Source organism: Mesorhizobium sp. M2E.F.Ca.ET.209.01.1.1 (genome assembly GCF_004010375.2).
Classification (GTDB): Bacteria; Pseudomonadota; Alphaproteobacteria; order Rhizobiales; family Rhizobiaceae; genus Mesorhizobium.
Map to the genome: position 1 here is coordinate 54613 of NZ_SADP02000019.1, position 55465 is coordinate 110077.

At 60.9% G+C, this 55465-nt stretch carries 51 protein-coding genes and 1 pseudogene (1 of these 52 cut by a window edge); 18 read left to right on the forward strand and 34 right to left on the reverse strand.

Features of this window, described 5'->3' with window-relative positions:
• Positions 1-364, forward strand: partial view of an SOS response-associated peptidase gene (locus tag EN852_RS27500; RefSeq protein ID WP_127878707.1) — the 3' portion only. The gene continues 230 nt to the left of window position 1, outside the view; the window shows 364 of its 594 coding nt (coding positions 231-594); its start codon lies off the left edge, out of view; it ends in the stop codon at positions 362-364.
• 356 nt (positions 365-720) lie between these two features.
• Here EN852_RS27500 and EN852_RS27505 read toward each other — a convergent pair whose 3' ends face one another.
• The gene (locus tag EN852_RS27505) at positions 721-1464 is read right to left on the reverse strand and encodes a hypothetical protein (RefSeq protein WP_127878709.1); all 744 of its coding nucleotides are present in this window, start codon (positions 1462-1464) and stop codon (positions 721-723) included.
• A 57-nt stretch (positions 1465-1521) separates the two neighbouring features.
• On the opposite strand from EN852_RS27505, the gene EN852_RS27510 reads away from it, so the two are divergent.
• Positions 1522-2085, forward strand: coding sequence for a hypothetical protein (locus tag EN852_RS27510; RefSeq protein WP_246694427.1), 564 nt, complete (start codon positions 1522-1524; stop codon positions 2083-2085).
• 72 nt (positions 2086-2157) lie between these two features.
• On the opposite strand, the gene EN852_RS27515 is transcribed toward EN852_RS27510, so the two are convergent.
• Complete coding sequence (locus tag EN852_RS27515) at positions 2158-2646, reverse strand: hypothetical protein (protein WP_189546214.1); 489 nt, start codon at positions 2644-2646, stop codon at positions 2158-2160.
• Positions 2647-2890: 244 nt separating this feature from the next.
• Between EN852_RS27515 and EN852_RS27520 the strand changes: the two genes are divergently transcribed.
• Positions 2891-3355 carry a hypothetical protein gene (locus tag EN852_RS27520; protein WP_127878711.1) on the forward strand — a complete coding sequence of 155 codons (465 nt, stop codon included), beginning with the start codon at positions 2891-2893 and terminating at the stop codon, positions 3353-3355.
• A gap of 308 nt (positions 3356-3663) precedes the next feature.
• Here EN852_RS27520 and EN852_RS27525 read toward each other — a convergent pair whose 3' ends face one another.
• The 11 genes from EN852_RS27525 to trbB are packed head-to-tail and all read right to left on the reverse strand — an operon-like array spanning position 3664 to position 13291.
• A complete protein-coding gene (locus EN852_RS27525) occupies positions 3664-3885 on the reverse strand; it encodes a DUF2274 domain-containing protein (RefSeq protein ID WP_127868102.1) in 222 nt (73 codons plus the stop codon).
• Between the two features lies 1 nt (position 3886).
• Complete coding sequence (locus EN852_RS27530) at positions 3887-5023, reverse strand: TrbI/VirB10 family protein (protein WP_127878713.1); 1137 nt, start codon at positions 5021-5023, stop codon at positions 3887-3889.
• A complete protein-coding gene (gene trbG / locus EN852_RS27535) occupies positions 5020-6084 on the reverse strand; it encodes a P-type conjugative transfer protein TrbG (protein WP_127878715.1) in 1065 nt (354 codons plus the stop codon). The genes EN852_RS27530 and trbG overlap by 4 nt, the downstream gene beginning before the upstream one ends.
• A complete protein-coding gene (gene trbF, locus EN852_RS27540; protein WP_127878717.1) occupies positions 6081-6770 on the reverse strand; it encodes a conjugal transfer protein TrbF in 690 nt (229 codons plus the stop codon). The genes trbG and trbF overlap by 4 nt, the downstream gene beginning before the upstream one ends.
• 3 nt (positions 6771-6773) lie before the next feature.
• Positions 6774-8144: a P-type conjugative transfer protein TrbL gene (gene trbL / locus EN852_RS27545; RefSeq protein WP_127878719.1), complete on the reverse strand. Its 1371-nt coding sequence runs from the start codon at positions 8142-8144 to the stop codon at positions 6774-6776.
• Positions 8145-8471, reverse strand: a complete 327-nt coding sequence (gene trbK-alt / locus EN852_RS27550; protein ID WP_127878721.1) for a putative entry exclusion protein TrbK-alt — start codon at positions 8469-8471, stop codon at positions 8145-8147. It lies immediately after the preceding gene.
• An 11-nt stretch (positions 8472-8482) separates the two neighbouring features.
• Entirely contained in the window at positions 8483-9241 is a 759-nt protein-coding gene (gene trbJ / locus EN852_RS27555; RefSeq protein WP_127878723.1) for a P-type conjugative transfer protein TrbJ, read from the reverse strand.
• A complete protein-coding gene (gene trbE / locus EN852_RS27560; protein WP_127878725.1) occupies positions 9238-11688 on the reverse strand; it encodes a conjugal transfer protein TrbE in 2451 nt (816 codons plus the stop codon). The genes trbJ and trbE overlap by 4 nt, the downstream gene beginning before the upstream one ends.
• Positions 11689-11697: 9 nt before the next feature.
• Positions 11698-11979 (reverse strand): VirB3 family type IV secretion system protein, encoded by a 282-nt coding sequence (locus EN852_RS27565; protein WP_127878727.1) that lies wholly within the window; start codon positions 11977-11979, stop codon positions 11698-11700.
• Positions 11979-12311 carry a TrbC/VirB2 family protein gene (locus EN852_RS27570; RefSeq protein ID WP_127878729.1) on the reverse strand — a complete coding sequence of 111 codons (333 nt, stop codon included), beginning with the start codon at positions 12309-12311 and terminating at the stop codon, positions 11979-11981. The genes EN852_RS27565 and EN852_RS27570 overlap by 1 nt, the downstream gene beginning before the upstream one ends.
• On the reverse strand, positions 12308-13291 hold the full coding sequence (trbB, locus tag EN852_RS27575) for a P-type conjugative transfer ATPase TrbB (RefSeq protein ID WP_127878731.1): 984 nt from the start codon (positions 13289-13291) through the stop codon (positions 12308-12310). Before trbB ends, EN852_RS27570 begins: the two co-directional genes overlap by 4 nt.
• Before the next feature lie 429 nt (positions 13292-13720).
• On the opposite strand from trbB, the gene EN852_RS27580 reads away from it, so the two are divergent.
• The 3 genes from EN852_RS27580 to EN852_RS27590 are packed head-to-tail and all read left to right on the forward strand — an operon-like array spanning position 13721 to position 15793.
• Positions 13721-14374 (forward strand): amino acid ABC transporter permease, encoded by a 654-nt coding sequence (locus tag EN852_RS27580; protein ID WP_127878733.1) that lies wholly within the window; start codon positions 13721-13723, stop codon positions 14372-14374.
• Complete coding sequence (locus tag EN852_RS27585; protein ID WP_127878735.1) at positions 14364-15023, forward strand: amino acid ABC transporter permease; 660 nt, start codon at positions 14364-14366, stop codon at positions 15021-15023. The genes EN852_RS27580 and EN852_RS27585 overlap by 11 nt, the downstream gene beginning before the upstream one ends.
• Positions 15023-15793, forward strand: coding sequence for an amino acid ABC transporter ATP-binding protein (locus EN852_RS27590; protein WP_127878737.1), 771 nt, complete (start codon positions 15023-15025; stop codon positions 15791-15793). The genes EN852_RS27585 and EN852_RS27590 overlap by 1 nt, the downstream gene beginning before the upstream one ends.
• A 77-nt stretch (positions 15794-15870) precedes the next feature.
• On the opposite strand, the gene EN852_RS27595 is transcribed toward EN852_RS27590, so the two are convergent.
• The 6 genes from EN852_RS27595 to EN852_RS27630 form a co-directional block, all read right to left on the reverse strand.
• Positions 15871-16569, reverse strand: a complete 699-nt coding sequence (locus tag EN852_RS27595; RefSeq protein ID WP_127878739.1) for a response regulator transcription factor — start codon at positions 16567-16569, stop codon at positions 15871-15873.
• A gap of 1130 nt (positions 16570-17699) precedes the next feature.
• Positions 17700-18917, reverse strand: coding sequence for an O-antigen ligase family protein (locus EN852_RS27610; RefSeq protein WP_189546218.1), 1218 nt, complete (start codon positions 18915-18917; stop codon positions 17700-17702).
• A gap of 149 nt (positions 18918-19066) precedes the next feature.
• On the reverse strand, positions 19067-21037 hold the full coding sequence (gene asnB, locus EN852_RS27615; RefSeq protein WP_127878747.1) for an asparagine synthase (glutamine-hydrolyzing): 1971 nt from the start codon (positions 21035-21037) through the stop codon (positions 19067-19069).
• Between the two features lie 17 nt (positions 21038-21054).
• Positions 21055-21900, reverse strand: coding sequence for a class I SAM-dependent methyltransferase (locus EN852_RS27620; RefSeq protein WP_127878749.1), 846 nt, complete (start codon positions 21898-21900; stop codon positions 21055-21057).
• A gap of 37 nt (positions 21901-21937) precedes the next feature.
• Positions 21938-22960 carry an NAD-dependent epimerase gene (locus tag EN852_RS27625; RefSeq protein WP_127878751.1) on the reverse strand — a complete coding sequence of 341 codons (1023 nt, stop codon included), beginning with the start codon at positions 22958-22960 and terminating at the stop codon, positions 21938-21940.
• Positions 22961-22994: 34 nt separating this feature from the next.
• Positions 22995-24275: a nucleotide sugar dehydrogenase gene (locus EN852_RS27630; protein ID WP_127878753.1), complete on the reverse strand. Its 1281-nt coding sequence runs from the start codon at positions 24273-24275 to the stop codon at positions 22995-22997.
• A 131-nt stretch (positions 24276-24406) separates the two neighbouring features.
• On the opposite strand from EN852_RS27630, the gene EN852_RS27635 reads away from it, so the two are divergent.
• Both EN852_RS27635 and EN852_RS27640 read left to right on the forward strand, forming a co-directional pair.
• Positions 24407-25624: a glycosyltransferase family 4 protein gene (locus tag EN852_RS27635; RefSeq protein WP_210238262.1), complete on the forward strand. Its 1218-nt coding sequence runs from the start codon at positions 24407-24409 to the stop codon at positions 25622-25624.
• Positions 25625-25683: 59 nt separating this feature from the next.
• Complete coding sequence (locus tag EN852_RS27640) at positions 25684-26454, forward strand: class I SAM-dependent methyltransferase (RefSeq protein ID WP_189546220.1); 771 nt, start codon at positions 25684-25686, stop codon at positions 26452-26454.
• Here the strand turns inward: EN852_RS27640 and EN852_RS27645 are convergent.
• Complete coding sequence (locus EN852_RS27645) at positions 26451-28274, reverse strand: ABC transporter ATP-binding protein (protein ID WP_246694428.1); 1824 nt, start codon at positions 28272-28274, stop codon at positions 26451-26453. The two genes, EN852_RS27640 and EN852_RS27645, sit on opposite strands and share 4 nt — an antisense overlap.
• 139 nt (positions 28275-28413) lie before the next feature.
• On the opposite strand from EN852_RS27645, the gene EN852_RS27650 reads away from it, so the two are divergent.
• From EN852_RS27650 to EN852_RS27660, 3 genes are all read left to right on the forward strand, one after another.
• Entirely contained in the window at positions 28414-29316 is a 903-nt protein-coding gene (locus EN852_RS27650; RefSeq protein ID WP_127878757.1) for a hypothetical protein, read from the forward strand.
• A gap of 149 nt (positions 29317-29465) precedes the next feature.
• Positions 29466-30710, forward strand: coding sequence for a glycosyltransferase (locus EN852_RS27655; RefSeq protein ID WP_189546223.1), 1245 nt, complete (start codon positions 29466-29468; stop codon positions 30708-30710).
• The gene (locus tag EN852_RS27660) at positions 30711-32714 is read left to right on the forward strand and encodes an O-antigen ligase family protein (protein WP_127878761.1); all 2004 of its coding nucleotides are present in this window, start codon (positions 30711-30713) and stop codon (positions 32712-32714) included.
• On the opposite strand, the gene EN852_RS27665 is transcribed toward EN852_RS27660, so the two are convergent.
• Positions 32656-34704, reverse strand: coding sequence for an acyltransferase family protein (locus EN852_RS27665; RefSeq protein ID WP_127878763.1), 2049 nt, complete (start codon positions 34702-34704; stop codon positions 32656-32658). The two genes, EN852_RS27660 and EN852_RS27665, sit on opposite strands and share 59 nt — an antisense overlap.
• A gap of 44 nt (positions 34705-34748) precedes the next feature.
• Positions 34749-36761, reverse strand: a complete 2013-nt coding sequence (locus tag EN852_RS27670) for an acyltransferase family protein (protein WP_127878765.1) — start codon at positions 36759-36761, stop codon at positions 34749-34751.
• Positions 36762-37162: 401 nt separating this feature from the next.
• Here EN852_RS27670 and EN852_RS27675 point away from each other — a divergent pair, with 401 nt between their 5' ends.
• Both EN852_RS27675 and EN852_RS27680 read left to right on the forward strand, forming a co-directional pair.
• Positions 37163-38176 (forward strand): NAD-dependent epimerase/dehydratase family protein, encoded by a 1014-nt coding sequence (locus tag EN852_RS27675; protein ID WP_127878767.1) that lies wholly within the window; start codon positions 37163-37165, stop codon positions 38174-38176.
• Positions 38177-38334: 158 nt separating this feature from the next.
• On the forward strand, positions 38335-38961 hold the full coding sequence (locus tag EN852_RS27680; RefSeq protein ID WP_246694429.1) for an MraY family glycosyltransferase: 627 nt from the start codon (positions 38335-38337) through the stop codon (positions 38959-38961).
• A 167-nt stretch (positions 38962-39128) separates the two neighbouring features.
• Here EN852_RS27680 and EN852_RS27685 read toward each other — a convergent pair whose 3' ends face one another.
• The 3 genes from EN852_RS27685 to EN852_RS27695 form a co-directional block, all read right to left on the reverse strand.
• Complete coding sequence (locus tag EN852_RS27685) at positions 39129-39728, reverse strand: acyl-homoserine-lactone synthase (RefSeq protein WP_246694430.1); 600 nt, start codon at positions 39726-39728, stop codon at positions 39129-39131.
• An 81-nt stretch (positions 39729-39809) separates the two neighbouring features.
• Complete coding sequence (locus tag EN852_RS27690; RefSeq protein WP_127878774.1) at positions 39810-40541, reverse strand: LuxR family transcriptional regulator; 732 nt, start codon at positions 40539-40541, stop codon at positions 39810-39812.
• Between the two features lie 168 nt (positions 40542-40709).
• Positions 40710-40976: a helix-turn-helix transcriptional regulator gene (locus tag EN852_RS27695; protein WP_127878776.1), complete on the reverse strand. Its 267-nt coding sequence runs from the start codon at positions 40974-40976 to the stop codon at positions 40710-40712.
• Between the two features lie 164 nt (positions 40977-41140).
• On the opposite strand from EN852_RS27695, the gene EN852_RS27700 reads away from it, so the two are divergent.
• The gene (locus EN852_RS27700) at positions 41141-42442 is read left to right on the forward strand and encodes a threonine synthase (RefSeq protein WP_246694433.1); all 1302 of its coding nucleotides are present in this window, start codon (positions 41141-41143) and stop codon (positions 42440-42442) included.
• On the opposite strand, the gene EN852_RS27705 is transcribed toward EN852_RS27700, so the two are convergent.
• The 3 genes from EN852_RS27705 to EN852_RS27715 form a co-directional block, all read right to left on the reverse strand.
• Positions 42437-43510, reverse strand: coding sequence for a PLP-dependent cysteine synthase family protein (locus EN852_RS27705; RefSeq protein ID WP_127878780.1), 1074 nt, complete (start codon positions 43508-43510; stop codon positions 42437-42439). The two genes, EN852_RS27700 and EN852_RS27705, sit on opposite strands and share 6 nt — an antisense overlap.
• Positions 43504-44442 (reverse strand): kinase, encoded by a 939-nt coding sequence (locus tag EN852_RS27710; protein WP_189546225.1) that lies wholly within the window; start codon positions 44440-44442, stop codon positions 43504-43506. Before EN852_RS27710 ends, EN852_RS27705 begins: the two co-directional genes overlap by 7 nt.
• A gap of 117 nt (positions 44443-44559) precedes the next feature.
• Complete coding sequence (locus EN852_RS27715) at positions 44560-46941, reverse strand: transketolase (protein ID WP_127878782.1); 2382 nt, start codon at positions 46939-46941, stop codon at positions 44560-44562.
• Between the two features lie 126 nt (positions 46942-47067).
• Between EN852_RS27715 and EN852_RS27720 the strand changes: the two genes are divergently transcribed.
• Positions 47068-47538, forward strand: a complete 471-nt coding sequence (locus EN852_RS27720) for an Lrp/AsnC family transcriptional regulator (RefSeq protein ID WP_127878784.1) — start codon at positions 47068-47070, stop codon at positions 47536-47538.
• 250 nt (positions 47539-47788) lie between these two features.
• Positions 47789-48661, forward strand: a complete 873-nt coding sequence (gene ehuB, locus EN852_RS27725; protein ID WP_127878786.1) for an ectoine/hydroxyectoine ABC transporter substrate-binding protein EhuB — start codon at positions 47789-47791, stop codon at positions 48659-48661.
• Between the two features lie 91 nt (positions 48662-48752).
• Here ehuB and EN852_RS27730 read toward each other — a convergent pair whose 3' ends face one another.
• Complete coding sequence (locus EN852_RS27730; RefSeq protein WP_126060889.1) at positions 48753-49193, reverse strand: CopG family transcriptional regulator; 441 nt, start codon at positions 49191-49193, stop codon at positions 48753-48755.
• A gap of 5 nt (positions 49194-49198) precedes the next feature.
• Positions 49199-51184: a conjugal transfer protein TraG gene (locus EN852_RS27735; protein ID WP_127878788.1), complete on the reverse strand. Its 1986-nt coding sequence runs from the start codon at positions 51182-51184 to the stop codon at positions 49199-49201.
• 37 nt (positions 51185-51221) lie between these two features.
• Here EN852_RS27735 and EN852_RS27740 point away from each other — a divergent pair, with 37 nt between their 5' ends.
• Positions 51222-51512 carry a hypothetical protein gene (locus EN852_RS27740; protein ID WP_127878790.1) on the forward strand — a complete coding sequence of 97 codons (291 nt, stop codon included), beginning with the start codon at positions 51222-51224 and terminating at the stop codon, positions 51510-51512.
• Positions 51513-52959: 1447 nt separating this feature from the next.
• Here the strand turns inward: EN852_RS27740 and EN852_RS27745 are convergent.
• On the reverse strand, positions 52960-53223 hold the full coding sequence (locus EN852_RS27745; protein WP_246694431.1) for a hypothetical protein: 264 nt from the start codon (positions 53221-53223) through the stop codon (positions 52960-52962).
• 39 nt (positions 53224-53262) lie between these two features.
• Here EN852_RS27745 and EN852_RS27750 point away from each other — a divergent pair, with 39 nt between their 5' ends.
• On the forward strand, positions 53263-54117 hold the full coding sequence (locus EN852_RS27750; protein WP_127878792.1) for an ATP-dependent DNA ligase: 855 nt from the start codon (positions 53263-53265) through the stop codon (positions 54115-54117).
• Positions 54118-54187: 70 nt separating this feature from the next.
• On the opposite strand, the gene EN852_RS27755 is transcribed toward EN852_RS27750, so the two are convergent.
• The 3 genes and pseudogenes from EN852_RS27755 to EN852_RS27765 all read right to left on the reverse strand — a co-directional run.
• A complete protein-coding gene (locus EN852_RS27755; protein WP_127878794.1) occupies positions 54188-54418 on the reverse strand; it encodes a hypothetical protein in 231 nt (76 codons plus the stop codon).
• A 117-nt stretch (positions 54419-54535) separates the two neighbouring features.
• A complete protein-coding gene (locus EN852_RS27760) occupies positions 54536-54946 on the reverse strand; it encodes a hypothetical protein (RefSeq protein ID WP_127878796.1) in 411 nt (136 codons plus the stop codon).
• A gap of 438 nt (positions 54947-55384) precedes the next feature.
• Positions 55385-55465 (reverse strand): annotated as a pseudogene (locus EN852_RS27765) (IS3 family transposase); the annotation flags it as partial.

The window sequence follows — 55465 nt, forward strand, 5'->3', positions numbered from 1 at the left end:
CTTCCGCTCGGAAGGCCGGCAATTCGGCAACAGCAACCGCTGCCTGGTGCCGGCGTCGGCCTTCTTCGAGTTCACAGGAACGAAGTATCCGAAGGCCAAGCACCGTTTTACGCTCAACGGCTCGCCATTCATGGCGATTGCCGGCCTTTGGCGTGAAGCCGCCGGCAACAAGCCGCCGACGTTCACCATGCTCACCACCGAGCCCGGACCCGACGTCGCGCCGATCCACAACCGTCAGATTGTGGTCCTTCAGCCGGAGAACTGGGCGGCCTGGCTCAACCTGAGCAAGCCCGAATCGGAGTTGCTGCAACCGCTCCCGGCCGGCTCGCTCTCGGTTGAGATGGTGCGTCCTGAGAAGTCATAGGTCATCGCCGCAGGAATTCCAGAACGCAAGCTCTAGGATACGCTCATAGGTACCCTGGCGGCTCCAAACGCCCTGTGCGCGTCCCCTCTCCGCTGCCACCGAAGTGACTTAGGACGGCAACCGCGGCTTCGCGCTCCGCGAAGCAATGTGGCCGCCATTGCTCTTGCTTGCCGTTCTCCCAAAGCGCGATCACCGTTCCCGTCTGGCATCTGAGGCCACGCTCTCTGAGGAAACATCCGATCAGCGTGAAGTTACGATCCGTGCAGATATCGTCCAGCAGCGCCACCTGATGGGCCAATCGCGGTCGATTATCGACGGCGCCGGGATGCCCCGCCCGCGCTTAACCAGTGTCCACGTTATTCGAAATGAGCAGCCTGGCCACGCATGATCGCCAGCGTCAGAGCGATGGCGGTGTTGGCCGGTGGTTTTGCCATGTGCAGCGATCCGTCGAAGTCGCGCCATGCTGCCATACTCAGGTCATCGTCAAGGATGTCGTCTCCGCGGCGAGGATTGATCACGCGGGCGTCGCAGGGTTCTTGGTCGATCTCGATGGTCCAGTCCGCCAGGGATTTGTGGGCGATGTCGGTGACCTGCGCCAGGTTGCTGGTCAGATAGGGCAGATCCAATTCCGCGGCCTGTTCCGGCGTGCCGCGCTCACTTATCCATCCAAGCGCAAACGCAATGTCGACATCGATCTGCCGGTCCGGCCCCGTGGCGGTTTCCAGACGCTCGATGAGGTCGCCGTAGAGTTGTCTTCGCTCCGGCCAATTGGCCGGATTTGCCGCTTCAACCTTCGAACGGGGTTCGCCGACCAATTCCAAGACCAGGTGCCGACAGACCTTGTCATCTGGCCACCCCGAGCAACACGCATCGCAGGCGGCACGATTGGCTTCCAGCCAGGTATCCGCCGCCGTCTGCTCCTGCTCGCTTGGCTCCTCGCCTTCGGGGAATCCTTTGATGTCCCACCCCTCCAGCGCAAACATGCCGTAAGCGGCGTCCTCAGCCGTGATTCCGGCCTCATCAAAAACGGCCTGCGCGGCCTTTACCCCGCGAGCAATTTCCTCGGGTGTGGCGCCCTCAATGTCCAAGCGAAGCTCCATGCTCGCCTCCTATGATCCATTAGCGTGATATGAACAAAACAAGAACACGAAGTCAAGGTGAGCCTTGACGAGACAGGAATATGTTCCTTATTCCTGTTTCGATCTGGAGACGGAAAGGACCGAGGGCGACGCGCTTCAACCGCGCTGGCCGGCGAAGCTATGCCCAAAACGGACGAAGACAACTTTCGCATTGAGGTCTGGGATCGCGAGGAGACGGCGCTGGTCGAGACGATCAGCCGCTCGCCTGATTTCTCGGTCAGCCAAGCCGCCTGGCAGACGGCAATCCGCCGGCGCCCCGGCATGCTGCTGATCCACTACAACAGCCGTCACATCATGGAGAAAATCCTCACGCCGGGAGAACCCAAACTCCCGCCTGAAACGATCGTCGAGGGCAGCGTTCATGCCGGCCTCGACGTGTCGCTTGGCGATCTGCGCGAATGGCACACGCTGCGCGCATGGTGCAAAAACTGCTCGCACCATGCGCCCGTCAAACCGGCTAGTCTGATCCGCCGCTATGGTAAGGATGCCCTGTTCAGCTCGGTCGAGAGAGCACTGTTTTGCACCAGTTGCGATCGAGGCGGCCCGGTACGGCTCGAGATCCACAAGCTGCCGCGAAACTGACTGACTGCCTTCGACACACCAGCGGCGGGCTATCGATCCAGTGGGAGCTCTCCTGCGTAGAAACAGGCCGGCTCAGGAACGGGCTTTCGTGAGCCGCCGAAGAAGCGCGTAGTCGTCAAGGTCCTTGTATGGTGTGAGGTCCAGATCGGCAGGCACTTTCTTCAATGTTTCTTCGTCGATTGCCTTTTCATGACGTTTCATGAAGCGCTGATAGTCCACCCACCTTATGCCGCTCGTTCGAACGGCATCCCGTTCGATGCGTGAGGCAATCTGGTGCGCGTGAAGGTAATGCAGTCGTAACTCATCCAGAAGCGCCTTCTCGACGATCTCGTGACACACTAAGAAAGGCTCGATCCGAACCGCTTTGTTCTTCGCCTTCAGTGTGAGGGGTAGATGTCTGTCGATGTAGACGGTCTTGGCATCGAGGCTGTAGCCGGCGATGTAGGGGATGTCGAACTCGTGAGAGATGGTGACTCTGCGGTTGAGGGCAGCCACAACATCGGACAACACGCGGGCATCAACATCTTCCGATTTGTGATGAACCTCACTCTCAGCGAGCAATCGTTTCTCCATTGCTGAGTGGCTGTCGAGATGCCGAAGCGGCTGCCACAAAAATCAGGCGAGCGATAAAATGTTCCATAAGGCTCCAGGCGACCGGGACCCAGGCTCCGGGTGGCGGAGGAGCCACTTCAAATCTTCTCCACGCTGGAACTTCCCGACCAGAACGAGGTTTGGCTGCGAAGGGACGCGGAGGCGACTCTGGACTGCGCTGCTACAGGCGGGAGGCCTCGCACAGGAGACGGCCATGAAATACCAGACACTTGAAGAACTGAATGCGGTCGCGGAAGTCGAACCATCGTTTCCGGCCATGACGCGAACTCAGCGCTTAGAGCATTGGGCCATGCTGCTCGAGCGAAACCCCGAGCGTTGCATCGTCGCCTTCCCGGGGACGGAGTACATGACCCTGGATGTGCGCCACAAAGGACAGTGCGTGGGCTCCGCCCTCAGCATCGCCTTCGCGGATCCGGTGTTGCGCGCGCAAGGTTTGAAGGACGACACGTACGGCGAGGCCAAGCGCTTCTTCGAGCTGGCGGAATGGCAGCTGCACGCCATCGTCTGCCACTGCCATGTGGGCGCCACAATGAAAGCCGGATGGGCTGCCGTTCAGGTTCGCTCTGCCATCGACAAAGACAGCAAGCTTTTCAGCAAGCTTCGCGAAGCTATTGCCCGTCGGCCGGTATTCCGCATCTTGACGCATTTGCGCGAGTGAAGCCCGGCGGCAGCCGAATCCCACTCGGACGTTTTCAACGACTGATTTGGAAATGCTGGTCTGACATCTCCAAGACGGGCGACGCCCAGGAAGCTCACCCTCAGGGTCGCCCGCATCCCTTGAGCCCATCTCCGGCATTGGGCCAAATCAACCGTAGCTCCGCCGGTCGCCGGCAAGCGGCGAGGCTAATTTAGCCGTCTATTGCCTCGATCGGGCAAGCCACTGCCGATCGAGTGGATTACCCCGATCGCCGGCCGAAGCGGTCGTGCGCCAGCGCATCAAGTGGGCTGGTAGAAGATAAGTCTGATCTAAGCCTGCTCCTTCTTTGCTTTGGAAAAGCCGCGATCCGCCGCGATGAACCGCTCAAGCATCGGCGCGATCAAGCGCGACGGGCTGGCGGGTGGCTGCCCTGTCTCGCGGCCAAGGATCTCTCCATATTTCACCAAATCGCGATGCAGAGGCGCCGGCAGTTCCACCGTGATCTTCACCGGCTTGTCGTCGGCGATCACTGCGAGTTTCAACTTGGCCATGTCAACCTCCATATGGTTCAAGCGCAAGGTCGCGGGTGACGAGGACGCGAACGGGAAATCCCGGCCGGATCATAAGAGTCGGCGCTATAGCGAGCTGGCGCTGAACGACTTGCTGGCCTACCTGGCTAACGCTATCGGAGGCGCCGCTGCGCAGAGCACGCACGAGATCGCTCTCTTGGTCGGAGGAACCAGCCTGCGCGCCAACACTCAGAACGGTCGACAACGCCGCAGCCTTGAATAGCTCGCCCCAGTGATAATCGACGCCGTCCTCGAGGCCAGCGTAGCCTTCCGCGTCCGCGCCTGGCTGCCGTTCCAGAACGATGGAGCGCCCGTCGGGAAAGATCAGCCTGTTCCAGACAAGCAACACGCGACGCTGTCCCGGACCAATTGCGCTGTCGTATTGCCCGATAACACGAGTGCCTTGCGGAATGAGCAGGGAGCGGCCGGTGGGACTGTCATAGACATTTTCAGTTACCTGGGCGCTGATCTGGCCGGGCAGGTCGGACCGGATACCCGTGATGAGCGCGGCCGGGATCACGGCGCCGGCTTGAAGCACATACTGGGAAGCCGGAGGCGTGACGTGATCTGGCGCCACGGTGCGGCGGTCAGCGGCGGCCGACAGGAAAGCTAGCTGGCGATCCTGCCCATTTGGCTGTCCGTTCTGACTGGCAAGGTCGATGCCAGCAGGCGCCGATGCTTCCTCGGTCCTGGCATCTTGTTGCGCCGTCTGAAAAAACACGCGCGAGGTTCTGGCGGCGTCCTCCTCGGCCCGCCGGCGTTGCTCGGCTTCGTCGATCGCAGGGCTTGCGACCGAGGATGGTACGCCCCCCTGCCCCTTGTTTTGGGCATCGAGGATCGGTCCGCCGAGGTCTCCAGGCAGCGGCGGCCCAAGGACAGGCCCGGTATAGTCGCGCGGAAGCCCTGCCAGTCCATCGGCGGGCGGCCGATTGGAGGTTGGGTAGAGTTCCTCGCCCTGCTTGAATCTGTTGGAGTCCTGCAGAGCGTAAATCAGCGCGCCGCCGACACCGAGCGAGGCTACGAAGCCGATGGCTGCGAGCATCTTGCGCGACAGACGCGTGACACGCGGCGCCTCGGCGCGAAGCCGCATGGGTTCGACAAGCCTATCCTTCTCGTTCATGGCTGCGGCGCTCCCTTCGACGCCGGGTTCGGCGCCTTCGATCCGGCGTTGTCGCCTGGCCTGTGCCACAATCCATCGGTTCTCCCTCCGTCGAGGCGGGCTATCCTTACCGTTTGCTGCCGCTTACCGGCGCCAAGACGCAGTTCGGCAGCGCCGAAAAGGCGGTCGACTATCAGGACGTTTTGGTAGACGCGGCTGTTGGTGATTTCGGCCTCGCCATCCGGACCGATGACGAAGATCGGCGGCAGCTCGCCTTGCACGATGCCGCGCGGAAACTCCACATAAACTCTGCGGCCATCGTCAAAGGCGCTCACCGGCTTCCAAGGCGGGCTGTCGCCGGTGAGGCCATAGCGATAGTTGCGCGCTGTAACGTCCGGTATGACCGGCGTTGCGGCCACGGTCGGCAGGAGGCCCACTTTCAGCGCTGGGTAGGACCACGAAACGGCGGGCATGTAGGGCTTCGCACCGGATCGTAGCTCAAGCATATAGCTGCGCCGATCAGTGGCGATGATGAGGTTCGTTGCGATGTCGGCCCGCGAGGGTTTCACCAGGACGTGGACGCGTCGGGCAATGCCCGAACCGCTTTCGGTGTTGCCGATGATCCAGCGCGCGGTATCACCGGCGGCGATCGGACCCTCTCCCGTCAGGCTCTCGCCCGGCTCAAGCGCAATGTCCGTTATCTGGCCAGGCGCGGCGTAGACCTGATAGAGCGCTCCTTCGCTCCACGGGTAGATCTGGATGGCGTTGTAGTAGCCCTCCCGGCGCGGCTCCACGCGCGCCGCGGCGTTCGCGTTCTCGACGCGCGCGGCCGGCGTCTCGCCGATGGCGCCGCCGCGCGCGGCAGCCCAGCCGGGTGGCACGCGCAGAGGTTTCGGCCTTTGCTCTGTCGCGGCCGCCGGAGCCGGCGGCAACGGCGGAACATAGCTGTCGTAACTGATCTCCGGGGGCTTCTTCGGAGACATGGCGCAGCTTGCGAGCAGCGACGTCCCCGAGACCAGCATGGCTGATAGCAGATATTTTGAAAACATCGAGCCGGCTTCAAAACGCAAGGTCTGGCTCATTGGCTCATCTCCCGCGACCAGTTGACGGCGTTGACATAAATGCCGAGCGGATTGGCGCGAAGTCGCTCGGCGTCATTTGGCATCTGCGTTACGATCGTCAGGATCGCGGTCCAGCGCTCGGTGCCGGAAAGCTGGCCGTTTTCATACCGGCGCTCGATCCAGGCGACACGAAACGAGTTCGGCGAGGCGCGGATGACCGAGGAAATCTCCACCGCGACCTGTTGCTTGCTTATCCTGGAGAAAGGATCGTTGGCCCGAGCATAGTCGTTGAGCGCCGCAGCACCCTGATCGGTGGTCCATTCATAGGCGCGCAGCCAGTCCTGGCGCAGGATGACCGGATCAGTGGGAATGGAGCGCACCTGTTCGATGAAGCGGGCGAGATGCCAGGCGATCTGCGGATCGGTCGGCTTATAGTCGGCGATCGCGGGTGCGGTCGCCTGGACCTCGCCCAACCTGTCGACCTGCACGACCCAGGGCACGACGGTACCGCGGGCCAATTGCCAGACCAGGGAAGCGGCAAGGCCTGCCGACAGGATCAGCGATCCGAATGCCATCAGGCGCCAGTTCCGCGCCTGGACACGGGCGGAGCCGATGCGCTCGTCCCAGACCTGCGCCGCCTTCTGATAGGGTGTCTCCGGTCGAGGGGTCTTGCCGTAGTGGACGGCGGGGCGCCTAAAGATGTTCATGGATCATTCGCCTTCAGAAAGAGAAATCGAAGCGCCGCTGCCATGGCTATCGCCGGCGCGTACCGCGTGGGCGGCGGTTTGGGCGCCATGGGAGAGGCGCTGTGAGCGCTGCAAACGTCTGGCCCATTCGGGCTGTCCTTGATTGCCGAATGGCTTGCCCGTTGCGGGCTGAGGAGCCGTGGCCGACGCCCCGCCGCCTCCGATCGTTCCCAAGGTCGACGACCCGCCCGTGATTTCAGCGGCCGAACTGGCGCCGGAGGCAAAGCTGGACTGAAGCGATTGCCCCGCATTCGTTGCGGCGCGCCTCAGCGGCGAGGCAGCCGCCGCAGCACCAGCGCGCGCAAGGCCGCTGAGGCCGGAGGCGATGCCTGCAGCACCTGGCTGGCCGACCGCGGCAAGTGTGTAAGCAGCCGAGCCGCCGCCAGCGAGCGACGCCGCGCCCCGTGTTGCCGACACAGTTCCCGAGACTGCCGCTGTCCCGCCTCGCGCCGCCAGGCCGGCCGCGCCGTAGCCTGCGACCGCCATGCCGCCCGCGGCAAGGCCAGTGCCAACGGCAGCACCGGCGCCAAGCTGCGGTCCACCCGCGACGAGGCCATTGGCGATGCCGGGCCCGAAGATGCCGAGGCCAAGCAGCGACAGCGCCGCCAACACGATCGCCATGGCTTGGTCGATGGTGGGGTTCTCGCCGCCGAAGCCTTGGGTGAATTCGCCGAAGAGCGTCGATCCGATGCCGATCACCACGGCAAGCACCAGAACCTTGATGCCGGACGAAATCACGTTGCCCAGCACCCGTTCGGCCATGAATGCCGTCTTGCCGAACAGGCCGAAGGGGATAAGCACGAAGCCGGCCAGCGTCGCCAGCTTGAATTCGATCAGCGTCACGAAGAGTTGCACAGCCAGGACGAAGAAGGCGAGCAGGACGAGCGCCCAGGCAAAGAGCAGACAAGCGATCTGGATGAAGTTCTCAAAGAAGGAGACGTAGCCCATCAATCCGGAGATCGCCTCAAGCAAGGGTCGCCCCGCGTCGAGGCCGGTTTGCGCCACCTTGCCGGGGTGCAGCAGGTCCTGTGCCGAAAAGCCGGTTCCACTCGCCTTGAGACCAAGGCCGGAGAAACTCTCGAAGACAATTCGCGCCAGGCTGTTCCAGTTCGAGATCAGGTAGGCGAAGACGCCGACGAAGAGCGTCTTCTTGACGAGCCGCGCGAGGATGTCTTCATCGGCGCCCCAGCTCCAGAAAAGCGCGGCGAGCGTCACGTCGATGACGATGAGCGTAGAGGCGACAAAGGCGACCTCGCCGCCGAGCAAGCCAAAGCCCGAGTCAATGTAGCGGGTGAAGGTGGCCAGGAACTGATCGATGACACCGGTATTGCCCATCTATCGCACCTCGCGCACGGCAGCATCCGGCGACTGCGAAGCGGCCGGCTCGCTTGCCGAACTTCTCGAGGGCTTATCGAGACCAAGGAAGCGATCGCGCTGGTCCGCCCACAGTCGCGCGCATCCATCGTCACGCAGAGCAGCCTCGCCGAGAGCCTGGCAGCGGCGCAGGCCATCGCGAAGCGGATTGGGCATTGAGGCGGCCGGTGCGTGCGGGCCCTCCCCTGACAGCTTATGCCCCCTCTGGCTCATCTCGAGCGCGCTTGCAGTCACGGCGAGCGCGACGAAGACGACGGTCACGATGCGAGCGAGGGCTTTGCCGTCCATGGCGATCGCCCTCAGCGGTTGAACATCTGAACGTCGCCAGCCTGGTAGCCGGAGCCAGGGGCGAGGAACCGGCGGCGTTGCTCGCGGCCCTGGTCGACCGCGGTGGCACGTTCGGCTTCGGTGAGCGCCTGGGCGCGACCGTTGGCGGCTATCACGGCAGTCAGGTCCGCAAGCTGCTGGCCCTGGAGCGCAAGCAACTGGTTGCCTGCTTGCGCGGCCTGCAGCGCACCGGTCGCCGACTGGCTGGCGCCGACCAGGGCCGAGATCTGCGCGCGACCGGTTTCGATATTTCCAACGACGCCCGCCTGGACGCGCATGGCGTCCTGAAGGCCGCCGACTGTGTTTTGCCAGCGCGAGCGCGCGTCCGTGACGAGCTGCCTGTCGGGAGCGGAGAGCGAGACGTCGCCATATTGCTGCTGAAAGGCCTTGTCGACCTGCTGGACGTCAAAGGCGATGTTCTGTGCTTGCCCGAGAAGCTGCTGCGTTCTTTGCACGGACTGCTGCAATTGCTGCAGCGAGGACAACGGCAGGCTGGCCAGGTTGCGCGCCTGGTTGATCAGCATCTGGGCCTGATTCTGAAGCGAGGTGATCTGGTTCGTGATCTGCTGCAGCGAACGCGCGGCCGTCAGCACATTCTGCGAATAGTTCGATGGATCGAACACGATGAGGGCGTGGGCCGGTGCGATCATCATCGGCGAGATCGCGACCGGCCCGGCGAGCATCGCCGTGACCAGGAGAAGGGCGCGCGGAGGGCTTTGACGGACAGTCATGGCTGTGGATCCTTTCCAGGTTCGGGAACAGTGGGATTGGGGATGAGGTCGGCGGCCCAGCCGATGCCGCGGGCGCGCAGCCAGGCCGCCAGGAAGCCGTCGCGGCCGTGCTCGGCGAGGATGGTGCCTATCAGGGCCTGATCGCTCTTCGAGGACGCGGCGCAAAGTGCCAGCCCGACCTCAGACAGGCCGAGCTCGAAGAGCCGGTTGCCGCGGCGGGACTGGCAGTAATAATCGCGCTTGGGTGTCGCCCGCGCCAGGATCTCGATCTGGCGGTCGTTCAGGCCGAAGCGGCGATAGATGGCGGTAATCTGCGGCTCGATCGCGCGCTCATTTGGCAACAGAAGCCGGGTTGGGCAGCTTTCGATAATCGCCGGAGCGATCGTCGAATTGTCGATGTCGGAGAGTGACTGGGTGGCAAAGACGACGCTGGCGTTCTTCTTGCGCAGCGTCTTCAGCCACTCACGCAACTGGCCTGTGAATGCGTCATCGTCCAGCGCAAGCCAGCCTTCGTCGATGATGAGCAGCGTTGGGCGGCCATCGAGCCGGTCGCCGATGCGATGAAACAGATAGGACAGAACGGCCGGCGCGGCCGGTGTGCCCACCAGACCCTCGATTTCGAACGACAGCACGGATGCATGGCCGAGATGCTCGGCCTCGGCGTCGAGCAATCGGCCGTGAGCGCCGCCGACGCAGTAGGGACGAAGCGCCTGCTTCAGGTCATTGGCCTGCAAAAGCACGCTGAGCCCGGTGATGGTGCGCTCCTCGACGGGAGCCGAGGCGAGCGATGTCAGCGCCGCCCATATATGCTCCTTGGCGTCGGGCGTGATCCGGATCCCCTCGCGCGTCAGGATTGCAACGATCCAGTCAGCCGCCCAGGCGCGCTCGTAGGTATTATCGATGCGCGCGAGCGGCTGCAGCGAAATGCAGGCCTGCATGCCTTCGGTGATGTGACCGCCGAGATCATGCCAGTCGCCGCCCATGGCGAGCGTCGCGGCGCGGATCGACCCGCCGAAGTCGAAGGCGAAGATCTGAGCATCGCGGTAGCGGCAAAACTGCAGCGCCATCAGCGCCAGCAGCACGGATTTGCCAGCGCCGGTCGGGCCGACGACCAGCGTGTGGCCGACATCGCCGACATGCAGAACCAGCCGGAACGGGGTCGAGCCTTCGGTCTTGCCGTAAAGCAAGGGAGGACTGACCAGATGCTCGTCCCGTTCCGGCCCCGCCCACACGGCAGACAGCGGTATCATGTGGGCGAGATTGAGCGTTGAGATCGGAGGCTGGCGGACATTGGCATAGGCGTGCCCGGGCAAGGAGCCGAGCCAGGCGTCGACGGCGTTGACGGTTTCGGCAATCGCGGTGAAATCGCGACCCTGGATGACCTTTTCGACGAGCCGCAATTTCTCGTCTGCCACGCGCGGGTCGGGGTCCCAGACCGCGACGGTGGCGGTGACATAAGCCATGCCCGCCATGTCGGAACCGAGCTCCTGCAGCGCCGTGTCGGCGTCGGCCGCCTTGTTGGCGGCGTCGGTGTCGAGAAGCGCTGACGCCTCATTGGTCATCACCTCCTTCAGGATCGACACGATGCTCTTGCGCTTGGCGAACCATTGCCGCCGTATCCTGGTCAGCAGGCGGACAGCGTCGACCTTGTCGAGCAGGATCGCTCGGGTCGACCAACGGTAGGGGAAGGCCAGCCGATTGAGGTCATCAAGAAGGCCGGGGGTTGTGGCGGTCGGGAAGCCGACAATCGTCAGCACACGAAGATGCTTGTCGCCAAGCCGCGGCTCGAGGCCGCCGGCCAGCGGCTCGTCGGCCAGCAGCGCGTCGAGATAGATCGGCGTCTCGGGGATATGCATGCGATGGCGTTTGGTCGAGATCGTCGAATGCAGGTAGGTCAGCGTTTCGCCGTCATCGAGCCATTGGCATTCCGGCATGAATCCGTCCAGCAGCGCCAGCACGCGATCTGTTCGGTCGACAAAGGCGCGCACGAACTCGCCCGGGTCGGCGCTCGACTGATCGCGGCCCTCATAGAGCCAACCCTCGGCGCGCGTGGCATCATCGGGCGGCGGCAGGAAGACGAATGTGAGAAAGTAGCTCGATACGAAGTGAACCCCTTCCTCATCGAAGTCGGCCTTGCGCTCGGCATCCAGCAGGCCGGAGGCCGCATCGGGAAACTGGCTCTCGGGATAGGAAGCCGCTTCGTGCCGCTGCGCTTCGACGAAGATGCTCCAGCCGGAGCCTAGACGGCGAAAGGCATTGTTGATGCGCGAGGCGACCGCGACAAGCTCCGCCGCGACTGCGGAGTCGAGATCTGGCCCGCGAAACCGCGCGGTGCGCTGGAAACTGCCGTCCTTGTTGAGCACGACACCCGGCGCGACCAGTGCCGCCCAAGGCAGATAATCGGCAAGGCGAGCGGCGGTCCTACGGTATTCGGCAAGGCTCATCATGGCTGCGCCTCAAACCGACAGCTGCGCCGGCAGCCGCAGGTGCCGGCGTCCAACCTCGAAGAAGAGTGGATCGCGCCTCGCAGCCCACACCGCCGTGAGATGCCCGATTGCCCAGATGAGGAGCCCGACGACCCACAGCCGCAGCCCAAGGCCAACAGCGCCAGCCAGCGTGCCGTTCAGGATTGCGATTGCCCGCGGCGCGCCTCCGAGCAGGATCTGCTCGGTCAGGGCCCGGTGGACAGGCACCGTCCAGCCCGGCACCGCGTCGAGCTGTTCGAAAGCGGTTGCCATCAGATCAACGCTCCACCGCCGAAGGAGAAGAACGACAGGAAGAAACTCGAAGCTGCAAAGGCGATCGAAAGGCCAAAGACGATCTGGATCAGCCGGCGGAAACCGCCCGAACTGTCGCCGAAGGCCAGCGTCAGGCCGGTAACGATGGTGATGATGACGGCGATGATCTTGGAGACCGGCCCCTCGACCGACTGCAGGATCTTTTCGAGTGGCTGCTCCCATGGCATTGAGGAACCCGACGCATGGGCGGCCGAGGCGACGATGACGTTGGAGGCAATGGCGACGCCGGCCATGGCCAGGCTGCCGTGGCAGCGCGAAAGCAGGCGGATCATGAGGTTTCTCCAGAGTTGATCAGTGTGGCTTCAGCAATGCGGTAATCGCCGTCGGGACCAAGACCCTCGACCCGGACGAGCTCGGTAAGCCGTCGCGCGGCACCACGTCCCGCGAGCACCGCGACGAGGCTGATGGTGTCGGCGATCAGCGCACGCGGGACCGTGACGACGGCCTCCTGGATCAGCTGCTCAAGCCGGCGCAGGGCGCCAATACCGGTGCCGGCATGAAGCGTGCCGATGCCACCGGGATGTCCGGTTCCCCATGCTTTCAACAGGTCCAGGGCTTCGGCGCCGCGTACCTCGCCGATCGGAATGCGATCGGGCCGCAAGCGCAGGGACGAACGAACCAGGTCGGATAGCGTGGCGACGCCATCCTTGGTGCGCATCGCGACCAGGTTGGGCGCCGCGCACTGCAGTTCGCGGGTGTCCTCGATGATGACGACCCGATCCATCCCTTTCGCCACTTCGGCAAGCAGCGCGTTGGTGAGCGTCGTCTTGCCTGTCGAGGTGCCGCCGGCGACCAGGATGTTCGCGCGCCCGGCAACCGCGGCGCGCAAGATCGCGGCGTGGCCAGCCGACATTATGCCTGCGGCGACATAGTCATCGAGCGTGAACACGGCGACCGCGGGCTTGCGGATCGCGAAGGCCGCCGCGGCCACGACGGGCGGCAACAGGCCTTCGAAACGCTCCCCGGTTTGCGGGAGCTCGGCCGAAACGCGCGGGGAACGGGAATGGACCTCGGCGCCGACATGATGAGCGACCAGCCGCACGATGCGCTCGCCCGCCGCAGGCGCCAGCATTTCTCCCGTATCGGCCAAGCCTTCCGACAGCCGATCGACCCAGATCCGGCCATCCGGGTTCAGCATAACCTCAACGATCGCGGGATCGTCGAGGAAGCGGGCAATGGCCGGTCCAAGCGCGGTGCGCAGCATTCGCGAGCTGCGCGCGCGTCCCTCGGTATTGTCGTTCGATATGACCATGCTGGCCCCGTTTTGCCCCGGGAACATTTCGAACAGTTCCCGGTCGGGACGATCAAAAGAGCCTCGGCGCAGTCCGATTCAACGGGTTTCAGCTGCCGTCGTAGTGTAGCGAGCAAAGACCGGCCAACGGCGGTGCCGAAGGCGGTGACACTCTTCGGCGAGCCATTGCGGCTTTCTCAGCAGAATACGTCGTGTGAACTATCGCAATATAATGTACATGTTTATTGACATGCGATTCACGCCGGGTTTATGTGATTTCCATCGGTGGCCTGCCGGCACAGGGATCGTCCTTTTCACGGCGTGGAGGATCGACATGAGGAACGGTATGCAGGGCGCGATTTCTCGGCGCATAGCCAGTTTCCCGAGGCGCGTCGCAACGCAACGGCCACCGCCGCTATCCGCCTCGGCAAAGACGGGTGGCACGTGAGCATGTTCGACATCTGGCTCGGCATTCTGCAAGGGCTGGGTATCACCGCGCAGGTGACGGCTTACGCCCTGGTCTTTGCAGTTCCCTTCGCGCTCGTCTTCGGCGTCGCGCAGTTTCTTGCCACCGGTCTGACGCGCCTTCTGGTTACCGCCGTGATCGAATTCTGGCGCAGCTCCGCGGTGGTCGTCCTGCTGTTCGTCTTTTATTACGTGTTGCCGGTGCTAGGGATCACTCTCTCGGCGCTCACCGTCAGTGCATTGGTGCTCGGTCTCAACATCGGCGGCTATGCCAGCCAGGCTGTACGCGCCGGGCTGCAGTCTCTTCCCGCCGGCCAACGCGAGGCCGGCATGGCGCTCGGCCTCTCGCGCCCGGCGATCCTGCTTCTGATCGAGCTGCCGCAGGCGCTAGTCGCCATGAGCCCCACCTTCGTCAACAACCTTATCCAGCTCGTCAAAGCGACTTCGCTTGTCTCGCTGGTCACACTGACGGACATGACCTTCCGCGCCAAGGAGATCGCGCAGACCGAGTACGACCCAGTCGCGATCTATTCGGCGCTGCTGCTGGCCTTCTTCGTCGTCTGTTATCCGATCGCGCTCGCCGGCCGATGGCTGGAGGCGCGGGTCCACCCTGAAAAAGGAACGGCTCGTGGGATTTGACCTTCATTTCGCACTGTCGACTTTTCCCACCATCATCGGCGCGATTGGAGCTACCTTGCTCGCGACAGTCTTGAGCTGCCTAGGCGCCTCAACGCTTGGCTTCACTTTAGAAATGATCCGCCGCGGGGGCGGAGCGCCTGGTCTGGCCGTCCGCTTCCTGATCGATTTCATCCGCTCGACGCCGGTACTGGCCTGGCTCTACTTCCTCTATTTCGTCATGCCCTTCTACGGGATCAGGCTTGGAGCCATGACGGTGGGCATACTGGGGCTGAGCCTCTACTACAGCGGTTATCTTGCGGAGGTGTTCAAAGCGGGCATCGACGCGATCCCGAAGGGCCAGCAGGAAGCAGCCCGGGCATTGTCGCTAACCCGGCGAGATACGATTGTTTTCGTCATCGCGCCCCAGATGTTGCGCAACATCGCCGCACCGCTCGGCAACTATCTGGTATCGATCCTCAAGGCGACGCCCTATCTCGCCGTCCTGGCTGTCCCCGAAATGCTTGGACGCGCCTTCGATATCGCTTCCGAGACCTATCGGTACGCGGAGCCGCTCACCGTCGCCGGCATCCTGTTCCTCGCGCTTGCACTGATCGTTGCTTACGGCGTGAAGCGCATCGAGCAGCGCCTGCTTGCAGCTGGACGGCGCTGATGCTGGCGCAAGCTCCACACCCAGCCCGTGAAACCCTCCCCCTTGTGCGGATCGTCGGCCTCAACAAATGGTTCGGCGCCTTGCAGGTTTTGAAAGACATCGATCTTACGGTACGAGCTGGCTCGCGCGTCGTCGTCTGCGGGCCGTCCGGCTCGGGCAAATCGACCTTGATCCGCTGCATCAACGGTCTTGAGCGCTTCCAAAAGGGAACGATCCAGCTTGAAGGGACAGCGCTGGGAAGAAATGCTCGCGATACGGCGACGGCGCGACGGCAAACAGGCATGGTGTTCCAGAGCTTCAACCTCTTTCCGCACCTGACGGTGCTCGCCAACTGCACGCTGGCGCTGCGCCGGGTTCTGCTGAAGCCGGCGAGCGAGGCCGAAGAGATCGCCATGCGTCACCTGACGACGGTGCGCATCCCCGAAAAGGCGCACGCCTACCCGGCCCAGCTCTCGGGCGGCCAACAACAAAGGGTAGCGATCGCGCGCGCGCTTTGCCTCAATCCTCGCATCATGCTGTTCGACGAGCCGACCTCGGCGCTGGACCCGGAAATGATCAAGGAAGTGCTCGATGTCATGGTCGCGCTCGCGGGAAGCGGCGTGACCATGATTTGCGTGACGCATGAAATGGGCTTTGCACGCGAAGTCGCGGACGAGATCGTTTTCATGGATGAAGGCCGCATTGTGCAGCATGCCTCTTCCAAGGACTTTTTCTCAAGGGCAGCTCACCCACGCGCCCAGCTTTTCCTGGATAACATCCTGAACCATTGATGCCCGATGCCCTTGAGCCAGTGTGCCGGCACGGGCGCCCACGCGCGCCAACATGGCGACAGGCGCATGCGAGCAGATTACCACTCCGGCGCGAACGCGTAGCCAGCTGAGCGGACGGTGCGTATGACTTCGCTTCCCACGGATGCCCGGAGCCGTTTGCGCAGCCTGGCTATATGGACGTCGACGCCCCGCACATCAGTGGCGGCGGCATGTTCAGGCCATGCTGCCACGACCAATTCCTCGCGGCTGAAGACCTTGCCTGGCCTTGCCAAAAGGCTGCGCAAAAGCTTGAACTCGATCGGAGGCATGACAATCTCCTTTTGCTTGAAGAATGTCCTGTAGGTCTTTGGTTCCAGGCGGAAATCGCCTTGCACCAGATCCCCCGCTTCCGTTTCGCGCGATGAGTTCGCAAGGCCCGCTTTGCCATGCAGCCAGTTCAGAAGCTGTTCAGGCGCAAAGGGTCGCGAAAATATCTCGTCGACACCAGCCTTGATCAAATCCAGATGCAGCTTGCCAGAACGCGGCGCAACCAAGCCTGCGAGAGGCGTTGCTCTTGTCGATTCGGACGACTTCAGCTCCACGCACTGCTTGGCGATTGCGCGGTCGCCTGGATGACAATCCAGGATGACGGCAAGCGGCACCGCGGCCTTGATGGCGCGCGCGATCTGCCTGTCTGCGGTGATCAGGCGGGTTTCGAAGCCTGCAACTGTAAGGATGTGCCCGAAAACGAGGAAAAAGTCCGGGTCCTTCGAAGAGATCAGGACCAGCGGCTTCATTGAGTCCACCAACCGAGTTTGACGCATCATAGGGCTGACTACCGCGCTATTGGGCCCAATGACAATATCCCTGCAGTTCTTGTGACTCGCTCACATTCTTAGGTCGCGGCTAAGTCCTCATTCGGAAGGCATTCAGCGTGAGAGGCAGCTTTGCGCCCCAAATCAGCCGTAGAGGTCGGCTCCGCAGCTTGCTAAAACCGGACCTTTACGGCGAATACGCTGAGATCGCGGTTTCGCCAAAATGGCGATCAGCCGTCCCGCTGAAGAAACCATCGCCTACGCCTACGGATCGCCAGCTTGGCGTGACCGAGAATCGGCGTTCCAAAGGCGGGAAAAGCTTAGTCAACGCACTTTAACATAAGCTTCCTCGCCTCCCTCTCAAGCCGGGCGTGATTGTTGCCGTGCTGCCGCATGAGCATTCTCGCTTCAGGCATTGTGAGATGGAATTTTCTGGCGAAGTGGGCGACTTCGCATGCGTCTTCCATCAGCTCTGGTTCACCGCGCTCTGAACAGTGTTCGCCCTGATGCATGGCTTTTTCCTCCTGATCAAAAGGAACAGCGGCGCCGATCGAATGTTCCGGGTCGCTTATTCAGCAACCGCTAACGGTGCGTCCACGCTCTGGCCGTCGTTTGGAGCAGGCCGCCAAGGCTCCCGTGAGCCGCCTTTCAACCTCGCTCACCTCCAACGGCCCCCGCGTGAAGCCCCGAAAACAAAGGCACTGCGCTTGCCCTTCGCCAGACTTCACCGTTTCCTCTGAGAGCGACGGGGGATCTCTATTATTTCCCGACGGGCTGGGCCCTGGACAAGCCCAGCATTGGTTTTGGCCGTCAAACCGGAAAAAGCTTCCATCTTGCACGGCACGCATCTGGTTTCAGGTCGTTACGGGCATTGCGTGGCGCTTAATGCATGTCGCCCAGAAGTGTGCGCGGTTCTGGGACAACGACATGCAGCAAAACAAAGACTTAAAGCGCGTCGCCTGAACCCGGTTCAGCGCGACGCGCTTTAAGCGATTTGAACTTCACGCCATCTTCCAGGCAGATGATGAAATTGGGGTTCCATAGACCCTCTTGCCGGCAGAAAACCGCTACTAAACATCGGCACAGCCCGTCTGAATTCCTACGTCAACGACTCAGCAAACTGGTAGGATCTTTCGTCCGCAAGCTAAGTACGTGCCGGAAATCAGAAAAATCATTAGCGTCGAATCGAGAATATCGTGGCCGACGAGCATGCCCGCCAAGCCCCCGACAAGATATATTATGACTGTAAGCACAATCATGGTTGCCCCGAACCGCTCTGTGGGCTCGACGCTGAGGCCGAGAACCCTGACAGCGTTCACTAACGCAACTGCAAAAATTGCGGCCAATGCAAGCGCGCCTGCAAGTCCTGCCTGTACCGACGCCGTGAGAAAACCGTTATGAAAGTGGCTGAGACCGTTAATACCAAAGCGGTCTTTGAAACCCTGCTCTGAAATCGCCCGGCTGGCGGACATCCCATGGCCGAAGAATGGCGCTTGGCGAAACGCATCGTATCCAACTTCCCACAGGCCGACCCGCAAGCCTAGTGGAGTGGAATAATCGCCTTTGGTTGTCAGGGAATGCCAGTTATCGAGCAGGACCTGCGTGCGGTCAGCGAGGATCGGAAATGTGGTCGCTACGGTGAGCAGCACGCAAGCGCCGGTTACTGCCAACAGACGACTCATATCCGATCGCGTTAGCCTTTTGCGATTGATGACAAGCACGGCAGCAACGGCGATCGGCAATGCGACCCAGACCATGCGCGAGCCTGAATAGACCGTCGCTATCGCGCCCGCGAGCGCGGCCGCGATTAGGGGCTTCCAAGCCTGTTCTATCCCAGACAGTGCCCCTGCGAGACATATCATAACTGCAAGGGACGTGACCGTCGCAAAAACGATCGGATTTCCGGCCCCGCCTTCGGCTCGAAGCATCCCGACCCAGTGATATTGGATCAACGCCAACGCCAGGGCTCCAAAGCATGCTGCGGCGCTTGAAAGTACGGCGAGCTGTGCCAGATCCGCCTTGTCGGTAATACTCCAGGTGGAATAGGAAACCGGGAACAACAGCAAGGTGATCAGCGGCAGGAAATGCGTGATGTCAGCTCGCAGTGTGCCGTTGACCACCGAGGCCCCGATCTGCGCAGCGCAATAGGCATAGATAGCGATTGACATCGCAAGCATCGGCCGGTCGATGTTGAGGCGGCGCCGCCCCATGGCGAGCAGCACCAGGGACCAGAGCGCGCCACCATGAAACACGAAGCTCACCACCGACCCGAGTACCGGAGGCGAAAAGAAGCAGGCGACCGAGAAGTACCGGTTCACTTGTTCAGCCATCAGATGGCGTCGAGAAGGCGTCGATAGGCCCGTTGCCTTTGCTGCCGGCCCAGGCGCAGATCTTTCCATCGATCCATCCCTTTGTCCTTTGTCCGCAACGGCATAGCTGGCCGCTCTCCTTCCTGACTGGTCGGGATCCCAGCGCCTGTTCAAGCCGCAACCGCCGCTGAGGCGCCCCCTGTCGCTTCCCGCCAAGACTGGAACATCAGGACGTCCCAAAGCAGATACTGATTGTTGCGTTGGCCGGAGAGGTGTTCGGACCAAGCTCGCCGTATCGTCATTGAGTGGAAGAAACCATCTTCCCGCAGCCGGCGCTCATCCAGCAGTGCCTCCGCCCAATCGCGCAGCGCGCCACGCAGCCAGGCATCGATAGGCACACCGAAGCCCATCTTGGGGCGTTCGACGAGCGCTTGTGGAACATGCCGATGAAGTAATTGTCTGAGCGGCCACTTTGTCTTGCCCTCGGCCCGCAGAATGGATAGCGGCAGCGAAAGCGCGAAGGCTACGAGGCGGTGATCGAGCAGCGGTACGCGAGTCTCGAGACCGACCGCCATTGCCGCACGATCGACCTTAACCAGGATGTCGTCTGGCAGATAGCTCATCAGGTCGATATACATCATGCGCTGGACGTTGCCCGGGAGGGCCGGAAGCGGTTCAAGTCCTGTCAGCATGGTGGGGGGCTCAACCGCATCCCTTACGACCTCATCCGGCTCCCAATGCGAGCATAGACGTCGATAGACATCGCCGGCGTTTCGCAGGCTAAGAACGGATGCAGCTTTATGAATTTTGTCGCCGATGCGTTCGCGGCGAAGATGCCGGGGCAAATACGGCATGATAGCAGCCGCAAAATTGTCGTAGAAGCCGGGCGAAGGGACTGTTGCCAGGCTTGCCGAGGCACGGCGGAGGCCCTTCGGAATGAGCGAGAGCTTGTTCCAGAACGCGTCAGCGAAGGTGTATCGCGAGTAGCCCGAGAAAAGCTCGTCTCCACCATCGCCCGACAGCGCAACGGTGACACTGCCGCGCGCGAGTTTCGAAACCAGGAAGGTGGGGATTTGTGAGGAATCGGAGAACGGCTCGCAATAAATGCGGGGCAATTGCGGAACAACATTGAGCGCATCCTGGTCGCTCAGATAAAGTTCAGTGTGGTCAGTTCCCAGATGGCAGGCCACCTGTTTAGCGTGATGCGCCTCATTGAAGCCTGCTTCGCTGAAGCCGATCGTGAACGTCTTCACAGGGCGGGAACTTAGCGATTGCATGACTGCCACAATCGCCGAGGAGTCGATGCCGCCCGACAGGAAGGCGCCGAGCGGCACGTCAGCGATCATCTGTCCCTCGAGCGCGCACCGCAGATGGCGCTCGACTTCATCGACGGCCTCTTCCCTGCTTCCTTGGAAAGGCTCGCGCCTGCCTTGCTCGGCGATTTCTCTGGCGCTCCAGTAGCTCTGGGCGCTTGGCTGGCTAGCTGCATGGGAAAGGACAATAAATTGACCTGGCCTTAGTTTGCGGATGCCCTGATAAATGCTGTAGGGCGCCGGGATGTAATTGTGGCGCATCAACAACGCCAACGCCTCGCGGTCGATCTCGCCACGCCAGGCCGGAAGCGACTGAAAGGCCTTGGGCTCGGAGGCAAACGCGAAGGCTTTCCCGATGCGACCGTAATACAAGGGCTTTTCCCCTAAGCGGTCGCGCCCGAGAGCGAGTGTCCTCTCTCGCCGGTCCCACAGGCCGAACGCAAACATGCCGACCGCCGATTGGAGCGCCCGCAGTAGCCCCATCGCCTCGACAGCGGCCAGGAAAACTTCCGTGTCGGAGTGTCCATGCCAGGAGAACGCGCCAATGTCTCGGTCAAGAGCCGTCCGCATCTCACGGTGATTGTAAATTTCGCCATTGAACACGATTACGTAGCGGCCGCTGTGCGAAATCATCGGCTGGGCGCCGGCCGACGACAGGTCAATTATCGCCAATCGGCGCTGGCTAAGTGCGATACCGGCTTCGGCATCAGTCCAGACGCCTTCCCCGTCCGGTCCACGGTGACGGATCGTGTCGGCCATGCGGCGCACGCTCGCAGCCCCGCTGCTTGTGGCGGCTATTCCGCCCATGATGCCGACAATTCCGCACATCCCGCGTGAACTCTCCCTTACGGTTGGCTCGTCCTTGCTTCGCCTGTCGCAGAATCAGAGTTAGAAAGGCCGACATCGTTTCGTTCGAAACACCATTCACCGCAGCCGGTGCCGAAAAGGCCAAGTCCCGGATTGAGGTTGAAACGCTTTCCAGTCCGAAACCCGAGCTTCTCGACGAATGCCTCCAACTCTCTAGTCGAGGTTGACTGATACGGGTAGCCGCCCAGCCAATCATCAACATCGGCCAGGAACTCCATGCCCCGGCGCGCTCGATAGTTCTTCATGAATGAAATGGCGTCCCTGTGACGAAGTGCTCTTGCCGACAAGTAAGCTGACACAAAGAGCGCCTTCACCGGCGGCCGTAGCCAGCGATAAGAGGAATAGAGCCTTTTCTCGACAGTCCACAATCCGCACAGAGGCGTCTTGAGGTAGATGGCAATGGCATATCTTCCGCCTTTCCCGACGAGACCGCCCGCATTTCGGATCGCCGTCCACATGTCTCCCGTGTGGTGTAGGACGCCCCATGAGTAGACGATGTCGAATGTCCCGGATGGCAGCGATGCCCTGTCAAGCACATCGCCGTGGCCTACACTCCACTTGGCATTCGAGGCGAATCTGGAAAGCACCGCTCTGGTGGTTGCGATACAGCTAAGGTCATAATCGAACGCCGTGACGCTGGCCGCCCCGAGCCGGAGAGCGGCCGCAGAATGCAGGCCAGATCCACAGCCTATATCCAGAAACGTTTTGCCGGTAACGTTACCGACGAGCCGATGGAGATCCGCGCACGCTTGGCTCAGATGCTCTTCCTCGAAACCCTCTGCAAGTCCGGACCAGTTGCGACCGAAATCATAGCGCGCATTCATGGACTGTCGTTCATTTGCTGTCCGCCGAAGCTGTCGATCATACCCGATAGTATTCGCGATACCATTTTACGAAGCTTGGAATTCCGATCTCAATCGGGATGCGCGGCCTGAAGCTGGTCACCTCTTCGAGCGTACTGACGTCGGCAAAACTCGCGGGAACGTCGCCCGGCTGGAGCGGCATCAGGTTGCGTTCGGCCTTGCGCCCGAGGGCGTCTTCCAGGACTTCAATCAACCGGGTCAACTGAACGGGTGAACCGCCGCCGATGTTATGTATCCTGTACGGCGCATTGCTGGTCGCGGGATCGGGGGAGTCACTCGACCAGCCAGGATCGGCTGTGGCGGGTCGTCCTATGACGCGGACAATACCTTCAACGATGTCATCAATATAAGTGAAAGCCCGCTGCATGTTGCCATGGTTGAAGACGTCGATCGGCTGGCCGGCGAGGATGGCCTTGGTGAAGATGAACAAGGCCATGTCGGGCCGGCCCCACGGACCGTAGACGGTGAAGAAGCGCAACCCCGTGGTCGGCAGCCCGAACAGATGGCTGTAGGTGTGGGCCATCAGCTCGTTCGCCTTCTTGCTGGCGGCATAGAGGCTCAAGGGATGGTCGGCGGAATCATGCACCGAGAACGGCATGCGCGTGCTGCCGCCATAGATCGAGCTCGACGATGCATAGACGAGATGACCGACAGAGGCCTGACGGCAGCCCTCCAGGATGTTAAGGAAACCGTTGAGATTGCTTTCCGCATAGGAGTGCGGATTGATCAGCGAATAGCGGACGCCCGCCTGCGCGGCGAGATTGACGACGATCTCCGGCGCGGCGGAAGCAAAAACCGCCGAGACGCCATCGCGGTCGGCGAGGTCGACATGCTCGAAGCGAAAGTTCGCGAACCCTTTCAGCCGGTCGAGCCGCGCCTGCTTAAGGGCAACGTCGTAATACTCGTTCATGGAATCGAGGCCGACAACCTGCCGGCCTTCGGCAAGCAGCCTGTGGCAGAGGTGAAAACCTATGAAGCCGGCTGAGCCGGTGATCAGGATCGGTCTGGTCGATGCTGTCACAACGTATTCCTGGCGTTCATCTCGGGGCCGAGTCTCAAAGGCTCCAATATCTTATGCGGTCGGGAATTTCATTGGGCTTGATAGCAGACTTGACGTCGAACAGCGTTCCTCCTGGCCGGATCATCTGAAAAATGTGGGACTTCTCTCCTTGCAGATAATGCCTGTGCGGCACAGCCAGAACAAGCGCCTGCAAATCGTTCATCTTTTCAAGAGGCATGATTGTTTCGCCATGATCACGTCTTGCGATTTCGGCATCGGCAAGCGGGTCATGGACCTTTGGAACAATTCCGAACTGTCTCAGCTCCTTAATCAGATCAAAAACGCGGCTGTTGCGCAGATCGGGCACGTCCTCCTTGAATGTCAACCCGAGAATGCCGACGGAAGCTCCTTTTACGGGCACGTCCGAACGGATCAGCTGCTTGACGATCTGCTGAGCCACGAATGCTCCCATGCCGTCATTGATGCGTCGGCCGGCAAGTATGATCTGCGGATGATAGCCTTCAGCTTCTGCCTTGGCCGTCAGATAGTATGGATCGACGCTGATGCAATGGCCGCCCACAAAGCCCGGTCTGAAGGGAAGAAAGTTCCATTTCGTCGATGCGGCATCAAGAACATCCTGCGTCCGGATATCAAGCCGCTCGAAGATCATCGCCAACTCATTCATTAGCGCGATGTTAAGGTCGCGCTGCGTGTTTTCGATAACCTTCGCCGCTTCGGCAACCTTGATCGACGGCGCCCGATAGATGCCTGCATCGATGATACGGCCATAGACGTTTGCCACACGCTCGAGCGTCTCGCTGTTCTCGCCTGATACGACCTTGACGATGCATTGCAGCGAATGCTCACGGTCACCGGGATTGGCCCGCTCGGGCGAATAGCCAAGGGCAAAGTCGGCAGGATGCCGCAGGCCAGAAATCTGTTCGATGATTGGACCGCAGAAGTCTTCAGTCACCCCTGGATAGACCGTCGATTCGAAAACGACAACGGCGCCTTTGCCTATCACTTCTCCCACAAGTTCAGACGCCAGCTTCAGGGGAGCGAGATCCGGCGCACGGTTGACGTCGATGGGGGTCGGCACTGCGACGATGAAGAAAGTCACGCCTTTCAGGGCCGCCCGATCGGTCGTAAGCTCGATAGAGGATTGCATGAGAGCCGAGGGCTCGACCTCTCCCGTGCGATCAATGCCGTCGCGCAGCTCGTTGATGCGCCGCTCGCTGATGTCAAATGCGATCGTTCCGGGGAAAACCTTTCCGAACGCGACGGCCACTGGCAAGCCGACATATCCCAGGCCGATGACAGCAATCCGTTCCGACATCCGCGTTTTTCCCAGGTCACTTACGAGTCGAGGGGTTCTATGGCAGGCAACGGGTCAATTCAACGATGTCCTGTTCTGGACGCCAAAGTCTCCACTCAAAACTAGTTTCGCCTGCTCAGGCCATCGATCTTGTGGAAAACCTGGGTCAGGCTTTCGGGTTGAGGCCTCTAAAAGTTAAAAGAGACCGCCTGAAGCAGCCGGCTCAAGATAAAATCGGGCGAATGAAACGCATTGTCGTCATCGTGAGTGAGCCAAAATCCCTGGCAACGACCAGAGGGCATCTTTTGCTCGCGCTACGATCTGCAGGATATGAAGTTCACGCCGCAGCGCCAGTTGATGCAAGCACGGTTCGGTGGCTGACCGAAAACGGCATCCGTTTCCAGCCAATGCCAATGGAGCGTGCCGCAATAGCGCCGTTTGGCGACGTGAGGTTGGCGTTTCGCCTTTACAGGATGATGCAGGAACTGAAGCCGCAGGTGGTCTTGGCCTGTGCCATCAAGCCGATTGTCTATGGCATACCTGCGGCGCTGATGGCGGGGGTATCGCGCCGACACGCGCTTGTAACCGGTCTTGGCTATGCTTTCACCGATCGGCACAAGTCGATGCGCTGGAGGATCGTGAATCTGGTGGCGCGATGCCTCTATGCTCTCAGCCTGCGTTGTGCGACCACGGCGACCTTTCAGAACCAGGACGATCGCGAAGACTTTCGTCGCCTTGGATTGCTCGGGCGCACGCCTGCCAATGTCGTCGACGGTTCGGGCGTGGATCTCGATCGGTTCAAGGTGGCTCGATTGCCGGCCGAACCGCGATTTCTCATGGTCGCCCGTCTGCTGCGCGACAAAGGCCTGGCGGAATATCTGGGCGCGGCGAAACTGGTGAGAGCGGCTCGCCCGGAAGCTCAATTTGACCTCGTCGGCGACAAGGACCCTAATCCTGCGGGATTTCCGCTATCGGAAGTCGAGGCCGCGGTCGGGGACGGCACAGTCCACTACCGCGGGCCCGTCGCTGATGTTCGTGAGGCGATCGCTCAATCACGCATCTTCGTACTCCCATCCTATCGCGAGGGCACGTCACGCTCGGTTTTGGAAGCGATGGCAATGGGACGCCCAGTCATCACGACCGATGCGCCCGGCTGCCGGGCCCCCATCGTCCCTGGAGTGAATGGACTGCTGGTGCCGGTCGGTGCAACGGCGTCTTTGGCGGACGCCATGATCCGGCTAATCGACAACGTCGAAGAGACCAACGCCATGGCCGCCAACAGTCGCGCAATCGCCGAACAGCGCTATGATGTTCACAAGGTTACCGATGATATGATGGAAATTATCGAAACCGAACTCCGCTCAAAATGATAGCTGCAGAAAACTCAACATCGGGCCGATACGAATTCGGAGCGAATTGGGCTTCGTTCGTGGAAAAACACTATTCGAGCGAGCGCCGTTCAGTGGCTGCTAGCAAACTGCTTTCCTTCCTCGGCAGGGAAAGCCTTGAGGGTATGGATTTCCTCGACATCGGCAGCGGCAGCGGATTGCACTCGCTTGCCGCCTTTGATGCGAAGGCGGAGCGGGTCCATTCCTTTGATTTCGACCCGCTGTCGGTCAAGACAACGGGAAAATTGCGACAGCTGGCGGGTGCGCCTTTGAACTGGACCGTCGAGCGCGGTGACGTGCTCGATTTTGATTATCTGGAGAAGCTAGGCACGTGGAGCCTCGTCTATTCCTGGGGTGTGCTTCATCATACCGGCGCCATGTGGCAGGCGATCGAGAATGCGGCTGGCAGGGTGGCGCCCGGCGGTCTCCTCTTCATCGCCCTCTACTCGTCGAACGTCGTCAAGCCTTCCGCGCAATTCTGGCTCGATGTCAAACGTCGCTACAATGCCGCCGATGCCCGTCACCGGCGGCTGATGGAGTGCTGGTATATCTGGCGCTTCGGGCTTGGTCGCAACCCGCTGCGATGGCCGCTGCTCCTGAAGCAGATTTACGACAAGAAAAAAGGCCGCGGCATGAGTTATATGACAGACGTGCGCGACTGGCTCGGCGGTTGGCCAATGGAATTTGCCGATGACCAGGCGGTCGTCAGTTACCTCAAGGACAGGTTCGAACTGGTCAGGATGTCCACTGGCGAGGCGTGCACAGAGTTCCTTTTCCGCGAACGGGGTAGCCCGCCGGCCGCGAGGAACTAGAGCAGTTCGCTTTGAGCCCTCCGTCCACCGGATCTGGTCCAGACATGCGGTCGGCCATCTTCAAGGGTTACGATTTCGTCGCAATTCTCGACGGTAGTGAGGCGATGGGCGATAATCAACACGGTAAGGCCGTCAGGCAGTTCCCTGATCGCTTCCATGACCACCGCTTCTGTTTCAATGTCCAATGCACTCGTGGCTTCGTCGAAGACGAGCACCGACGCCTGCTTGTACAACGCACGCGCGATGCCGATGCGCTGCCGCTGACCACCTGACAGTCGCACCCCGCGCTCGCCCACTCGTGTCTCAAAGCCGTGCGGCAGACTTTCGATAAATCCCGCCAGAGCGGCCTGATGAGCAGCAATACGGACGCGGTCCTGGTCGACTTTGGCAGGGTCGATACCAAAGGCGATGTTCTCGGCGATCGACGCGTCGGCCAGAAAGATGCTTTGCGGCACATGAGCGATCTGTCTTTGCCAGCCACGCCGCGTGGCGCCATCCAACCTTTGTCCATCTATCTCTATCGTTCCGGTCGTGGGCTCGAGCAGACCCATTATGAGGTCGACTGTCGTGCTTTTGCCGCTACCGGTCTTTCCGACAAACCCGACCTTGCTTCCTTTGGCAATGGTGAGATTGAACCGTTCGAGTATGGGAGGTTGGTCGGCAGTATAGCGAAACGACACATTGTTCAGTGCAATTGTCCGGTCGAATTGCAGCCGATCGGAAGGAGCTTGGTTCCATTCCGGGCCAAGTGGCGTCTCGAGCGCGTTGAGCACGACTTCGGCACCGGCAAGATTGCTCAATATGAGCGCCCAATTGCCGTAAATGAGCTGCATGGACGGAAGCAGACGCTGAGCTCCTAGAACGAATGTCCCCAGCATAGGGAGCACCTGACCGGCATCGTTGGTGCGGGTGATCAGGAAATAGGCAAGCGCCGCTATAATCACCATGCCTGCCGCTTCGATCGCGAAACGGGGCGCGCCCGCAGCGAGTGAGTTTGTGGCATTGGCCCGCTGCATGTGCCTGTCCAGCTCGGCGTATCGCGACAGAAAGTAAGGTTGAGTGCCATTGATGATGACGTCGCGGATGCCGCCCAGCCCTTCCTGGACGCACCGGATGCCTTCGGCCTGCACACTGGCGATAATCCGGGCGTTCCTTTTCAGTTGCCTGCGGATCGCCAGCGACATGAAGAGATACACGGCCCCGAAGCCCGCAAAGATGACGAAGGTGATGAAGGAGCTCAGGACGAAAAGAGCAGCGATTATAAAGACGCCAATGATTATGCCGCTGACAGATTGCAGCAGCGGGAGCATTACACCGGCGGTGATCGCCTGAACCTGACGCAGCGCAGCCAGTACGGAACTCGAGTTGCGTGAAACATGATAGCTGTAGGGCTGGTGAAGTACGCGGTCATAGACTTCCACGCCCAATTCATGCCCCAGGGAAAAGACGTAAGAATTTGTGGCCCATGTTAGGAAGATCCGCACGATGCCGGCGGTGATCGCCACAGCCGAAAACAGAACTGTCAAACCGAGAAGACTGTCTGACGAGCCGGGCAGCCTGAAGCCGGCGAGCTGTCGGGCGAGGAACGACTGTTCGCCGACCGCTGCGGGATTGGCGATGCGGGCAAGAAACGGAAGCAAGGCACCGAGCGTAGCGGCTTCGGCAAGCGCGCCGAAAGCCATAAGCACCAGAAGCCCAAACAACTGCTTCTGCCGGCGCTTCGGTACCTGTCTCCACAGGCGCCGGAGCGTGTTGAGAGTGCTGCCCGTATTGCGATTTTCACTCAATGTCAGGTCAAGGTCCGTGTTCAGCGCGTCCAATGCACATTTTCATCGCCTCACGACAAGCCACAACTGGGGCGGATTGACAATTTTGTACCGCAGGCCCGACGGTAAAGTGTCCACAATTTCCCAGGGATGAGCACGAGGCAGCGGCTGCGGCAAGTGCTATGTTAAAACAATGACGGACACCATCAACATTCGCGCCCGGACTCCGTTCTCCAGCCTTTTGGCCGGCCCGGCGCGCTCGTTGGGTATTGTTTTGGCTGCGGTCGGAGTGGTCTTTCTGATTTTTGTCTCGGCTTATCCACTTGGATTGGTCAGCGCTTACCCGGCGCCACCCGCTGCCGCCATCGAGGGACCACTTGGGCTTGAGCAGCAAGTCGGGGATGTCGAGGACCTTTACCGCAGGCCGGATGAACCGATGCAGTCCTATCTCGCCCGATTGACCAAGACGGTTGCAGGCGGGATGGTGCACTATTGGACGGAGAAGGACAGCTGGGCCGCCACCGATACGCGTTACACCGGCATAAGCGCTTTCGATAATTACTTGCTCTGGATGCTGAGCTTTCGGCCGGAATACCGGCAGAACCTGCAGAACTACGAATTTGTGACCCCTCGCAAAGCACTTGATCGAGGTTATGGCTTCTGCTCCCAGGTTTCGAAGGTCGTCTATTCGGTACTCGCCGACCAGGGTATTGATGCAACAATCTACGCCACTCGCTCCCACACGGTTGTTCAATCGAATGGGTATATCCTCGATCCCGACTTCGGCGTGTTCGTTCCTCATTCCCTTGCCGAGATACAACAGGATCCGTCGATCATCCTCCCCTATTACGCACGCTTCGGATCGATGCTCGATCTTGTGAAGGACGCTTATGCTCAATCCTGGCAACCGCTTGGGACTGCCGAGGGTTTCAGTGACGTGCGTGCGTACGAAGAAAAATTCGAACGTCTGAAATGGGCCCCCCCATTTATGCTTCTCGCATTGGGTATGCTGCTGGTTGCCGGCAGCAGACTGCTTGGTCGCCGCGCCAAGAACCCGCGGCCGCTTTCACCCCCGATCTCCGGCGCGCCTTCCTGATGTCATTTTCGAGTACAAGATCCTTGCTCAATATTTGTGAAGTTTCGTTGCCGACCGAAACCTAGGCTTGCGACTTGCCTCCACCCTGTGGCAAGTCGATCCGTCAGCATAGGGACGATTTGGAAATGGTGCTTCGAGACGAAGCTTCGATGGCTGATGCCAGGGCGCAAATGTCCTCGTCTTCCAAGCTCCAGAGGGTGCGTCGCAGAGGGGTGCTGTTCGTTATCGGCCAACTCGAGCACGGTGGCACGGAGAGCCAGCTTGTTCTGCTTGCCACGGAATTGAAGAAAAGAGGCTGGAAGGTCGAGGTCTTTTCGCTTTCGTTTGGCGGCATCCTGGCCGAGCCCCTTACCCGCGCCGGAGTTCCGATATCATATGGGCTTCATCGGCCGACCGCATCTGCGACACCAGGCAAGCTCAATGCCAAATCGGCTGTCGCCCCAAAGACCCGCCCAAGTGTGAAGGCGATGCTGGTTCTCGGCGCTGCGGTCGCTTCGCTTGTCGCTCGGATCGCGTGGTCTCGGCCGCGCGCGGTCCACGCGTTCCTGCCTTTGACAAACTTCCTGGGTGCCCTGGCGGGGCGATTTGCGCTGGCGCCGCTCGTGATTACCTCGCGACGCGGCCTTGGCAACCATCAGGAACGATGGCCGCGGCTGAAGCGTATGGATCGGATAGCCAATCGCCTCTCGCACGTGGTTGTTGCGAATTCGAACGCGGTCGCAGCCGATATGGCGGGCCGCGACGGCTATGACGTCGATCGCGTCCTGGTAATCCCGAACGGTCTCGATCTCAGCCGCTTCGATAATGTGGGGCGCCGGCGGGAGGACACGCGCGGCCGGCTGGGTCTCAAGCCCGAGGACATCGGTATAGCCATTGTCGCCAATCTTATCCCCTACAAAGGGCACAGCGACCTTATCGACGCACTCGCCTACGTAAGCCAAAGCCGGTCGAACCTGGTTCTCTTTATCGCAGGACAGGATCGCGGAATCGGAGAGGCTCTCATAGAGCAAGCACGGCGCCTCGGCATAGAAGCGAATGTGCGGCTTTTGGGGATGCAGAATGATGTTCCAGGCCTGCTTGCCGGCATGGATGTTGGTGTGATCGCCTCCCACGAAGAAGGCTTTTGCAATGCTTTGATGGAAAAGCTCGCCGCAGGGCTTCCCGTCGTCGCCACGGACGTTGGGGGCAATCCAGAAGCCGTCGCCGGCATGCCCGGCTGTGAATTGGTGAGGCCTCGCGACCCTGCCGACCTGGCCCGCGGGCTTCTTGCCGTTCTCGAACGGCTGCCGGAACCCTCAGTTGAACGGGAGTTTCGTCAGCGGACGATGCGGGAGCGCTACTCGACAGCAGCAATGGTCGATGCGTACGAACGTCTCTATCTGGGGGATGTTTGAATGACCGGGACTGGAGGTTCGCGCTCGGCGAACTCGGCACATCCACTGCAAGCGACGGTGACAAACATCTCCGCCTGGCTTTGTGCATTCGTCATCGTCATCTATCAATCCTGGTTCATGCCATACCTCCTTCCGTTCTTTACGGGACGGGAGGAGTTAGCGCGGCTTGTTTTTCATGCGCTTTATGGCGGGGTGCTAATCGTTGCGATCCTGGATCTCGCAACGCGCCGCGACGTGCGCGTTGCGATCCTGCCGCTTGCGGCTGCCGCCATTTTTGCGATCGCCCCGGTCGGGCTGCATCAGGTAGAGATCGTCGCAGAGTGCTATCTGATCACCCTTTTCCTCGGTGGCGCGGCAATAGTTTTCATGCTTACGTCAACCCCTGCAACGCTGTTGCGGCTATCGGCGTCGGTCACTGCACTTGGCGCGGTGGCGTGCTTACTCGACCTTATGTTCGCCAACGGCTTCACCAATACCCCTGGCCGTGCCGCTGGCCTGGCGATCAACCCCAATGTCGCGGCGGCTGGGCTTCTGCTCGGGGCAGCAGCCAGCTACCGTGCCGTCTCGCCAAACTGGCGCCCGAGCTTTCTCGTCCTTGTCGGCACCGGGCTTCTTGTCACGCTTTCCCGTTCGACCCTTCTAGCCGCGTTCGGTGCTGTCGCGATCCCGGTTGCCGTGCACCTTTGGCGGCAATTTCGCGGCGATCGACATTTCCGGATTGATCTCCAAGGCTGGGGCCGTGCGGCGGCGCTAGCATTTGTGCTGCTGGCGGCTGTGGGCGTCGCGCTTGCCACAAATACCTATTTCCGTGTTGCCATAGACGAATCGCTTGCCGGCGTCTTGTCGATCAACAAGGCGCTCGACGAGGCATCGGAGGCTGTCGATGCGTCTTATGATCAATCCCTTTCCGTAGTCCCCACTGCGCCGTCGCCTGAAGGGATGTCGGTTTCGCCAGGATCGTCCGCAGAAATCGACCAGCCGCCACCAAACCCTGCGGCCAGTTCAGCTCTTCCTCCGCCGGCCGGCGAGGTTGCAGACACCGCTGCCCAATCGTCTTCGCCGTCAGGCGCTTCGCGGTCGCCCGCAGCCTTCGAACCAACCAGCGCCGCAAAAATCCACGCCCTTGACCAGCGTCTGACCGATGAGGGCAAGCGAAATTCGATCTCGGCGCGGGCACTCTTTCTCGAGCGCGGCCTGCTCGCCTATCGCGAAGGCGGCTTCTTCGGTCGAGGACTAGAGGAGGCCCAGGCTCTCGCGCCGCACAACACCTTCCTCCTCTTCGCGATCGCCTTTGGCCACCTCGGCTGGTTGCTTCCGATCGGCCTCGCTGGCTTCACCTTCTGTTTCGTGCGGGATGCGAAGGACCTGCCCCTCGGCATCGCTGTCGTGGGCGTGATGCTGACGTCGCATGACCTTTTGCTCACACCCAGCCTTTTTCTTCCGGTGGCCCTGGGGATTGGTGCTATGCTTGCCGAGCGAAGCGTGTCGAACTCGTCGTCGGTTGGCAGAGGTGGGCGTTGGAGCTTCGCCTGCGGGACCGTAGCAGGCGTCGCGGCATTTGGCGCCGGTTGTGTCGCGATCGTGCTTGTCACGCCGTCGCTGGCAAGCCGCCAGCTGTCGAACGCAAGCATGGTCTCTGCGCGTGGCGGATACGAGACGCTATTGCCGCCGCCACAATTCCCCGGTCTTTTCCGGTTTGACAGTCTTCCCGCCACATCCTCGTCGCAAGCATCCTATCTGCGCGAGGACAGCAAACAGCTCCAGCGGATCGGCTGGTCTCCCCATGCATGGCCTGCGGTGCGGCCGGGCGAGTATACATTCCGCCGGCGAGACGCAGTGCTGTTCGCGGCCACAGATTCGAGCGATCCTCGCAACAATGGACGAACTTACGAGGTCGCCGTCTCTCTCTCGGTCAGCGCACTCTGCTTTATGCTTATGGGCACAATCATCGCATGGTCGATTGCGACAGTGGCTGCCGTGACGCCACGGACAAATCGGTCTTAAGTCTTTCAATGATTCTCGGAACGACAAGCCGTGCACCGAAGATCGACAGATGGTGATCGTCGACATAGAGGCTATGTCCGCGGTCCGTGGCATGGCACTCGGTCGCCGAGCATATCGCGACGATGGGATCGACCAGGTCGAAGCCAGGATGTGTATTTGCGAAGGCACGAAACGAAGCCTCGAACGTGACATGCTCGATGCGCGACGGGATCGGACATGGCAAGGAAAAGTAAGCTGGCCTCACATCACAAACCAGATTGATGTTGGGGGCGTGCCCAATCAGAATGACCGGGCCTTGAAAACCGGCGTAAAGCTTCGCGATATCGCCGAGCATTGTCGGAAACAGCTGCGCGACGTCAGGCATGTCGACCGGCGCGCCATCCACTTTCCGTTCGAGAAGATTGCGATATCCAGGCCAACGCTGCCCTTGGACGATGGCCACGATTCCACCAGCTTTTAGCCAACGCGCGGCCTGGTCTGTTGCGTTCCGGCAATGCTGTGTGACCGCGCCGGTGGTCCGGGTCTGAAGCTCGGCTCCAAAATAGCAATTGCCGGCCTCCGCCAACAGGAAATGGAAGTTCTGTCCACCGAGTTCGTTTAGCGCGCGTGCGTAATGTTGAACATGTGAGTCTCCGACAACCAGCACCTTGTTTGGGCTTTGGAGATTTCCGTACTCACAGAAATCCTGACAGTCCAACGAGCCGGTGATCGCTTTCAAGGCCTCGCTGTTAGCCAGCTCGGCTCCCGCGACCACCGACTGAAGACGCCATGGCATTCCGCCGGACATCGCGTAGCCGACCAAGGAAAATAAGACGAGGCCGGCCAAGGAAAGCCTGGCGGTTGCGGCCAAGCCGCGGCCGGCTCGATAGGGCTGCTCGACGCAATGAAACATCAAAACGGCCAGGACAAGAGACAGCAGCCCGACGGAAATGGCTTCGGCAGGCTGTAGCGTTCGAAGCAGGCCATATTCGCAGAACACGATCAGCGGCCAATGGATAAGGTAGAGCGAATAGCTGATCCGCCCGAGATATACCGCCGGACCGTTGCGCAGGACGAGCGCTGCCCATCGTGAACGGTCCGCCTGCAGCACCATAACGGCACCGAGTAGTGTTGGCAGAACGATATTGAAGGCGGGGGTGCCCGAACTGCTATCAAGAAGGAAGATCGCGCCGCCGATTAGCGCCAAACCGAGCGCGACGAGCAACTCGTGAACAATGGCGTGACGGGGCTTAGGAAGCCACGCCAGCGCCGCGCCGCAAGCAAACTCGAACACTCGAAAAGGCGTGTTGTAAAAAACCGTCGCCCAGCCGTCGGCGATCCACTCGGCTGCACGCGTCCGTGAGAGCAGCCAAAACGATCCGTCCTGGAACGCCAGAATGAGGCACAAGCTTGATGCAGCGATCGCCAGCATCGGCCAGACCATTCGCCGTGGATATCGGCCAAGGAAAGCCCTAAGCAGCACCGGCCAGACGAGATAGAACTGCCACTCCACGCTCAGCGACCAGCTATGCAGGAGCGGTTTCATGCGTGCGGCGATATCAAAGTAACCCGTCTCGCGCCAGAATAGGATGTTTGAAACGCCGAAGTTGGCGGCCACCAGCGATTCGGCGAACATCTCCAGATGCTGGGGCGCGAACAACAGAAACGCAGCGATACATGACAAGGTCAATGTCGCGAAGAATGCGGGCAGGAGCCGGCGAGCCCGGCGCGCCCAGAACCGCGCAAGACCGAAACGCCCTGCCTCGATATCGGCTACGATTACGCGCGTGATCAGAAACCCGCTGATCACGAAAAAAACATCGACGCCGACGAACCCGCCGGAGAAAGCTAAAACTCTCAAATGGAAAAAGAGGACTGCCAAAACAGCGATCGCTCTAAGCCCGTCGATCTCGGCGCGATAGCTTTCTGGCCCAGCGATCATCGCGGCCGAAGGTGTGCCGGCTTGCCCTTCGACAACCGGTGTGGCAACTCGGGTGTACCCCCAGGTCAAGCGGGTCGCTGTCGAGCAACTGGCCTGGCTATCTGGCCGTCCGCTCAATTGCTTCTGGTCGCCAATTGGGATTGGTCTGCGTCCGCCGTCGACACCTGGGCTCGCCCTTGGCCTGTATCAAGAGCCGCATAAAAACCCATCATTTTCGCAATCGCATCGTCGGTTTCTGGCTTGAGGTTCCTGCGCATATGCGATCCGTCACGGTAGATGAACTCACCGTTGACGTAGGTGATGCAACGCTTGTCCGGACACATTCCTTTGAGTGGATCAACAACGAAAACGGCGTTTTCCTCAGAGAGCGATCCAAGCGCGGTAACCATTGGCAACCAAACTCGCAGGACACGCTCGCTATCTATCTCCGTCGAGCAACGTCTCAGCATGCCGCTTTCTCGCATCACTGCGCACGAAGTCAGATCCAACCCTGGGCCGGGCACCTGCCCAATGATCCCGATGCGCCGTTTCGGGAAGGCGATTTCGTCTGCAAGGCTGTGTAAGCCATCGCGCAACAACAGGACTTTGTCAGTCTGCCGCCCATCATCGGCCACCACATCGGTATAGGATAGGCTTGTCCAGGCCGAGGCCAACACCACAAGGTCGATGTCTGTGCGCTGTCTGAGCATACCGACCATCGCCCTCCGCGACGAACTGCAGATTTCCCGGTAACCGGGCTGTTCCGGAAAGTCCCGGTGGATACCCTCCCCGAAGGCGGCCGGGCAGGCTCGATAAAGAAAGAAGGCGGTATTTTTTCCTTTTCCCACGGTATCGAATAGTGGGGCGAGATGTTCTGCATGGCTGTCGCCCCACAGCACGGCGTGGTGCCTCGCCTTGTTCCAAGGCGCGCCGAAGGCACAGAACGTGGTGCCGAACTCAGGAATATTCACCATTTGCGGACATGGCCAATCCCACATCGCGTCGAGGCTGCGCATAGCATCGACCTCTTTCGAAATCCTGTTGGTGAAACCACCGGCTTCGAAGATCGCGTTGCCGCTCAGACAAACCATCGCTGCAGCGATCGAGCCGGCGAGCAGTGCCCTTCCCGGAGGTGCACGCAGGCGGCGAATGGGCTCCTCGAGAAAGCGCCAGGAGAAATACGCCGCCAACCAGGCTGTTCCGATCAGCGCCAACGATTCTACCGCCGTCGGCTCGGTGCCCGCATAGTGACGAAAGAAAACGAGGATCGGCCAATGCCAAAGATAAAGGCTGTAGGAAATCTTTCCCGTCGAGCGTAAGGGTGCACTCACAAGCAAAGCTGAAACCGATGATGGCGAACGCGGCCAGACGAGCAGGACAGCGCCGGCCACCGGTAGGAGCGCGGAGAGCCCCGGAAAAGGCCAGCTCGGCGACAGCCAGATGGTGCCGGCTGCGATCAGGCAAAGGCCGATCAGCCCGAGCGCTTCCGACGTGCCGCGGCGGCCTATCGGCGGCGCAAAAACAAGCATTCCGCCAACGGCCAGTTCCCAGGCCCGGCTGAAAGGAACGTAGAATGCCTGCTTCGGATCTAGTGCCACTAGATGGAGGGCGATCGAGAAACTGATCAGCGCGAGGATGCCGATAAGCGCGGCGATTGGCAGTCGGCGTCCCCGAGCGAGCCCCTTCGCAGCAAGAATCAAAACCGGCCATGCGAGGTAGAATTGCTCTTCGACACCGAGCGACCACAGATGGAGCAACGGAAGCAGCGCCGCCTCGCGATCGAAATAGCCGGTATTCCAGAGGAAATAGTAGTTTCCCAAACCGAAGGTGGAATAAGCGGCGCTGCGTCCCAGGGCGGCATAGTCTCCGGGAAGCAGCAGGAACCAACCTGCAATCAGCGAGAAGGAGATCATCACCAACATTGCCGGCAGTATCCGGCGGATACGTCTGCCGTAGAATTCGGCCATCGATGGCCCGCGACCTTCGGCAACCAGGAGACGCGTGATCAAATACCCGGAAATGACGAAGAAGATATCGACGCCGACGAATCCACCCGAAAAGCCAGGCAGCTCGAAGTGGAAGAAGATGACGATCGCAACGGCGATTGCGCGCAGGCCGTCAATGTCTGGACGATGGTCGGATTTCAAAACGCTCCCCGCCGGTCTGACAGGGCGTAATTAGCGCAATCACCTTAGGTGAGTCGACATCACATGGCCGGATACGCACTCCTTCCGGCCGGCTGCCCACATGAAATTAGCAGGCACTCGATATACCCCCTCGTAGAAATATGGGGATACCCTCAGAATTTGTTTCGCGCTAGAACAACCGGAATATAGATAGTCGCGGATATGAGCCAGATCAGTTCTGGCCTTTACAGGCCGAGAGGTCTCCCCCCGGCAACCGGTCGGATGAGGTGCTTGCCGTTGCATATTGAGGACGACGAAATTCGCGACACCGGTAGAAAAAAGCGGTTGTTCGTTGCGTCCTTGACTGTATAAAAACTCTCCCGTGCGTTGCGAGGCTACGGGTCGATCAGGAGGGTGGCACGTTGGACAACCATAGCGCGGAGATGGTTGAATTCGGCCGGCATACACATGTTCTGGTTACAGGCGGCGCGGGCTTCGTAGGGTCGGCGTTGGTTGATCTGCTGCTTGCGCGCAACTGCGCTGTCACCGTTATCGATGACCTCTCGAACGGCTTGTTGAGCAATCTTCCAATTGGCAACCCTCGCTTGACGATCCATACCTTCAGAGTCGGCGATCCGGGTTTCAGTGCGACTGTCCACGATGAGGTCCGTCGGGCTGACGCGGTGTTTCATCTCGCGAGTCCGATTGGGGTTCAACTTGCCCATAAGGAGCGCTTTGCCGTCACCAGCGGGATTCTGGAGTCGGGATGCGCGATCGTCGAGGCATGCCGGTTTCACCGGCGCCCGCTGCTTTATACATCAAGCTCAGAAGTTTACGGTTCGGGTCGGGATCGGCCGATTACTGAAGCCGATCCGGTGATTACGGATCTGCGGCCACGATGGGGTTATGCATCGGCGAAGGCAGCAGTCGAGCATCTTGTCGCCGGACTATTTTTCGATCTCGGCATACCGACCTGGATCGTGCGACCATTCAACATGGCCGGGCCGCGGCAACGATCGGCGACGGGCCTGGTCTTGCCAGTCTTCGTTAACGCCGCCTTGCGTGGTGAGCCGCTTGTCGTTCATGATGACGGCGAGCAGAGGCGGGCATTCCTGCATGTCGCCGACGCAGCCGAAGGGCTGCTTCTGGTCATGCAATCCCGATCCCTACGCGGCCGGCCGGTCAATCTCGGCGGCAGCGAGGCCGTTCAGATCGGCAACCTTGCCAAGATGGTGGTTGAAGCCGCTAAGACGAACGCCCCTATCGTCATGAAGCCATCCAACGCGGTTTATGGCGAGCGTTTCGCCGTAACCTGTGATCGGGTGCCGGATACCAGCCTTTTGACCACCATGACGGGCTGGCGTCCGCTGCGCAGCACTAGGCAGACGATCGCTGACTGCATCGAGCACATGTGCGCCAAACGAGTGATGGCTTGACGCTTGGCTCATTCGTCCCGTTCGTCGGGGCTCTGTTCATAGCTATCCCTTGCGTTTGGGTGTCGGCTCGCCTTGCGACCTTCATCGGCGCAGTCTCGAAGGTCAAGAGCGACCGATGGCACACGTCGGGCGAGGTTCCTCGGCTGGCGGGACCGGCTATGCTGGCGGCGATGGCCCCTTGGCTTCCGGCTGAGCGTGGTCTTCTGCTCGCGGCCTTCTGCTTGATCGGCGCCCTCGATGACATCCGTTCGCTTTCCTCCGGCGCTAAGGCAGTTGCACTGGCCGCGGCGTCGATCCTGGCTGGTATGGTAACCGGCCTGTGGTGGGTTCCAATCGTCATTTGGATAGCCTGTAACGCGGTCAATATGCTCGACCATGCAGATGGTCTTGCGGCGAGCGTCGTTGCCGTGGCGTTTATGGGTCTGGGCGGCGACGTCGGGTTGGCCGGAGCGGGCGCCTGTCTTGCCTTTCTCTGCTTCAACTATCCGCCGGCGCGCATTTTCATGGGCGACAGCGGCAGCCTTATGCTTGGTGCGGCAATCGTGCTCTACGCCTCCGGGGGCGGCTTAGGTGCATCACTGGCATGGATAGCCGTTCCCCTGATCGACGCCGTGTTCGTTGTCTTCCGCCGATTGCGGCAAGGACGCCGGCCGTGGATCGGCGGCACGGATCATCTTGGACATACTTTGCTGCGAAAAGGCGTGAGCGCCAAAACATTGCCCATCCTTTACGCGGCAACTGCTTCGGTAATCGGCCTGATATTCTCTGCTTTGCACAACTCATAAACCGTCAAATTTGCAGCCGTCCCAATCGCTGGACTAACCAGAAAGCTGGCGTAGTTTGATGTCGGCTTTCCGACTTAGTGCTCCTTCCAAGGTGACGGTCCAATTGCGGCCCAAAGTGGTCGTCGGAGAGGTCTTCGGTTGGGGATCGATTATCGGTGGCAATCAGCCTAGATTTTATCCGCAAGTATGACGCCGCTGATGCCGTAAGCGCGGCGGGTCTGCTCAATCGCCTCAGGCGTGACATCGATCAGCAGCGCGATGATGTCGCCATCGGGATGCTGGAGAGCGTTGCCGAGTTCGAACAGCGTCCAGCCAAGCGCACGCAGGCGCTTTGGCCAGAATGTTTCGCATACCACGCTGATCTGTCGAATTCCCAGACTTTGCGCCGTCTCGAGAAGCCCGCAGAGGACGAACCCAGCAACCGGCGACGAGGCTCCCTTCGTGCGAAGAGATGGGATGACAAAGAAGCGCGTCCATTCGAAAATTTCGGCTGCCCTCGGCGGTGTTCCGCCGGCGAGTATCGGAAAGACCTCGCTCATGAGATGCGGCTCCAGCGTGGGAACAAGACGGGAGCCGCCCACGATCTTGCCGTTGGCATCGAGCGCCAAAACATAAAGTGCGTGCTCGTTGTCAAAGGCGTCGATCTCGATGTTGATGGGCCGGGCGACGGCGCGCCATCGCCTCTGCTTGACGTAAATGTCGTATCTTATGCGAAAGTAGCGCTCCAGAACCTTCCTGTAGAGCTTCCTGTTTTCCCAGGTGACCAAATGTATACGGACCATGACACCTCCAGGCGGAGGGTCGTAGGAAAACGGACTTGCGGTACGTATGACGGTATTCAGGTATTGCTAAATGTGGATTTCCTGCCGTCGCAGCGCTTTGACGATGGCATGTGACACATTGATCGCATCGAGCTTTCCCCGGATGTTGCGCTGATGGCTTTCGACCGTGTTCCTGGTAACGCCGAGGATGCAGGCGATATCGTCGGTGGTTTTGCCTTGTGCGCTCCACTCCAGGAGCTCGCGCTCACGCGCCGTCAAAGGCGTGGGCTCATCGCCGCCGCCGTCGCCGGGTGTTCCCAGCCCTGCGAGGCTGCGAAAGGTATGAACGCAAAGCGTCTCGATAAAGGGCAAGGTGCTTGGCGGAACTTCTATCCGGTCGCTCGCCACTGTGACGACACTTGGCCCCGCTAGTGGCACGTGAATGGGAACACAAATACCGTCTTTCATCCCGAACTCAGCCGCCTCGTCCATCACCAGTCTTGAGCGCTTAGACAGTCTCGCGGCCGGAAGCTCTCGCCACAGGAAGGGCTGCGGCGAGTGCCGGCACTGGGCAACGCAGGGATCGTGCTGAAAGTGATCCTCGGAGATATAGCGATTATACCAATCGACGGGCCAGCCATCACCCAGGATCTCGCGTTGCCAGTCCGCATCGTGCGGCACCGGCAGGCCGGTGATCAGAAAATTGCGAAATCCGTAGCGCGCCAGGGCCGAGCGGAACTCCTGAAGGATTGCTTCAGCCGACCGTGCAGTGTCGATCTTCGAGATCGCCGCAACGAGGTCAATGATTTCGTTCTCCATTGGCAGACCTAGACCGCAAAAAAGGCCCTACCCGCGGAACAACCTATGCGTGTCCAGATGCCATCTTCAATGGGACCAACACCGAATGTACACTGAAGGAGTCAATTAGACGGCTTAAAGTCGAGAAAAGGTGAATCGCGCTCAACGTATCGACGAAAACATCAGGCTTCATTCCGTCGACTTCGCCGCACCTTGTTTCGTCGCCCGAATAGCTCGCCTATTCACCGGGATCGCCGAGACCAACTCTTGCGGCTCGACATTCAAGGCCTTGGCCAAAATCTCGACCGTATCCAGAGTAGCGTTGCGCCGTCCGGCTTCGACGCTACTGATATAGGCTCGCGTGCGGCCCGAAACGAAAGACAACTGCTCCTGAGAGAGTTTTCTTTCTCTCCGAAGCCGCTGCACGTTCAGACCAAAAACGCCGCGAAGTTTCATCCAACAACGGATGCTACGGCGCGCACTATGGTGCGACACACTATAGTGCACATTCCGCATTGACAGCGGTGCCGTGGGCTGTTTGAAACGGCGAGCGAATTCAATCATTTCCCGGACAAGGAATAGCCATGTCTAGCCGGCGGTTTCGCGATCTCGCGCACGACATGTCCGCGCATTCCTCGGGTGAGACCAGCCGTCCAGAAAGTGACAAATGCCGGGTCCTGGAATTCGCCTGCATCCGATGCGGTGCGTCCTACCCTGCCGATGTCAGTATCGACTCCAAAGGGTGCGCGCGGTGTCGGGAAACCGCGCCGGCAAATCTTCGGCCGGTCTACTCGGACCCAAACCCTCACCCTTTGGAGAGCGCCACCACCTCGCGCTCCCTGTGGCGTTTCGCGCCTATGCTCCCCTGCACGGAAGCGGAGGCAGTGAGCCTGGGCGAGGGTCTGACGCCTTTGCTTGCAGCGCCGCGCATCGGCGCGTTTCTCGGCGTACCGAACCTCGCGGTCAAGGACGAAGGCCGAAACCCGACCTGGTCGCATAAGGACCGCTTCTCAACCATCGCGGTCAGCGTGGCGCGGGCGCGTGGCGCAAAGACCGTGGCGACCGCCTCCTCGGGGAACGCCGGCGCTTCGCTGGCGGCATACGCCGCCCGAGCCGGGCTGAAATGCGTCGTCACCACTTTCGCGGGCTCAGCCGGCGCGATGCTGGCGCAAATCCGCAAGTATGGCGCGACGGTGCTGCCCCTGGTCAACAAGATGGATCGATGGTCGCTGCTTGAACAGGCCGCCGCCCGCTACGACTGGTTCATCGCCTCGCCCTATCACGGTCCGGTCGTCGGCAGCCATCCCCTCGGCATCGAAGGCTATAAGACGATCGCCTACGAGATCGTCGAGCAGCAGGATGGGATGGCGCCAGACTGGTGCGTCCTGCCGGTGTGCTATGGCGATGCGTTGTCCGGCGTGTGGGCGGGGTTCTGCGAGTTGTACGCACAAGGGGCGATTTCGCGCCTGCCTCGCCTCGTCGCCGCGGAGGTGCACGGGTCGCTGACGGACGCCCTCGCCAGCGGCGCCGACGCCCTGAGCGAACGCAAGATGCTCTTCGACAGTCTTGCCGTATCGATCGGCACGCCACGCAGCACGTATCAAGCGCTGAAGGCTCTGCGCGAATCCGGCGGGCACGCCGTCCCCGTCAACAATCATGGCCTGATCCCGATGCAGGAACGCCTTGCGCGGGATGAAGGTATTTTTGCCGAACTGGCGTCGGTCACGCCGCTGATCGCAATATCGACGTTGACGGATCGAGGTGTCATCGCAGCCACGGACCGTGTCGTGGCGGTAGTGACGGCCAGCGGTCTCAAGGACCTCGATCGGTCCGCCGCATCGAACCAACATGACCGGATCTTCCAGACGACGGACGAAGCCTGGCACTGGCTTGACGAAAACGGGCCGGAGCTCAGTTCATAGATTTTCCGCCGCGCCAACGGCCGGCGGCACCTCGCTCGCCGACTGCGTTTTCAGCACATCGTCGAGACTTCGACCAAGCCAAAGAAAGCGCGTCCATTGTGTCTCTGCTGCCGGCACGATTGTCGTCAGCGTCCTCGGCTCGGAGAGTTCCTTGCAAGGCCAGCCAGGCAGCGTGCCGAGCCAGTCGTCATTATAGACAGTCTCGGCGTGACGATGGCCTTCGTCGGGCATGATGACCGCGACCTGTGCGTCCGGAAGCGTCGATGCAACCCATTGCGCCACCAACGCGGCGGCACCGCTGGTCGGCCCCATGAAGATCCCGTACTCGCGCAGCAAACGGTGCGCGGTCATATAGGCCGGATAGGCGCCAACCCAATGTATCTCGTCGACAAGCTCGTGCCTGACGTTTTTCGGCAGAACGCTGTTGCCCAAGCCCCGCAGCATGCGTTTGCCGACGGGCTGTCCGAACAGAATGCTCCGATGCGTATCGACGGCGAACACCGTCAGGTGGGGAAAGACCGTTCGCAGAAAGGACGCTGTGCCGCATAGCGAACCGCCCGTACCGACGCAGCCGACCAGGCAATCAACCTTGCCCATTGCGCGGATAAAGAGTTCGGCCAGCCGCGCATAAGCGAGCCAGTTCCCTGGACTGTCGTATTGGCGGGTCCAGAAGCCGTCCCGCTCCTTGGCCAGGATTTCCTGGAGGCGCTCGAGCCGGCCGGCCTGGTTGCCGTCGCCGCGCGGATCGTCAAGCGCGATGACCGTGGCGCCAATGCGCTCCAGGCGGGCTTTGTACTTGGCATCGATCAGCGTTGAGGCGGTGACGAGCGTCAAGCGATAGTCACGTGCCGCCGCGAGCAGCGCCACCGCCATGCCGAAGGTGCCGGACGTCGTCTCGACAATGTGGGAGCCGGCTTTCAGTTCGCCATTCGATGCTGCCCGATCCAGAATGTAGCGGGCCGGCATCAGCTTCATCAGCGGAAAGGCGGCGGCCACGAGGTTTGGCGCCAGGAGCGCAAGACGCGGGGTCTCAAGGTCTCTGATATAGTCCACTGCGGGGGTCACCATGTCCGACCCTCCGCATTGACCATATGGACCTCGACGTCATTGAAGCCGGCGCGTCTTATCTGCTGCGCGACGAGCGCTGCCCGCCGCTTCAGGTTCGCCGCGAAAAGATCGAAAATCAGACCGAATAGCGAGCCGCTATGGGCGACCTGCACCCCGCATGCGCCGGCTCGCCTGGCGATTTCGGCGATCTCGTCGAAGCCCTGTTTGGGCAAGTGGCGTTGGCTGATCGCGGCACTGGCCGAGGCGGCGCGTCCGAGAAGATATGGGTCCTGGAGACGGACCGCCCGCGCCACCAGCGCCCGAAGCACGCCGAATTCCTGGATTTCAGCACTGTCGTAGCGCGCGGGCGGCAGCTGCAAAGTGTCGACCGGGACGCCATCATTTGCCTTGAAGCCGATGAGAAGCAGCGGCGGCAGGGAGCCGCCGAAATTCTCGATGACCACGCCTTCGCGTTGCGCGAACAGCACCGCGTGATCGTCAAAGGCGATCGCGTCGCTGGCGCGCTCGGCGGCAACGGCGAGACGCCCGATGCTGGAGGGCCGCAACTGGACCTTGAGGGCCGCGGCGACAGCGCGAATGGAAGCGACGACGTCCGCCGTCGATGAGCCGTAGCCGTGCCCCACGGGAATTGAGCTTTGAAGCGTCAGCACGCCGCCGCCGGTAACGTTCAGGAAATCGAGCGTGAGCCGCGCGGCTGCCGACGCCTTGATCTTGTGATCGGGGTGGACAACGATCGCGTCGTCGTCGCTCCTGGCGAAGGTCGCCTCCGATCTCAAGCCGGCAATCGGCAGCGTTACGAGCCCGCGGTGAAGGCGCCCGCCATCATCCTTGAAGACGCCCTGGATGAGTTCGCCGTGATGCGCGATCGCCGTTCCTGTCCCAACCGACGACCGCGAGATTTCACGACTCATAAGATCGCAGGCGCCAGCCATTTCCACCTCCCCCACGCTTACTCGCCGCGAGGAGGATGGCGCCGACGATTGCAAGCTGCCCTCAAGGAATTCCGGTATTGACGTGCTTTCTATCGAATAGCCCCCCGAGTGGCGTCGTCAGGCGGCGAAGCCAAGATGCCTCAGCGGCCGGCCGGCCGACACAGATTGCGCCGCAGCCATGATGCCTTGCGCATCGATCCCGTAATGCCGGTAGAGATCCGCGATCGTACCGGTCTGCCCGAAATGCTCGACGCCCAGCGCCCGCGTGCGGTGGCCGTGCACCGAGCCGAGCCACGCGAGTGTCGCCGGATGACCGTCCAACACCGTCACGATCGCGCAGGAGGCCGGAAGAGCAGCCAACAGGCGCTCGACATGACTGGTGGCGCGCGGATGACCATACTGGCGTGCCCGCGCCGCAGCCGACCATCCAGCGTTCAGCCGATCGGCCGATGTCACGGCCAACAGCCCGACGTCGCGCCGGTCTCCGGCCATCAGTCCCACTGCCTGTACCGCCTCCGGCGCGACAGCCCCTGAATAGGCGATGACGATTTCAGCGTTCGGTCCGGGTTTGCGCAGCCAATAGGCCCCATCGACGATGTCGCGCCCCGGCGGACCCTTCGCCTGACGTGTCGGCTGCTCGATCGATCGCGTCGAGAGCCTGAGGTAGACCGAACCCCCTGTCTGATCCCGAAGCCAGGTGCGGTCGTCGGGCTCGGCCTCACCGGAACGCTGGATGTAGTCGAATGCCCAACGCAGGATGACTGCCAGCTCATCAACATAGGCCGGCTCGAACGTCGCCAGCCCGTCCTGCGCCATGCCGATCAGCGGCGTGGCGATGGATTGATGCGCTCCCCCCTCTGGCGCCAGGGTGACGCCGGACGGCGTCGCGGCCAGAATAAAGCGGGCATCCTGATAGCAGGCATAATTGAGCGCATCGAGGCCGCGCTCGATGAATGGATCATAGAGGGTTCCAACCGGGAGCAGCCGCTCGCCGTGAAGCGAGTGGGACAAACCAAGCGCCGAAAGCATCGTGAAAAGGTTCATCTCGGAAATGCCCAATTCGAAATGCTGTCCCGACGGCGAAAAAGTCCAATTGAAGGTGGAGGGAATGCGTTCTTCCCGGAATAAGTCCGACTGATCGGAACGCGCGAACAGACCTCGCCGGTTCACCCAAGCGCCCAGATTGGTCGAGACCGTGACGTCGGGAGACGTCGTGACGACACGCTTCGCAAAATCGCTGTCTGATTTTGCAATGTCGTGCATCAAAAGTCCGAACCCCTGTTGTGTCGACATCGCCGCCTGGAGGGCAACATCGATCCGCGCCGGCGCCGGAATTGCGGGGGCTGTGTGGCGGCGCGTAGCTGCCTTGGCGATAGGAGCCGATGCCAGATAGGACCGGATCTCGGCCTCATCGTATGTGAGGCCCTCGAACCTGTCCCATTCGCGCCCTTCGCGAACGCCCATGACTTGCCGCAGCGCTTCGACCTGCGCCGGCGTCATCAATCCGGCGTGGTTGTCCTTGTGGCCGGCCAGCGGCAGCCCGAAGCCCTTTATCGTATAGGCGATGAAACAGGTCGGACGATCATGACCGCGGGCTTCCTCGAAGGCATCGACGATCGTCGCCAGATCGTGGCCGCCGAGGTTTGCCATCAAGGCGGCAAGGTCCTCGTCGCTGCGCTTCTCGATCAGGCGGGTGACCGGTCCCTGGTCGCCGAGATCGTCCAGAAGGCGCCTGCGCCATGCAGCGCCACCCTGGAAGGTCAGCGCGGAATAGAGCTGATTGGGGCATGCATCAATCCAGGTCCGCAGCTTCTCGCCGCCCTCTTCCTCGAAGGCCGCCTTTTGCAATGTCCCATGTTTCAGGATCACCACTTCCCAGCCGAAGTTGCGGAACAGCGATTCGAAGCGCTGCCACAGGCCCTCGCGCACCACCGCGTCGAGGCTTTGCCGGTTGTAGTCGACCACCCACCAGGTGTTGCGAAGGCCGTGCTTCCAGCCTTCTAGAAGGGCCTCGAAGATATTGCCTTCATCCATTTCGGCGTCACCGAGAAGAGCAACCATCCGACCTTCCGGCCGGTCGGCATTCCAGCCCTTTGCCCTGACATAGTCCTGGACCAGTGACGAGAACAGGGTCTGCGCCACGCCCAGTCCAACCGATCCGGTCGAGAAATCGACGTCGTCGATGTCCTTGGTTCGGGATGGATAGGACTGCGCGCCGCGATAGCCGCGAAAATTCTGCAATTGCTCGAGCGTCTGCTTGCCGAACAGGTACTGGATGGCATGGAAGACGGGGCTGGCATGCGGCTTGACGGCAACGCGGTCCTCAGGCCTCAGGACTTGGAAATAGAGCGCCGTCAACAAGGTCGAGGCGGACGCCGACGAGGCCTGATGACCGCCGATTTTGAGGCCGTCCTCCGACCCCCGAACATGATTGGCGTGATGGATCATCCAAACAGCCAGCCACAGAACCTTGCGTTCAAGCTCGGAAAGGATCGTCATCTTCAACTCCCGTCAGACTGCGACCCAACGGTAGCGGTTTCCAGACGTCAAAAGTGACTATTCTTATGCAAGCAGATCGACGATATTGGCTAATTCAGCCAACAGTGATGCCCAGATGAGGGAAACATGCCAAATCCGGCACTTGACGCAATCGACCTGAAGATCATCGCCGCGCTGCAGAAAAATGCGAAGGCGACAACGAACGATCTCGCCGAGGCCGTCGGTCTTTCGCCCTCGCCTTGCGCGCGACGCGTCAGGATCCTGGAGAGCGCTGGGGTTATCAAAGGCTACACCGTGGTCGTCGACCAGAAGAAGCTCGGCCTGCCGATCAGCGCTTTCGCGTCAATCAAGCTCGAACGGCAACGCGAGGACGATCTCGACCGCTTCTCGCAAGCCGTGCTGCGCTGGCCCGAGGTGGTCGATTGTTATCTCATGACCGGCCAGCGGGACTACCTGATGCGCATCGTGGTGCGCGACCTCGAGGCCTATGAACGGTTCATCAAGGACAAGCTGACGCGGCTGGATAACATCGCTTCGATCGAAAGCAGCTTCGCGCTCGGCCAGGTCAAGCGCTCGGAAGCTTTGCCTATCTATTAGATGTATTCTGCAGCGGTCATCGCGGCCGCAACTGGGCGAGATTGGACACTCGCCTTCAACTTGAGGGCAGTTCGCGCGCATGTCTGATTCGATCGCGCGGAGAGACGCTGCGCTTTCCCACTCGCCCCATGGCAATAATAAATACATATTTTGTACATATAGATTGACGAACTACACCTCCGCAACGTAGCGTTGAGCGGCCAGGGCGGAACGCCTGCGCGAAGACTCAATCTCATGGGAGGACTGCACGATGAAATTTCGAGCCCGATCGGCCGCCATTGGCCTGGCTTGCATCGCCTATGCCGCACTTGTCGGATCTGTGCTGCCGGCCACAGCGGAAACGACGAAAGAACGCGTCCTGAAGGACGGAAGGATCGTCATCGGTATCCATAATCGCGCGCCCTGGGGCTACAAGAAGGAGGGAACCGGCGAATTGCTGGGCTGGCACCCGGATCTCCTCAGAGCCGCTTTTGCCGATCTCGGCGTCAAGCAGGTCGATTTCGAGGTGACCGAGTTCGGCGCCTTGATTCCGGGCCTGATGGCCGGGCGTTTCGATGCCGTGGCGTCCGGCCTTTCGATCACACCGCCGCGCTGCCAGCAAGTCGCCTTCGGCGCGCCGGACCTGAGAACGGACGACGCGGCGGTCGTGCTGGCCGGCAACCCCAAGGCGATCCACAGTTATGCCGATCTCGCCAAGAAATCCGACGCGATCATGGGCGGTGGCCGCGGCAGCAACGTGATCGGGAATGCCATCGCCGAGGGCGTGCCGGAGGACCGCATCCTGCAGTTCCCTGACATCGAGACCAATCTGGCGGCATTGCGCGCCGGCCGCATAGACGCCGCCGTGTTCTCTTCTCCGACAGTGATCGGGCTGCTTGCCGGCAACAAGAGCCCCGATTTGGAGCGCGCCAGCCCGTTCACGACCAGCGAGAAGTCCATCAGCTATATCGCGATCGCCTTCAGGAAGGACGATGGGGATCTGCGTGACCTCTACAATAAGGGTCTGGCGAAGGTCATGTCGAACGGCACGATCGCCACCATCATGGCGAAGTATGGATTTGGCCGCTCGGAAAACGTGCCGCCAGGATTGACGACCTCGCAGCTATGCGGTGCCGCCAACTGACGGTTCTGTCAGTCGAAGGCGTTTGCACCAACAGGACTTGGAGGCGTCGCGCGGGCTCAGGCGGCGCGACCCTCCGACATGCCCTTTCAGGTCAATCTTGTGATGGATCGATCGACGGAGCGACGTCTTCTGGGATTTCCTGCCCCAAGGTTGGTCCTTTGGCCAGCCGCCTGCCGAGAGCGGCAACGAAAGCCTCATAACGCTCGCTTCCCTTGGCGCGCGCTGCCTGGGCCATCGGCTCAGGCAAAGCGGGTGTGGTCGCCAGCCAGAAGCGCACGAACACGGCCAGCGTTTCGATGGAGATGCCGACATCGCGCTCCAGCCTGGCGATCCGGCGGTCGATCCGGTCGAGCCGTTTGGACACCGCCGCCTCACGCTGGCCGTCGGCATCCGGAGAGAGGAAAGAGGCGATCGCCGCCTCAGCAACAAGCGACTGGGATCGATCGCGCCGGGCAGCATATTCGACCAACCCCTCCCTCACGGCAGGATCGAGATAGACGGAAATCTGCACCTTCTTCTTGGCTGACGTCACGGTCGTCACAACTCCATGCCGTCATCCGGATCGAGCGCGATCTGCCGCGCCACGCCTCGCGCTAGGCGAGCCAACCGGCTGCTGCTCGCGGCGAGATCATCCGTCTCGTCGGCCGCATCGGGCTCGAACTCGTTGACGAACGTCGGCTCCGTTGCAGCCGGCAGAAAGGGATCGAGCTCGGGCTGGCGCCGCCATTCGGAGTTGGTCGAGTCCTCCTGGACTCCCGCTCCGGAAGTTGTGGCTGGTGTACCAGATGGAGAAAGCGGCAACGGGAGGTTCGTCCAATCGTCAGGCTGCGGTTCAAATCGACCCGAAAGAGCCGGTGGCGGCAGAATGCGCTCCCGCAACCGCGGGTCCTCGAAATAGCGCGCCTTCCTGGCCCGGATCGGCGGCGTGCCAGCCAGCATGACGATCTCGTCGCCAGCCGGCAATTGCATGATCTCGCCGGGCGTCAGCAAGGGCCGTGCCGTCTCTGAGCGTGAAACCATGAGGTGACCGAGCCATGGTGAGAGCCGGTGACCGGCATAGTTCTTCATCGCCTTCAGCTCGGTAGCCGTGCCAAGGGCATCGGAGACACGCTTGGCGGTGCGTTCGTCATTGGTCGCGAAGCTGACGCGCACATGGCAGTTGTCCAGAATGGAATTGTTGGGCCCGTAGGCCTTCTCGATCTGATTGAGGGATTGCGCGATCAGGAAGCTCTTCAGCCCATAGCCGGCCATGAAAGCGAGGGCGGATTCGAAGAAATCTAGCCGTCCGAGCGCCGGAAACTCGTCAAGCATCAGAAGCAAGCGGTGACGATCGGTCCCGGCATGCAAATCCTCGGTCAGGCGGCGGCCGACCTGGTTGAGGATGAGACGGATCAGCGGCTTGGTGCGACTGATGTCGGAGGGCGGCACGACGAGATAGAGCGTTGCTGGACGGGTGTCGGTGACCAGATCGGCGATGCGCCAGCCGCATGCGCGGGTCACCTCGGCCACGACCGGATCGCGATAGAGCCCAAGAAAGGACATCGCCGTCGAGAGCACGCCGGAGCGTTCGTTGTCGGACTTGTTCAGCAACTCACGCGCCGCGCTGGCGATGACCGGGTGCGGACCGCCCTGCCCCAGATGCGGCGTGGTCATCATCGCCAACAGGGTTGATTCAATCGGCCGCTTCTGATCGGACAGGAATGCCGCCACGCCGGCCAGTGTCTTTTCCGGCCCGGCATAGAGCACATGCAGGATCGCGCCGACCAGAAGCGCGTGGCTCGTCTTTTCCCAATGATTGCGCCGTTCAAGCGAACCTTCGGGATCGACCAGGATGTCGGCGATGTTTTGCACGTCGCGGACCTCCCATTCACCGCGACGGACCTCGAGCAATGGGTTGTAAGCGTCGGATCTGGAATTGGTCGGATCAAAAAGCAGCACACGGCCGTGGCGGGCGCGGAAACCGGCGGTCAGGCCCCAGTTCTCGCCCTTGATGTCATGGACGATCGCCGAGCCAGACCAGGTGAGCAGCGAGGGCACGACAAGGCCGACCCCCTTTCCCGAACGCGTCGGCGCAAAGCAAAGCACATGCTCTGGCCCATCGTGGCGCAGGTAGTGAGACCCATACCGCCCCAGCACCACGCCGTCCGGGGCGAGCAGGCCTGCCGCCTGCGCCTCGCTCTTTCCGGCCCAGCGGGCGGAGCCGTAAGTCTCGACATTCGTCGCCTCGCGGGCACGCCACAGCGACATCCCGATCGCCACGGCGATAGCGATGAAGCCACCAGACGCGGCAATGAGACCACCGCTCAGGAAGATGGCAGGCGCGTAGGCTCCGTAGAAATACCACCACCAGAAGATGGCAGGCGGATAATAGACTGGCATGCCGCCGATCACGAACCACGGCGTTCCCAACCCCACTTGGTAGCCTAGTTGCCACGCCGACCATTGTGTCGATCCCCAGGTCGTGAAGAGCACGACCAGGAAGACAGCGAGGATCTGCCCCCAAAGGACTTTCGTTCCCGACACTCGTTTCTCCTTATGCCGGCACTTCAACGAGGTTGCGGTGAGATTCAACCGCCGCCTCGCGCCGATGGCGCTGCGGCGCACTGCCGGCAAGGAAAACAAGCGATCGGCGGCCACGATCCCGGCGCAATGTCGCGGGATGGCGAACGTCGTCAAGGGCAGCCCAAGGCAAGCCTTTTGCCTAGGATCCCAAAAGCGCGTCGCGCAGGCCGGCCTATGCCGCAGCCGGTGGCGGCGTCGCGGGCCGGGCAGCGGGCAGACTTCCCAGCTGCAGAGCCAGCTCGCCCTGGTCAGCGCGGCCTTGGCGATCGGTGGTCTCGCCTATGGCTAGCATGCCCGCCGCAAGGCGGCGCGCGTGGCGTCGCGTCGGGTTTTTGCTTCCCTATACGAGCCCGCATCGTTCCCCTCGGTGCGGGGCTCGTTATCAGCGCAACCTGGTTGCGGTAAGTGACCTGGCTGACGAGCTGACGAGGCGGGAAGACATCCCAGCCATCGGGGATCAACGAAGAAATCGACAGCGTTTTCGAGTTGATTTTCGAAGCGATGGAGCATCGGGAAGGCAGCTTCACGTAGCAAAATGGAACACTTTACACGCCGATGAGTTATCTGTGCAGCGGTCGGTCCCCAGGGATGTTAGCCGCCGGACTGGGAAAATCGCAGGAAGCCCGTCGCTTACGCTTATTAGCTGCGACGGGCTTTTCATTAGCGACACCTAAAATTTGTTAATGTGGGTGAGTCACAACTAGCGCATAGTGTCGCTCTGCCCCGCACTTCAACCGGGGTAAGAGCCCGGCCTGTCTGCCCGAAGTCCCCCCGACTCCCCCCCGCAGGCCGGGCACCGCTGTCGCGAACGCGAACCCTTCTGAATTATGCCCAGAAATGGTCGGCGATTACGGGGTTCGTGTTAACCACCGGGTCCCTATGTTGTACGCCGGTTCCTGTTGGCAAGGACGCCGGATGCGCCGAAAAGACAAGAGCGATGAGGTTTCGATCTATGACCTTGACGCTTTGCGCGCGGCATTCCGTCAGTCGATTAGGGACAACGGCGGGGAAGCTTCCGGGTGGTCCGATCAGGCCGAACAGTTCCTCAGTAGTGTTACCAAGGAGGGCTTTCGCAACCCCGCGAGTCCTTCGCGGCGAAGAGAAGATCCTCGGCCCCCGTTGACGAATGGGAACAACGTCGCTGCGTGGTGGCAATCGGTACTGAAGTCCTTGCGAAACAGAGGCCAAGCCGAACAGGGAAAATAGAGCTGGTTGCTCAAAGACACCGATAGCCCGCTGCAAGTGTGCCACCTCACCGCAGCGGGCTAGGGATAGCCGGCGTTATCTAGTCGGGAGCCGCGCCGGCTTATGCGAAGCGATATATGCAATTTATCTAAATTACTGCGCGACTGACATGGTGTGATCGCGGAAGGCGACGGGGCTGGCCGGTGCGCACCGGGGTTTTTCTTGGGGAATGTGCTGCACCGGCCACTGCGGGGTTGGTTAGGTGGCAACCAGTTTCCTCCCGCTCACGCAATCTAGACGCGTATTAGCAATCACTCAATTAGTCTGAATGCCCGCAGGTATCTAGGCCTAAAGGCTCAATTCACTTCGACTGCCGTGTCCACACCGCAAGCCGGTACATCACTGTTGCCGCACAACTACAGCGCCGCCGATCGCTGTTCGGTTATGACACCTAGTTGCGTGGGTTTCTGGGTCTGCCGGACCATCCGGGAAAGGGGTGCACGGCAGGTTGAGGGAGATAGCCGTCGATTTCGGTCGGCGGGCTTGTCATTTCAGGACTTGATGCTAGGGGCGGGCGGCTTCGTGCTGTCAAACGACAATCGCTCCACCGTAGCAACAATCGCGACTGACAGTGCCTCGGCCTCGTCGAGTAGCGTCGGGCCATAATGCCCGTTCACCTGCTCCTCGCTCATAAGCACGCCGGGCGGGCAATGCTCCTCGATCGTCGCCCGGATCATGCGAAGCGCTGCCCGGCATTCATGGTCATTCTTCATAACCAAATAAACATTCAATTTTGCTAAAATGTTCCGGAACAAGGCAGCGGCCTGTGCCTTGAATCGTGTTGGGGTTGTGCGTTGCGTCTCACTTTCATCAAGCCGATGGAGCCCGAGCTGGTCGACCAGCCTCCGAAGGGGGATGGCTGGTCACATGAGGTGAAATTCGACGGCTACAGAACCCAGCTTATCAAGGACGAGGACGGCATCCGGCTCTACACGAAGACCGGGATCGACTGGACGAGCAAGTACCGGCCGATCGCGGCGGAAGCGGCAAAGCTCAAGGCCGAGAGCTTCATCATCGAAGGCGAGATGATCGTCACGAATGATGCCGGCCTGTCCGATTTCCATTCGCTGCGCTCGGCAATCACGAGGCGGCCACAGGACCTCTACCTGGTGGCTTTCGATCTCTTGCACCTTAATGGGCACGACCTGCGCGACATGCCGCTCCAGGACCGCAGGGAAGTCTTACAAGCGCTTGTTCCGGTCGGCGGGCATATCCAGTTCAGCGAGGCCCTGCCAGGCACTGGCGACGCCGTCTACCACCTTGCTTGCGAAGCGAACCTGGAAGGCATCGTTTCGAAGCGGCTGGACAGCGTCTACCGCTGCGGCTCGACCATGAACTGGCGGAAGATCAAGTGCTACATCGAGAAGGAAATGGACATCATTGGCGTGCAGCGAGAGCACGGCAAGCCGGCCATGGTATTGATGGCCGACAAGGGCCGCTACATGGGCGGCGCCTTCGTCACCTTCAAAGCAGAAAAACGACAGGATCTATGGAATCGTGTTCAACGCAAGACCGGCGCGCCACCGCCGAAGGGCCTTGCCAAGCAAAAGGCCGAATGGCTGAAACCCGGCTTGGTCGGCCGCGTCAAGTTCCTTAAGGGCGAGGAGGCGCTGCGTCACGCCTCGCTGAAGGATTTTCGGGAGGATTGAGGCAGTCGCAATGCCACGCCCCATGACGACCCACCTCGTTCTACCGCCAAATAGGCGACGGGATTTTTCGTTAAAGCAGCCAGTCGGTCACGAAAGCGGGAATGTGCGAGCCATGGTCTGCTAGAGCGGTGCTCGCGTTTTCCGGCAACGAAACGTCCGCATGTGGAGCGAAATGATCGCCGGCAGAGGCGGTCTCAAGATCGGCGCCAAAGATGGCTGGTGGAAGGTGGCCGGCGGCTTGATCGGGAAGCTTGCTTAGCACGTCGTTTGGCATCGGGAATGAGGTTGGTTTACCTGACATCGATTATCCTCCACACGACACCCCCGCGACTAACTTTAGGTTCAACTAATATTAAAATGCAAGATTGCTTTTATCGGAATCGGAACCTCACTGGGCCCGCGTATCCGCGGGGACATCCTAAGGCGGGCTCTTGATAACTGTGAAGTAGACCATCGCAGGCTGCGCAATGAGACTGAAGTCCTCATTGCGGCACAACCGCTTATAGAAGAACATTGGTTCACCGCCGATGGTTGAAACCACTTCTCCTCGGGGATAGATGTCGGCGGAAAGCGCGGCTCGCAAATCCTGTGTCACCTCGATCGGCGAGCCGGGTTGTGGGGGTGGGGCATGCCGCGATTTTTCTTCGACCTCGGCCATGGCGGGGATACCTACCACGATAAGCAAGGAACCAGCCTGCACGACCTCTGGCTGGCCAGACAAACAGCCATCGCGATGGCCGATAGATTGGCGGGAGAAGCCAAAGGCCACGATGTCGTCTGCACCGTCCGCGATATCAACGGCAGGCAGGTTATCCAGATCACGAAGCAAGCGTGACGGGGAGCCGAAGAGTCGCAACGTCACGGCCGGATGAAAAAGCCCCAGCGCTAGGGGTTCTGGCGCCGGGGCTTAGTTTGGCCACGTACTACAGGGTGCATGTCCACTTATTAGCTTGCGCTAATCTCGTTAACGCTGGGTGAAGCGGTGTCCCTGAGCCATTGCCGATAAGCGACTTTGCGCAGCCTGGGAACTCTTAACAATTGAGGGCGCGCTTCGCCGCTTTGTGAGCGCATGATCACTTTCTTGGCCCACGTGCCGGGCCGAGACTCCACTTCACCCCCTGGCTCCGGCCGGCGGACTTTTTGTTGGACAAATAGCCGCGAACCACGCCGCCAACCCTGCCCTGCGGCGGTTGCCGCGCAACAAAAAGCCCCGGACAAATCTGAACTGACCCCATAAAGTTGGACGGTTCATTGAGCTGGGTAGGTTTAAGGGCTGGGTCCTGTATTGCACAGGGCTCAGCCCTTTCAGTTTCAATTTGATGCGGCGGTGGTTGTAATAGTCGATGTA

Coding starts and splice junctions, on each gene's coding strand:
- trbE (WP_127878725.1), bottom strand. CDS start 11,688: ATGATGAGCCTTGCCGAATACCGTAGGACCGCCGCTCGCCTTGCCGAT.
- EN852_RS27525 (WP_127868102.1), bottom strand. CDS start 3,885: ATGGCCAAGTTGAAACTCGCAGTGATCGCCGACGACAAGCCGGTGAAG.
- EN852_RS27660 (WP_127878761.1), top strand. CDS start 30,711: ATGACCGGGACTGGAGGTTCGCGCTCGGCGAACTCGGCACATCCACTG.
- EN852_RS27680 (WP_246694429.1), top strand. CDS start 38,335: ATGCTGGCGGCGATGGCCCCTTGGCTTCCGGCTGAGCGTGGTCTTCTG.
- EN852_RS27610 (WP_189546218.1), bottom strand. CDS start 18,917: ATGGCTGAACAAGTGAACCGGTACTTCTCGGTCGCCTGCTTCTTTTCG.
- EN852_RS27695 (WP_127878776.1), bottom strand. CDS start 40,976: ATGAAACTTCGCGGCGTTTTTGGTCTGAACGTGCAGCGGCTTCGGAGA.
- EN852_RS27705 (WP_127878780.1), bottom strand. CDS start 43,510: ATGGTGACCCCCGCAGTGGACTATATCAGAGACCTTGAGACCCCGCGT.
- asnB (WP_127878747.1), bottom strand. CDS start 21,037: ATGTGCGGAATTGTCGGCATCATGGGCGGAATAGCCGCCACAAGCAGC.
- EN852_RS27655 (WP_189546223.1), top strand. CDS start 29,466: ATGGCTGATGCCAGGGCGCAAATGTCCTCGTCTTCCAAGCTCCAGAGG.
- trbB (WP_127878731.1), bottom strand. CDS start 13,291: ATGGTCATATCGAACGACAATACCGAGGGACGCGCGCGCAGCTCGCGA.
- EN852_RS27620 (WP_127878749.1), bottom strand. CDS start 21,900: ATGAATGCGCGCTATGATTTCGGTCGCAACTGGTCCGGACTTGCAGAG.
- EN852_RS27580 (WP_127878733.1), top strand. CDS start 13,721: ATGTTCGACATCTGGCTCGGCATTCTGCAAGGGCTGGGTATCACCGCG.
- EN852_RS27690 (WP_127878774.1), bottom strand. CDS start 40,541: ATGGAGAACGAAATCATTGACCTCGTTGCGGCGATCTCGAAGATCGAC.
- EN852_RS27570 (WP_127878729.1), bottom strand. CDS start 12,311: ATGATCCGCCTGCTTTCGCGCTGCCACGGCAGCCTGGCCATGGCCGGC.
- ehuB (WP_127878786.1), top strand. CDS start 47,789: ATGAAATTTCGAGCCCGATCGGCCGCCATTGGCCTGGCTTGCATCGCC.
- EN852_RS27720 (WP_127878784.1), top strand. CDS start 47,068: ATGCCAAATCCGGCACTTGACGCAATCGACCTGAAGATCATCGCCGCG.
- EN852_RS27715 (WP_127878782.1), bottom strand. CDS start 46,941: ATGACGATCCTTTCCGAGCTTGAACGCAAGGTTCTGTGGCTGGCTGTT.
- EN852_RS27520 (WP_127878711.1), top strand. CDS start 2,891: ATGAAATACCAGACACTTGAAGAACTGAATGCGGTCGCGGAAGTCGAA.
- EN852_RS27505 (WP_127878709.1), bottom strand. CDS start 1,464: ATGGAGCTTCGCTTGGACATTGAGGGCGCCACACCCGAGGAAATTGCT.
- trbL (WP_127878719.1), bottom strand. CDS start 8,144: ATGGGCAATACCGGTGTCATCGATCAGTTCCTGGCCACCTTCACCCGC.
- EN852_RS27710 (WP_189546225.1), bottom strand. CDS start 44,442: ATGGCTGGCGCCTGCGATCTTATGAGTCGTGAAATCTCGCGGTCGTCG.
- trbF (WP_127878717.1), bottom strand. CDS start 6,770: ATGAACATCTTTAGGCGCCCCGCCGTCCACTACGGCAAGACCCCTCGA.
- EN852_RS27650 (WP_127878757.1), top strand. CDS start 28,414: ATGACGGACACCATCAACATTCGCGCCCGGACTCCGTTCTCCAGCCTT.
- EN852_RS27565 (WP_127878727.1), bottom strand. CDS start 11,979: ATGGCAACCGCTTTCGAACAGCTCGACGCGGTGCCGGGCTGGACGGTG.
- EN852_RS27630 (WP_127878753.1), bottom strand. CDS start 24,275: ATGTCGGAACGGATTGCTGTCATCGGCCTGGGATATGTCGGCTTGCCA.
- EN852_RS27590 (WP_127878737.1), top strand. CDS start 15,023: ATGCTGGCGCAAGCTCCACACCCAGCCCGTGAAACCCTCCCCCTTGTG.
- trbG (WP_127878715.1), bottom strand. CDS start 6,084: ATGAGCCAGACCTTGCGTTTTGAAGCCGGCTCGATGTTTTCAAAATAT.
- EN852_RS27530 (WP_127878713.1), bottom strand. CDS start 5,023: ATGAACGAGAAGGATAGGCTTGTCGAACCCATGCGGCTTCGCGCCGAG.
- EN852_RS27595 (WP_127878739.1), bottom strand. CDS start 16,569: ATGAAGCCGCTGGTCCTGATCTCTTCGAAGGACCCGGACTTTTTCCTC.
- EN852_RS27700 (WP_246694433.1), top strand. CDS start 41,141: ATGTCCGCGCATTCCTCGGGTGAGACCAGCCGTCCAGAAAGTGACAAA.
- trbJ (WP_127878723.1), bottom strand. CDS start 9,241: ATGACTGTCCGTCAAAGCCCTCCGCGCGCCCTTCTCCTGGTCACGGCG.
- EN852_RS27755 (WP_127878794.1), bottom strand. CDS start 54,418: ATGTCAGGTAAACCAACCTCATTCCCGATGCCAAACGACGTGCTAAGC.
- trbK-alt (WP_127878721.1), bottom strand. CDS start 8,471: ATGGACGGCAAAGCCCTCGCTCGCATCGTGACCGTCGTCTTCGTCGCG.